Below are 56,467 nucleotides of genomic sequence, written 5' to 3'. Positions count from 1 at the left end.
CTGCGGCAGCACGTTGTACACCGCGGTCTCGCTGGCGCGGTTGAGGACGACCCCCAACGTGCCACCGTCGTTGTGCTCGACGATGTAGATGACGCTGCGCCGGAACGTCGGTTCGAAAAGATCAGTGTTGGCAAGCAGCAACGTACCCGCGCGCACCCGCTGTGCGGCCGGCGCGACATAGTCCTCTGGATCCTCGGGCGGCGGCACCTCACCATCATCGCATCCGGCGCGGGCCGCCCGGCGGAATCGAGCGCGGGCCGCAAATATTTGTACTGTTGTTAGGCGGCTCGGACCGCGGCGAGCTTGCTAGCCCCAATTGTGGAAGTCGGTTTCGTGATCCAATCCCGGATGCACTCAAGCGCACCCGTCGAAATATGGCGGTCGGTGCGCGGTTTGCCAGACTTCTCGCGGCTGCTGCAGGTGCGCATGGCGAGCCAGTTCGGGGATGGGCTGTTCCAAGCGGGCCTGGCCGGGGCGTTGCTGTTCAATCCCGACCGGGCCGCCGATCCGATGGCCATCGCGCGGGCGTTCACCGTGCTGTTCCTGCCCTACTCGCTGTTGGGTCCGTTCGCCGGCGCGCTGATGGACCGGTGGGACCGGCGGCTGGTGATCGTCGGCGCCAACGCCGGCAGGCTCATCCTGATCGCCGCGATCGGCACGATCCTGGCGGTCAGGGCGGGCGATCTGCCGCTGTTGTTGGGCGCGCTGTTCGCCAACGGCTTGGCCCGGTTCGTCGGGTCCGGGCTCGCGGCGTCGTTGCCGCACGTCGTGCCGCGCGAACAGGTCGTGACGATGAACGCCCTGGCCAACGCGTCGGGAGCCATCGCCGCCTTCATCGGCGCCAACTTCATGCTCGTGCCCCGGTTCGTGTTCGGCGCGGGGGACAAGGGTGCCTCGGCGATCATCTTTCTCACCGGTGTCCCCATCGCGACTGCCCTGCTGCTGTCGTTGCGGTTCGGCTCGCGCGTGCTGGGCCCCGACGACACCAAGAGGGCCATCCACGGACCGGTCTTCTACGCCGTGATCACCGGCTGGTTGCACGGCGCGCGGACGGTGGCGCAGCGGCCGACGGTTGCCGCCACCCTGTCCGGCCTCGCCGCCCACCGCATGGTGATCGGCATCAATTCGCTGCTTGTCCTTTTGCTGGTTCACCACCTCACGAACCCCGAGGCCGGGGGACTGGGTACCGCGCTGGTGTTCTTCGGCGCCGCCGGCCTGGGCGCGTTCCTGTCCAACGTGTTGACTCCACCCGCGGTCCGCCGCTGGGGGCGCTACGCCACGGTCAACGGTGCCCTGGCGACGTCGGCGATCATCGAGGTCGCCGGCGCGGGGTTGCTGCTGCCGATCATGGTGGCGTGCGGTTTCCTTCTCGGGGTGACCGGGCAGATGGTCAAGCTGTGCGCCGACTCGGCGATGCAGATGGACGTCGATGACGCCCTTCGCGGGCACGTGTTCGCCGTGCAGGACGCGCTGTTCTGGGTCGCGTTCATAGTTTCGATCACGGTGGCCGCGGCGCTGATTCCCGACGACGGGCGTGCGCCCGCTTTTGTGCTGGTCGGCTCGGGGATTTACCTGGCCGGCCTGGCCATGCACGCCGTCCTCGGCCGCCGCGGCGAACGAGCGGATAATTCCCACCCGGCGGAGACAACCGACGATCGGAGGCAATGATGGCGGGTCCCGAGCCCATCGTGGCTGACCTACGAGCCGAAAGCGACGAGCTGGACGACCTGGTTGCGCCGCTGCCGGCCGAACGCTGGTCCGAGGCCACACCCGCGCCGGGCTGGACGATCGCCCATCAGATCGGGCACCTGCTGTGGACCGATCGGGTCGCGCTGACCTCCGTCACCGACGAAGCGGCGTTCGCCGAAACCCTGGCGGCCGCCGCCGCCGACCCGACGGGCTTCGTCGATGCGGGCGCCGAAGAAGTGGCGGCTTTGGCGCCGGCCGAATTGCTCGCCGATTGGCGGGCCACCCGCGGCCGGTTGCACGAGGAGTTGCTGGCGGTCCCCGCCGGACGCAAACTTCCGTGGTTCGGGCCCCCGATGAGTGCGGCGTCGATGGCGACCGCGCGGCTGATGGAGACCTGGGCGCACGGCCTGGACGTTGCCGATGCGCTGGGCGTCAAACGGGCGGCCACCGATCGGCTGCGGTCGATCGCACATCTCGGCGTGCGCACCCGCGACTACGCGTTCGTCGTCAACAATCTCGCCCCGCCGGCCGAGCCGTTCCTGGTCGAACTGCGCGCACCGGGCGGTGACACCTGGAGCTGGGGATCGCCGGATGCGGCGCAGCGGGTGAGCGGCTCCGCCGAGGACTTTTGCTACTTGGTCACCCAACGCCGCCCGCTGAGCGGCCTGGACATCACCGCGCAGGGGCCCGACGCGCAGCGCTGGTTGGAGATCGCGCAGGCCTTCGCGGGTCCACCCGGCGGCGGGCGATGAGCGCGCGGGCGCGCGAAGAGAGCCGGCGCCATTTGACCTGAGCGGCGGGCGATGAGCGCGCGGGCGCGCGGTTAATGCAGCGGGCCGCCGTAAGTCGCGCGGTTCTCGGCCTCGGCCTCTTCGCGCAGCGCCGAGATCGCGAGGTTCAGTCGGTCGGCCAGCTCGCCATGGGCGTACGCGGTCATCACACCCGGGTGCAGGGTCAGCTTGAGCAACCGCCCGTCGGCATTCGCGACCGCATAAACGTCACCGAGATCGACGCTGTAGGTGACGGCCTCGGCCTGGGCGACGAGGGCTTCCCACTTGTCGGCCGCCTCGCTGAGTTCACGAAGAACTGATTCGACGAGATCCTTGTCGCTGAGATTCGCGCGACCGCCCGAATCCGACACGGTCACAGTATCCTCGCCCCCTCCAACCAGCGTCAATTCATAATCGCGCGCCGTCGGGCCGCGCTATGCGCCGGCCGGTTCGGTGGCGAGTTTCTGATACCAGGCGAGGTGATAGTTCGCCGACACCGGGTCTGCGCTCGCGATGCCTTCGGTGGCGGCCATCAACAGACACTTGAGCAGCAGGGCCGGATTCACGGACGGAGACTGAACCAGGAGCTGATAGCGCGCCGTATCGAGGTGCACCCGCAACACGTCGACCTCCTGGTCGATCACAACGGCGTCCGCGGCGGCCGTGTCCGCCAGCCGTTGCACGATCCGGGGGAGGCCCTCGAACCGACGTGTGGTCTCGCTCAGCACTCTGGCCAGATCGGGGATGGCGGGCAGCTCACGCGGTTCCAACGAGGATTTCGTTGCGGTGAAGTCGGCCGAGCGGCGTAGCGAATCACCGGGAGCGTAGGTGACGACGTGCACCGCGTCACCGAGCAGCCCGGCGACCCTGCCCGTGCGTCGCCCGGGTTCCAACAACCGCACGCCCGCTGGGAGGTTGATACCCGCAGGTATCCAGCCGTGGGCGAGGTCGGTGACCAAGACCGTCGTACCGTCGGCACGGTCCCCGACCGCCCAATTCAGCCGCGGCTCCTGGCGGACCACGAACTCGAGGAGTCGATTCAGCCGATTGATGTCGAAACCCGTTGCGGGCGCAGCCTTTTGCGGGGCAGGGCGGGGGAGGGGCTGTTGGGGCGCCAGCTCCTCCTGGCCGGCCGGCTCCTCCTGGCCGGCCGGCTCGTCGACGACGGCGTGGTGGCGACCGCTGTCGGCGGGCTCGTCGACGACGGGCTCGACGTCGGTTATCGCGGGGATGACCTGCGTCTCCTCCAGCGCGGCCGCCGCGGCGACATCGGCGACGGGTTCCGGATGCTCGGGCTCGTCCTGGCCAGTGGCCGGCTCATCGGGCTCGGCGTGATGGCGACCATTCGCGACGGGCTCCCAAGCCGGCTCGTCGACCACGGGCTCGACGTCGGTTATCGCGGGGATGACCTGCGTCTCCTCCAGCGCGGCCGCCGCGGGAGTGTCCTCGGCGATAGCGGCGGGTTCCGGCTCGTCGACCGCGGGCTCGACGTCCGTGATCGCGGGGATGACCTGCGTCTCCTCCAGCGCGGCGGCGTCCGCGGTAGGTGCCTCCGCAGCCCCTTCGGCGTCGTCTTGCTCCTCGACGTCGATGTAGTGACGACCGTTGGCGACGGACTCCCCAGCCGGCTCAGTTGCGCTCTCGCTCGGTGTTTCGCCGGCGCGCTCGACCTCCGTGCCACTCGGGATGACCTGCGTCTCCTCCATGTCGGGGGTGGCGGCGGGGTACTCGGGAGCCGTGTCCTGGGGCAAGGCCTCGGGCTCGTCGGCGCCGCTTTCCGGCGCGACGGGTGCCGGTTTCTCGGCGACCCGCCAACGAGGACGATGCCGGCTCGCGTCGGGCGGCCCCGCCTCCGTAACCGCGGGAATGACTTGGGTCCGGTCCATATCCGGTGCCGGCGGCTCCGCGAACTGTGGGCGCCCGTACCCGGCGGTCGCCGCGGCCGGCACCGCGTGCAGCTGGCGGATGGTCGATTCGACTCGCCGCACCGCGCGGGCACGCGCCTCGTCGATCACCCGGGCCTCTTCCGCCTGCCGCGCCAGATCAGCCAATCCGGCGCGCTTGATCATCTTCAGCTGCTCGTTTGCGCTGTCGACGATCCGCTGGAGGTCGGTCTTGAGATAGTCTGCAACCGTGGCGTTTTCGGCGGTAATCGTCGATAGCTCGGCAGGCCAAAGCCCACCGATCACCCACGGGGTGCAGTCGATGGGAGAGCTGAAAGCCGGCATCGCCAGTGATTCCCGGGTAGCTCTCCGGAGGCGCTGGCGCGCCGTCATCCGACCGAAGATCGCCACCGGCTAAGCGTACCGGCATCTGATGAATGGGTTATTCGGTCAGTGAATTGTGCGGCTGTGACGGCCTGGGTAGCGTGTGGATATGGCTGAATCTGCGTTGCAGCAGCAACTCGACGAAGTGCGGGCCCTGCTCGCCCGCGCACGAGAGTTGTTCGGCCCCAATCCCGTAGAGCCGCCCACCGATATCGCCCCGGATCCCGAAGCGGCCAAAACCTGGTTGCTGTAGGACGTCGCAGCCGGTCAGATCGCCTTGTTGCGACGGCGCAGTTTATGCGCCAGGAGCTTCTCGATCGCCACGTCGAGGTCACGCGGGCTCGGAACCTCAGCCGACGGGGTGTGCCCGGCCGCCATGATTTCGTCGCGAATCTCCAGCAACGCCTTGAGGCACGACACATCCGCTGTGAGCAAGATGCCGCGGGCCAGCGTCTCGGCGTCGGTCTCCATCGCCTCCTCGCTCAGCGCGACGCTGTGCATGTACCCGCCGCGGCAGGAGCGGACGAGGATGTGCCCACTCGGGTGAACGGTGTCAAAAGCGGGATTAGCGTCCGTCATCGACCGCGGTCAGCGATGCCGCCGAGGTTGCGGGCCGCATCCTGCTCGTGCTGCTCCCACATCGTCGCCGACGCCGTCAGTTTGTCCGCCAGGTCGGCGTGGTCGGCGGCCTGCTGTTCGTAACACAGGCGTCGGAGCTCGAGCAGTTCCCGCCCGGCGTCGCGAAGTTCACCGAAGATCGGTCCCAGCGAGTCCAGGCTTTCCTGGATCGCCTCGTGCGACGCCGGGACCGCGCGCAAATAATCGGAGGTTTCCTGGTGCCGCGCAGCGGCTTGACGCAAGTGGGCGGGCACCACATGGATCGAATCTGCCATCCGCTGTCTCCTGTTCACGGCCGCCGGCCGAACCGGCGAGATCACTATTGTCAGGTGGTCGACGAACTCGCCGGCCGCGTGGGTGTCGGTATGTCGGGCTTCGCCGGCGCGGTCACGGCTGCGGCCGCCGCCGGCGGATGCTCCCAGCCTAGAAAGGTTGGCCCGCTCACGGTGGCGATGTCTTGAATTTGGCCATCGAGAAGGGCCTTGCCGGGACCGAGGGCTAGCGCATGCCGGTCGATGAACATCCCGATGTCGGCCGGACTCACATGCGCCGGATCGACGGGGTTGGTCACCGCGGTGCCGGGTGGCGGGATCGTTATTCCCTGCTGCTGGAACGCATCTGGGATCGACACTCCGCCGACTGCGGCTTTGATCGCCGCTGCGAGCTGGGGACTGGCGGCCGTCACCGTTTCACCGTCGGGCAAAGTCACCGCCGTGGGGCCGGCCGGTGGCGCGTCGGGATCGACCGCCGCGGCATCCTGTTCATCGCCGGGTTCATCGGACGCCGCGTCCGGCTTCGGATCCGCGTGGCTCGCGACGTCCTCGAGTTCTTTGTCGTCGAGGCCTTGCAGCGCGGGATCCGTTGTGTCGCCCTGCAGGCCGGCCAGGGGCAGTCCGCTCGGGGCTCCGCCGAAGCTCGGCAAGCCCGGTGCGATGTTGGGCATCGGTGGCAGCGCAGGAGCCATCGGCGCCACCGGGGCGGTCCCGGCGTCCGGCACGCCCACCGAGGGGGTTTCATCGCTCGCCACACCCGGATCGTCGGCCAGCAACGAATCCAACAACGGATCCCATTCCGGGTCGTCCGCCGGGTCGTAGGCGGAAGCACCCGCCTGCTGGGCCGGTGGGTGTTCGTCGGGACCGCTCGACTGGCTCTTGGATGCGTCGTAGAGCGATGTCCATGCGGCCATCAGCGCCGACTTAGACGTGTCGTCCAGGCTGGCGTTGAGGACCACCGCGCGGATGTCGCGGAGCTTGCCGATCAGGAAGCGCTGGAAATCGCGCGCGCCGGCCGGCGTGTCCAGGTCCGACCTCGTCCGGACCGCGGCTTCGGTGTCGTGCTGCAACTGGGTCAGCGCTTGGCTGCCCTCGACGGCGTTGAGGTGGGCGTTCAAAATCGCGGTGATGACTTGCAGGTCCAGCTGCGAACTCGCTGAATTCTGGTGTGCGAGCGTGGCTTCGGCGCGCGCGATGGCTTCCGCCGCCTCGCCCTGCTCGCGCGCGGGCACAGCCGCATATTGTTGGCGAATCTTGCCCGCTATCGCCTGGAGCTGTTCGGGACGCGTGGTCGGGGTGATCACGGCGGCCAGCTCACCGGGCGACAGGGCCGCGCGCCAAGCGTTCGGGTCACCGGTGCGGTCCCGGGCATCTTTCACCGCCGCCAGTAGCTCCTCGTGCGCCGACACCAGCTAGACAGCCGGCGCTGCTGATACCGCAATTTTTTGCGGGATACGCTGCGGCCCCTCCATGCCCGGCGACAGTACCCAGAGCCCGTCGGGCGGACAATTCACCGAGCCCGGGATTTGTGGATGACATTGCGACCGCCCCTTGCCTAGCCGGAGTCGGTAGCGTATTGGTTCCGAAGCCCTTCCAGCACAGCCTTTTTCGCTCGGCTGAGCTCGCGGGCACCGTCGACGACCGCGGTGATCTCGCGCTGTTTGGCCAGCAGAAACCTCTGAAACTCCCGCGCGCCCATGGGCGTATCGATGGCGAGGTTGCCCTGGTGCACGGTGGCGTGATCGATCTGTTCGGCAATAGCGTCCAGCCTTCTGGCGCCCTCTCGCATTGCGGCGTGAGCGCTGGTTAGCACGTCGGCCAAGACGCGGTCGGCGTCGGCGGCCGTGCCGTGCTGTCCGGCCAGCGCCGACTGCCGTGCCTGCATGGCGGCTAGTGAAGGTCCGGCTGATTCGGTCATCTGCTCACCCTGTTCGTCATAGCGGTCGGCGAATCGCAACGTTGGGGCCCAGCCGGCTGATCCGGACCGAAGCACCCGAATAGGGCGCTTCGATTACCAGGCCGTTGCCGATGGCCAGCTGCACGTGTCCGGCGTGCGGGAAGACGAGATCACCAGGACGGACCTGCGAACGGGGGACCGGGATTCCGTCGTTGATCTGCTGATAAGTGGTGCGGTCCAAGTGGATTCCCGCCTGCGCGTAGCTCCATTGCACCAATCCCGAACAGTCGAACTGGTCGGGTCCCGTCGCACCCCAGACATAGGGGCGGCCCAGGCGTGACAATGCGGCCCGCACCGCGATGGCGGCACGCTGGTTGCCGCCGGCGCCCTGGCGCAGGAGCTGATAGCGCAGCGCCCGCAGTTGCGCCAGGCGCCGTCGTGCGCGCAACCGGGCCACCACGACGTGCGCGCGTTGCGCCCGCAGTCGTGCGGCGCGGCGGCGCATGGCCTCGCGTTGGGCCATCGGCGTCGTCGGAAAGACCGTGGCATCGGCACGGGCTTCGTCGACGACGCGTCCGGTCAGTTCGCGGGCCTGCGCCCGGTCCCGGTCGGCGCCGGCGATGACGCCCGCCGCGGCGGCGTCCGTGGCGGCGGCCGCCGCGAGCCGTTGCCTGCTGTGGTCCGCGGCGAGCCGATAAGCGCGATGCGCGAAGCCGTCGGTTCGCCCGGGCGCCGCCCGCAACAAGCTGCGGTAGTGCCCGGTGCCCGCATCCAGCGACGGTTGCCGGGCGCTGCCGGCGAACATCTCATGCGCACGGCTCAGCACCTCGACTTCGCTGCGGTTCACTGCGCCACCACGTTTCCGGCCTCCACCGCATCGGTGAAAGCGCGCACGCGGGGGAGCGCTCCCGGCGGGATGACCCCCCGGTTGCGGATGTCCCAGATCTCTTCGACGTCGACACCGACGAGCGCGGCGATGATGGTCTCCGGCAATGACGATTGCCCGCAGGCCCGGTCGAACCGCGCGCTCAGGCTGGTCGGCATCCGTTTCAGCAGCGCTGTGCGCGTCGCCTCCAGGGCTTGGAGGTGCTCCATGAGCCGGTCCGTGGAGTCCGACCCGGCGTTCACCGCCACCCGCCAGGAACCGGCGGCCAGCATCTCTGCCTTCACGCACTGAGCGATCACAGACAGAATATACGTCTCATATTCGTTTGATGTTGTCGCCGGCAACCGATCGATGACCGATTTGAGGGCTTCGAGCTGAGCTTCGGCGTAACCTTCCAGCACTTCGGTGTCGCTGTGACGGTCCACAACCACCGGCCCGGTGCGCCGGGAGGGGGCGGCCGGGGGCGGTTGCGCGGCCATCAGCCGGGCCAGTTCCGCGTCCGGATCGGCCGCCACCAACAGCCGCGAATAGGTGCCGGGCGGCAGGCCCAGGCCGTTCTCAACCTTCTGAACTGTGCTTTTGTGCGGCTTGCGGGCACCGCGTTCCAGGAAGCTCAACCCCATGATGCTGACGCCGGTCGCGGCGGCCAGGTCGGCCAACGACCAGTCGCGCGACTCCCGTAAGGCGCGGATCGCCGCGCCGGCCGATTCACGGCTCATCGCACGCTCCGGCCATAGGCCGGATACTACACAGCCCATCCCGTATCGCCGTTGATATACGTTTCTGTCACGTTTCTCTTGCGCTCGGGCTATTCGTCTGTATACGCTTCTGTCTACGTTTCAAGTTCGACAAGGAGACCGACATGGGACACCCGTGCGCTGCCAACCCAGAACTTTGGTTCGGCTACCCCGACGACGACGGCGGCGACGGTGCGGCCAAGGCCCGTGCGTATGAGCGGTCGGCCGTCGAGGCGCGCATCCAGTGCCTGCGCCGCTGCCCGCTGGCCCAGCAGCGCCGGTGCGCCCAGCACGCCATCGCGCACCGCGAGGAGTACGGCGTCTGGGCCGGGGTCAAACTGCCCGGCGGGCAGTACCGCAAGCGGGAGCAACTGGCCCAGGCTCACGAGGTCCTGCGCCGCATCGCGTCCGGCGAAATCAACTCCCGCCAGCTCCCGGAGAATGCCGCCCTGCTCGCCAACCACGAACACGAGGCCGTTGCCGTGGCCGCGGTGGTGCTGCACCTGCCGCTGGCCCAGGTCGGGCCGCGCTCGGCCGCCTGACATTCCGACCCGCTTAGGGGCAGTTTGCTGACCCAGCCAACGGGGTAGAGCTTCGGCACGACCGTGTCTGTCGACCCGAAGGCGGGATCCATGACGTTCGACCTGACCCCGACGGCGGCGCAACACGACCTCGCCCGGCGGGCCCACGAGTTCGCCGAAGAAGTGATTCGCCCCGTGGCGCTGCACTACGACCAGCGTCAAGAGTTTCCGTGGCCGGTGTTGGAGGAAGCGGCGCAGCGCGGCTTCTACAGTCCGTTGTTCTACCGCGACCTGATCGGCGATCCGACCGGGCTGTCCTTGCCGATGTTCATGGAGGAGCTGTTCTGGGGCTGTGCCGGGATCGGGTTGGCGATCGTGATGCCGGCCCTGGCGCTGTCGGCGATCGGTCAGGCCGCGTCTCCCGAGCAGATGTTGGAGTGGGCACCCGAATGTTTCGGAACCCCAGGCGATCTCAAGCTTGCGGCGCTGGCGATCTCCGAACCCGAGGGCGGCAGCGACGTGCGGAATCTGCGTACCACCGCGCGTCGCGACGGTGACGACTGGATCATCGACGGCCACAAGATGTGGATAGGCAACGGCGGGATCGCCAACGTGCACGTGGTCAACGCGGTCGTCGACGAGGAGCTTGGCCATCGCGGTCAGGCGCTGTTCGTGGTGCCCGGGGGCACGCCGGGGCTGAAGCTGGTGCGCAAGCTGGACAAGCTGGGCTGCCGCGCGTCCCACACCGCCGAGTTGCTATTCGAGGGCGTCCGCGTCCCGGGCGCCAATCTGCTTGGCGGAGAAGAGAAATTGGAGCACAAACTCGCCAAAGCCCGCGAAGTGGTGGCCGGCGGCAAGCGTTCCGGCTCCGCGACATTGGGGACGTTCGAACAGACCCGGCCCATGGTCGCCGCGCAGGCCATCGGCATCGCGCGCGCCGCGTTGGAGTACGCGACGGCGTACGCCACCGAGCGGGAGGCCTTCGGCGCGCCGATCATCGACAACCAGGGCATCGCCTTCCCGCTGGCGGAGCTGGCCACCCAGATCGACGCGGCGCGGCTGCTGACCTGGCGGGCGTCGTGGATGGCCGCCAACAACATTCCCTTCGAGCGCGGGGAAGGCTCGATGTCGAAGATGGCCGCCAGCGAGGTTGCCGTCAAGGCCACCGAACGCGCCATCCAAACCATGGGCGGCTGGGGCTACATCACCGATCATCCGGTGGAGAAGTGGTATCGGGATGCCAAGCTGTACACCATCTTCGAGGGCACCAGCGAGATCCAGCGGATGGTGATCGCCAACGCCCTGGGGGCGGCCGTCGGCACGCCGCCGCTGCACGTGGTGCTCGAACCGTCCGGCGGGCCGTTGAACCGGGTCTTCGGTCGCGGCACCCCGCTGCGATCCCGTGCCGCCGACACCGCCCTGTCGATGCAGGACCGGGTGCCCGAGCCCGTCATGCGGCTCGCGATGAAGGTGCTCCGCCCGCCCCGCAAGTAACCGGATCTGGGTACGGTCGGGGAGGACGATGAGCAACCTTGAGCCGGCGCCGGTCGAAGTCGCTTGCGCTGCTTCACCCAGCGCGGGCGTAGAGGTGCTGTGCCCCCGCGAGGTTCCCTTGGGCGGGCCCAGGGCGATGCGGGTGCACCGCACGCTTCCGCAACGTCAGCGCTCGTTGATCGGGGCGTGGTGCTTCATCGACCACTACGGGCCGACATTGGCGCGCATGGACGTTCCGCCGCATCCGCACACCGGACTACAAACGGTGAGTTGGTTGTTCAGTGGGGAAGTGGAGCACAACGACAGCGGCGGCGTGCAGGCCGCGGTGCGGCCCGGCGAGCTGAACCTCATGACCGCCGGCGCCGGCATTTGCCACTCCGAGGTATCGGTCCCGTCGTCGACTGACCTGCACGGTGTCCAGCTGTGGGTCGCGCTGCCCGATTCCGATCGCGATACCGGCCGCGGCTTCGATCACTACGTTCCGAAGCCTGTATCCCTTTCGGGCGCCACCGTTCGCGTGTTTCTCGGTGATCTGGCCGGCGGCTCGTCGCCGGTGCATGCCTTCACTCCGCTGCTAGGTGCCCAGATCGACCTCGACGCCGGATCTCGCGTCGACGTCGACATCGACCCGGCTTTCGAGCATGGCGTGCTGTGCGATCTGGGCGCCGTCCGCGTCGACGAGACCGCCCTGACGGTTGCTTCCCTCGCCTACCTGAACCCCGGGCGCTCCGCCCTGCAGCTGTCCAACAACGGCGACGGGCCTGCGCGTGTTCTGCTGCTCGGCGGCACGCCGTTCACCGAGGAGTTGGTGATGTGGTGGAACTTCGTCGGGCGAACCCACGACGACATCGCGCGTTACCGCCAACTCTGGGAGGACGGCGACGAGCGCTTCGGCGCCGTCCAGGGCTATCGGGGTTCGCTGAGCCGATTGCCCGCCCCGCCGCTGCCGACCACTCGGCTGCGGCCTCGACCCGCATCGCAAGGAAAGGAAAGTACAGATGGCCACCGATAAGACCGGAGCAGAAGCGACCGTCACGCTCGAGGAGGGTCGGTACACGATCGCCGTGGAGGGCAAGCAGGTTGGCCTCGCCGATTTCGCCGACCGCGGTGACCAGCGCGTCTTCTTTCACACCGAGATCGACCCGGCGTATGGCGGGCGCGGGCTGGCGACGATCCTGGTCGAGGAGGCGCTGAACGAAGCGCGGGGCGAAGGGAAACGCATCGTCCCCGTGTGCTCGATGATCGGCACCGTGCTCAAGAAGCACCCCGAGTACGACGACATCACCGACGCCGTTACGCCGGATGTCTTGCGGTTTGTGCAGTCGTAACCGGGTGCATGAAAAGTGGGATGGCCGGGTGCTTCCTACTTTGTCACAACACGGCTATAGGCCGCTCGTAACCATCTGCTCAATTTCGTCCACGGACTTGCCCATAAGATGGCTGAAGATTGTCGCGTTGACCACTGATAAAACGGCGCATTGATTGTTGAGGCATATCTTGTAACCTGAGTCCGTCTTCGACACTTCCACATCGGATGCGTAACCTTGCCGGGCAAGGTCGGCACCCAAGGGGCCTGATGCGAGGTGTGAGCGCGCCGTGGTTGCCCAGTCCCAGATGAGATATTTTTCCGCCATATCGAAGTTCGAAAACCGCGCGGCGCCATTGCGTCGCTGCCCACGGTCATTGACGGTATCCACAACCCACCAATCTCCCTCATTGCGTAGATGGACCGAATAATCGTCGGTGCTGAATAGGACTGCACAGTCGGCGCATTCGGTTGAGACTGATGCCTTACCCCCACCCATGCCCGGGGCCCACCGATACCAGTTACTCGCTAATCGAGAAAAGTCTTTCATCGCCTTATCCTCACGAGGAATCCGTACCTGACCAATTCTTCTACATTGCCCGTATTGCCGAAATCATCAATGATTCGGAATTGTTGACCGCCGCCCGGCTGATGAAACCAGGGCGCTACTTTCGATTCTTCAATACGCCAGCCGGGTGGTAGAGCTGCCGGGTCCTTCACAACGTACTGAAAGTACGGTTTCACGGCACTCTCGGGTGGAAGCGCTACTTCTGCGAACGGCGTTCCATCAGGTGCTAGGTAACCTCCGCCCGGGTAGCCGAAGCGGCTAAGGACGGTGCCCTGCGGCAACTTAACGTCGGGAACGATAGTCCCTGGCACCGCGTAGGGTTTCGTGGGCAGCGTGTCGTCGGGATAAATGAGTTGCCCGTCAGCTCCAGTGAACTCCGGCCCCAGTTCGATCGCGTTGTATCCATGGAACAACTCGTGGTCACGCGGCAGCGGCGGTGGTGCTGGCGCGTCGGCGGGCACCTCGGTCAGAGGTCCGTCCGGCGCGACCGGGACATGCGGTGCCGGCGGTCCTGCATCGGGCGGAAGCTCACCGCCGCCACCACCAGGGTGCGGAGCGTGCTCGACGACGGGTGCCGGACCGGGTTGGGTGGCGCCGGGCACGGGTTGTCCGCCCGCATCGGGAATTGGCGACCCCCGCGGAGGGAGATGCGCTTCGGCGATCGCCTCACGTATCTCGGCCCCGCTCATTGCGCGGGCTAAGACGTTGTCGCCGGTCAAGCCCTCCAGCGTTTCGCGAGTAAACAACGTCTTGAGCCCTTGCCAAGCGACCTCGCCGCCCGCCTTCAACCCGTAACCCCCGACAGCCAAAGTGATTGCGCTCCACAGCGGTTCGGGCGTGGCTTCCACCTTCCCGGGATCGAGCGTGCGCATGCCGGTCAACTTGCCGCCGCTGAAGACATAGGACGTGCCCATGGCCTGATCGAAGAATTCGCCCGCGCCGTCCTTGAGCTGCCCGTAGACCTGCACGGGCTGCCCGTCGACGGTGTGGGTGAACATGAAACGACCGTCGGGAGCGATCGCGATCGATGCGGGGTCGACGTCTTTGTAGTCGGGAATCTTGCCAAGGTCGTCGAGCGCGTGCGCCAGGTCCGCTTTCAGCTTGGGCAGCTTCGCGCTGGCGGCCTCGCCCTCCGGCGACCCCGGGCCGTGCGTGTAAAGGTCGGCCATCGCCTTGTTCAGGGCATCCTGCGCGGCGCGCACCTTGCCCATCTGATCCACCACCGCTTGGTCGGTGATCCGACGGAGGTCGGCGAGTGCTTGCAACTGGGCCTCGGTGGGCTTGGGCGAACCGTCCGCGTCGACATCGTGCAGGCGAGCGGGATCGTATCCTTCGGTTCGCAGGTTGCCCAGCGAATTGTGTAAGCCATCGGCATAGCCGTTACGTATCGAATTCAGATGTGCCAGTGCGTCTTTCGTGTCATCGATGGCATCCCTCTCGCAATTGCGGATCAGGGCATCGAGGATGTGCCGGTCCTCCGCGCTCAGGTTGCCGGATTGCTCCATCGCGACGGCCTGACCGATCAGGTCGTCGAGTGTTTGCAGCTGGTTCTCGAGGGTCGCGATCTGTCCCGCCGCGGCCTTCTGCGCCTCGGCCAAGGAAGCGGCGATGTTTTCCAGGTCGACGCCGATCTTGGGCAGCTGCAAGGACTGGTCGCCGAGCGACTGCGTCACCCGCTGCACATCGCTGGAGTCATTGATCGGATTGCCGCTTCCGCCCTGGCGGTTCCACGCAGCGTCGAAGCGGTTACGGGCTTGCTCGAAGGCGTGCTGGGCCTCGGAAGTGCATCGGCCCGCTCGGTGGAAGGCTTCTGCCAGAGAGGAGATCTCCCCGGGCCTGCCGGCTTGCAGGCTCTTGTTGACAGCCCACGGGTCGCCGCCGGCCTCGGCAATCAGGGCCGCAACGCTTATGTAGCGCAGCCGCATCGCGTCACCCGTAGCTGCGCGGCGTCACGCTCCGCGACGAACATTGCCACCCCTCCTGAGCTGGCAATTACGCTACTGATGCGGTAGCCGACGTCAATTCACCCAAGCCCGAGGAGCCAAGACCCATGGCCGTGCTGTTGCTGGTCCTCAAGGTGGTGCTGATTGCCTTCATCGTCGGCGGCGCCGTCGCTTTGGTCGTCCGCGCGGTCCGGCGCTCACGGGCGAACCGATCGGATCCCCGTTGGAAGCCGCATGGCCCCCAACCGGGCTACGAGGCCTCCGCCCGCGGCGCGATGCCGAATACCCCGCTGCCGGAATGGGCCCACTGGGATGAGGACCGCGACGAGGGCCGAGCCTTGTGAAAACACGAAGGTCGCGAACTTCTCGAGTCCGCGACCTCAGCGCCGATATTCAAAATGTGGGCGAAGGGGGACTTGAACCCCCACGTCCCGAAGGACACTGGCACCTGAAGCCAGCGCGTCTGCCATTCCGCCACTCGCCCGGAAAAACAACCGATGGACCATACCACTCTAATGGCCGGGTTCCCCAACTGCCTGGTCGGGCTTGACGGCGTCCGGCGCTGGCGGACAACCCCTCTGAGCAGTGCGGACGCAAACTCTCAGAGTTTCGACGGTGCCGCGGCGTCACGCAATCCCGATACCATGCTGGAGTGAAAGCCGTTTGCCGCGCGCCGACGACATGCTGCGGCAAGTGCGGGCGGGCGCCGGGGCATGAGTAGCCAACGGGGGCTGGCGGCGCGGATCGAGCGGAAGCTCGAGGCCACCGTCGACAACGCGTTCGCCCGGGTCTTCGGCGGGTCGATCGTTCCGCAGGAGGTCGAAGCGCTGCTGCGCCGCGAGGCCCGCGACGGCGTCGAGACGCTGCACGGCAATCGCCTTTTGGCCCCCAACGAATACATCATTACCCTCGGTAGGCACGACTTCGAGAAGGTGGGCGCCGACCCTGATCTCACGTCGGGCGCTTTCGCTAGGTACTTGGCCGACTACATCCAGGAACAGGGGTGGCAAACGTATGGTGAGGTGGTCGTCCGGTTCGAGCAGTCGTCGAACCTGCGTACCGGCCAGTACCGCGCCCGTGGTGCTGTCAACCCCGATGTGCAGCCCCGCCCGATGGTCAACGATCCCGTCCGGCCACAATCAAATAGTGCGTTCGGCGCAGAACGAGGAGTAGCACCAATGACTGACGATTCGAGCTACCGCGGGGCTCAGGGGCCGGGTCGGCCCAGCGATGAGTACTACGACGACCGCTACCCGCGGCCGCAAGAAGGCGGCGCGGAACCGCAGGGGGGACCTGACCCGCGCGGCGGATACCCGCCCGAGCAGAGCGGCTATCCGCCGCAGCAGGGCTACCCGCCACCCCGCCACCCCGAGCAGGGCGGCTACCCGGAGCAAGGCGGCTACCAGGCCCCCGGCGGCTATCCCGAGCAGCGCGGCTACCAGGGCCCCGGCGGCTACCCCGAGCAGCGCGGCTACCAGGGGCCGGGCGGCTACCCCGAGCAGGGCCAGGGCGGCTACCCGCCGCAGTATGAGCAGCGTCCCCCGGCTCCCGGCGGTTACGGCGGCGGCCAAGGCTACGACCAGGGCTACCGGCAGGGGGGCGGCTACGGCCCGCCCGCCGGCGGTCAACCGGGTGGCGGCCAGCCCGGCGGCGGCCAGCAGGGCTACGGCGGCTACGGCGAGTACGGCCGCGGACCGGCCCGCCCCGATGAGGGTGGCTACGCTCCGCCTGAGCAACGCCCGGCCTACCCCGAGCAGGGCGGCGGGTATGAGCAGGGCGGCGGGTATGAGCAGGGCGGCGGCTACGAACAAGGCGGCGGCTACGACCAGGGCTACCAGCAGGGCGGCGGCTACGGCCGGCAGGAGTACGGCGGGGACTACACGCAGTACTCCGAGAACGTCCCGGCCGGCGGATACCAGGGTCAGGCCGGCGGCTACCCCGAGACCGCTCACCGCGACTACGACTACGGCCAGCAGGCCGAGTATGCGCAGCCGAGCGAGTACGGCCAGCCCGCGGACTACGGCCAGCCGGCCGACTACGGGCAACAGGCCGGAGGCTATGGCGCCTACGGCGGCGGTGGCTACGGCGCGGCCGGAACCGCCGTCACCCTCCAGCTCGACGACGGCAGCGGGCGCACCTATCAGCTGCGCGAGGGCTCCAACATCGTGGGCCGCGGACAAGACGCCCAGTTCCGGTTGCCGGACACCGGTGTCTCACGACGGCACCTCGAGATCCGCTGGGACGGGCAGGTGGCGCTCCTCTCGGACCTGAACTCGACCAACGGCACCACCGTCAACAACGCACCGGTGCAGGAGTGGCAGCTGGCGGACGGCGACGTGATCCGTCTGGGCCACTCGGAGATCATCGTCCGGATCCACTAACCGCGGGGCTCAACGCTGCCGTGCTTCGCCCCGCGTCGACCGCCGTCCAAGTATCGTGACGTTGCCGATGTGCTCGGGGTCACGGGCGTCGGGGGGACGCTGGGATTTCGGGGCCAGGACGGAAAGGACGCCAGATGCAGGGACTCGTACTGCAACTGACGCGTGCCGGTTTTTTAATGTTGTTGTGGGTATTCATCTGGTCCGTGTTGCGGATCTTGCGGACCGATATCTACGCGCCCACCGGCGCCGTCATGGTGCGTCGCGGCCTGGCGTTGCGCAGCACTCTGCTGCCTTCACGGCAACGTCGGCATGCCGCGCGCTACCTCGTGGTGACCGAGGGGGCCTTGGCGGGGGCCCGCATCACGCTCAGCGGGCAGCCGGTGCTGATCGGCCGAGCTGACGATTCGACGCTCGTGCTCACCGACGATTACGCCTCGACGCGGCACGCCAGGCTGTCTCAGCGCGGTTCGGAATGGTACGTCGAGGATCTAGGATCGACCAACGGCACTTACCTTGACAGGGCAAAGGTGACGACTGCGGTACGAGTTCCAATAGGGACGCCGATTCGGATCGGCAAAACGGCGATCGAGTTGCGCCCGTGACGCTGGTCCTGCGGTATGCCGCGCGCAGCGATCGCGGCTTGGTACGCGCCAATAACGAAGACTCCGTGTACGCCGGTGCGCGGCTGCTCGCCCTGGCCGACGGCATGGGCGGTCACGCCGCCGGTGAAGTGGCCTCCCAATTGGTGATCGCCGCGCTGGCCCATCTCGACGACGACGAACCCGGCGGCGACCTGCTGGCCAAGCTCGACGCGGCGGTGCGCTCCGGCAATGCGGCCATCGCGGCGCAGGTGGAGGCGGAGCCCGAACTCGAGGGCATGGGCACCACGCTCACCGCAATCCTGTTCGCGGGCGATCGAATTGGCTTGGTACACATCGGCGATTCACGCGGTTACCTGCTGCGCGACGGCGAACTGACGCAGATCACCAAGGACGACACCTTCGTCCAGACCCTGGTCGACGAGGGCCGCATCACCCGCGAAGAGGCACACAGCCACCCGCAGCGGTCGCTGATCATGCGCGCGCTGACCGGCCACGAGGTCGAGCCCACATTGACCATGCGCGAGGCGCGGGCCGGTGACCGCTACCTGCTCTGCTCCGACGGGCTCAGTGACCCGGTCAGCGACGAAACCATCCTCGAGGCGCTGCAGATCCCCGACGTGGCCGAAGCCGCCTACCGCCTCATCGAATTGGCGCTGCGCGGCGGCGGACCGGACAACGTGACCGTGGTGGTCGCCGACGTCGTCGACTACGACTACGGCCAGACCCAGCCAATCCTCGCCGGCGCGGTGTCGGGTGACGACGATCAAATGACGTTGCCAAACACCTCGGCGGGCCGTGCGTCGGCGATCCGGCCCCGCGACGAGACGGCCAAACGTGTTGCGCCGCAACCGGAAACACCCAGTCGTCCGCGGTGGCCCCGGCGGCGGATGTTTTTCGTCGTGACGCTGGCGGTGTTGTTCGTCCTCTCCGGATTGGCCATCGGGTGGTGGGTCATCCAGCGCAACTATTACGTCGCCGAATTCGACGGCAAGGTGTCGGTCGTCCGCGGAATCCAGGGGTCCTTGTTGGGCATACCCCTGCAGCAGCCCTATCTGGTGGGCTGCCTGAGCGCCCGCAACGAACTGTCCCTGATCGACTACGGCCAATCCGGCCACTCGAACTGTCAGGCGATGACGCTGCGGGATCTGCGCCGTCCCGGGCAGGTGCAGGTTCAGACCGGGCTGCCGGGCGGCAGCCTCGACCAGGCCGAGTCACAGCTGCGGCAATTGCTGGCCGAATACCTGCTGCCCACCTGTCCGCCACCGCGTGCCACGTCGCCGCCGGGTTCCCCGACACCCGGGAGCCCCACCCCCGAACCGAGTGTCGCGACGACGTCAGCACCCACCACGCCACAAACCACCGCTCCCTCCGGGCCCAGCGCCCCAGCCCCGACCAGCGCCACGGGCGGCCCCGCGACCCCGTCGCCGGCGGGCCCCACCACCACTTCGCAGACGGTCACAGCGCTTCCAGCGCCTCCACCTCAACCGGGCGTTGACTGCCGGACGGTGGCATGACGACCCAACTGCAGCCGCCCGTCGCGGTCACGCCCGCGCTGCCCACCCGCCGCAACGCCGAGCTGCTGCTGCTGTGCTTCGCCGCAGCGATCACCGTGGCCGCGTTGCTGATCGTCGAGGCCAACCAGGACCGCGAATTTCGTTGGAATGCAATTAGTTACGGCCTGGTGTTCTTGCTTGTGTTCGGGTCGGCGCACATGGCCATCAGACGGTTCGCCCCCTACACCGACCCGCTGCTGCTGCCGATCGTGGCGCTGCTCAACGGACTTGGCCTGGTGATGATCCATCGACTCGACCTGGTCAGCAGCCAGCTCAGCGGCCGCCATCACTCCAACGCCACCCAGCAGATGATGTGGACCCTGGTCGGCGTCGTCACGTTCGCCCTCGTCGTCACCTTTCTCAAAGACCACCGGCAGTTGGCGCGGTACGGCTACATCTGCGGCATCGCGGGCTTGGTGCTGGTGATCATTCCCGCCTTGCTGCCGGCCTCGATGTCCGAACAGAACGGCGCGAAAATCTGGATTCGCGTGTCCGGCTTCCAGTTTCAGCCCGCCGAGTTCTCCAAGATTCTGCTGCTGATCTTCTTCTCCGCCGTGCTGATCGCCAAGCGCGGACTCTTCAACAGCGTCGGCAAGCACTTCATGGGGCTGACCCTGCCGCGCCCGCGCGACCTCGCGCCCCTGCTGGCCGCCTGGGTGATCTCGGTCGGGGTGATGGCCTTCGAAAAGGACCTCGGCACCTCGCTGCTGTTGTACGCGTCGTTCTTGGTGGTGGTTTACCTTGCGACGCAACGGTTCAGCTGGGTGATGATCGGCCTGGTGTTGTTCGCGGTGGGCAGCGTCATCGCGTACTTCGTCTTCGCTCACGTCCGGGTCCGGGTTCAGATGTGGTGGGACCCGTTTTCCGACCCCGACGGCAGCGGTTATCAGATCGTGCAATCGCTGTTCAGTTTCGCCACCGGCGGCATCTTCGGCACCGGGCTGGGCAACGGCCAACCCGACACCGTGCCGGCAGCGTCAACCGACTTCATCATCGCGGCGTTCGGTGAGGAGCTGGGGCTCGTCGGCCTCGCCAGCATTCTGATGCTCTACACCATCGTCATCGTCCGCGGCATGCGCACCGCGATCGCGACCCGGGACAGCTTCGGCAAGTTGCTGGCCGCGGGGCTGGCCTCCACGCTGGCCATCCAGCTGTTCATCGTGGTCGGCGGTGTCACGCAGCTGATTCCGTTGACCGGGCTTACCACGCCGTGGATGTCCTACGGCGGATCGTCGCTGCTGGCGAACTACATTCTGCTGGCCATCCTCGCCCGCATCTCCAACAGCGCCCGGCATCCCCTGCGCGGGCGTGAGCGCACGAATTCGCCGATCGCGGCGGCCAAGACCGAGGTAATCGAGAAGGTATGAACACCTCGCTGCGCCGCATCTCGGTCACCGTCATGGCGTTGATCGTGCTGCTGCTGCTCAACGCCACGATGACGCAGGTGTTCGCCGCGGACTCGCTGCGCGCCGACCCGCGAAATCAGCGCGTGCTGCTCGACGAGTATTCGCGTCAGCGCGGCCAGATCATCGCCGGCGGCCAGTTGCTGGCCTACTCCGTGGCCACCGACAGCCGCTTCCGCTTCCTGCGGGTCTACCCGAACCCGGCCGTGTACGCGCCGGTCACCGGTTTCTACTCGCTGCGCTATTCCAGCACCGGCCTGGAGCGCGCCGAGGACCCGCTGCTGAACGGATCCGACGAGCGGCTGTTCGGCCGCCGTCTGGCCGACTTCTTCACCGGCCGCGACCCGCGCGGCGGCAACGTCGACACCACCATCCGGCCGCGGGTGCAACAGGCCGGTTGGGACGCCATGCAGCAGGGCTGCGGCGGCGCACCGTGCAAGGGCGCGATCGTGGCCCTCGAGCCGTCCACCGGCAAGATCCTCGCGATGGTGTCATCGCCGTCCTACGACCCCAACCTGCTGGCGTCGCACGACCCCGAGGTGCAGGCGCAGGCATGGCAGCGGTTACGTGACGACCCCGACAATCCGCTGACCAACCGCACCATCTCCGAGACCTACCCGCCCGGTTCCACGTTCAAGGTGATCACCACCGCCGCGGCGCTGCAGGCCGGTGCGACCGACGCCGAGCAGTTGACCGCGGCGGCCTCAATTCCGTTGCCCGACAGCACCGCGACGCTGGAGAACTACGGCGGCCAGCCGTGCGGCAGCGAGCCCACGGTGACGCTCAAGCAGGCGTTCGCCCTGTCGTGCAACACCGCGTTCGTCCAGCTCGGCATGCACACCGGCTCGGATGCGCTGCGCAGCACGGCGCAATCGTTCGGCCTGGACACCACCCCGAGCGTCATCCCGCTGCAGGTCGCCGAATCCACCGTCGGGATCATCCCGGACGCCGCCGCGCTGGGCATGACCAGCATCGGGCAGAAGGACGTGGCCCTGACGCCCCTGGAGAACGCCGAGATCGCCGCGACCATCGCGAACGGCGGCGTCACGATGCAGCCCTATCTGATCGACAGTCTCAAGGGACCCGACCTGGCCAACATCAGCACCACCGCTCCCTATCAGCAGCGCCGCGCGGTGTCACCCCAGGTCGCCGCTAAGCTGACAGAGCTGATGGTCGGCGCCGAGAAGGTCGCACAGCAGAAAGGGGCCATTCCCGGCGTGCAGATCGCATCCAAGACTGGTACGGCAGAGCATGGCTCCGATCCGCGCAACACGCCGCCGCACGCGTGGTACATCGCCTTCGCGCCCGCGCAGACGCCGAGAGTCGCCGTGGCAGTGTTGGTGGAGAATGGCGGCGACCGCCTGTCCGCGACGGGAGGTGCACTCGCCGCGCCCATCGGACGGGCTGTGATCCAAGCCGCGCTACAGGGAGGACCATGAGCCCGCGAGTTGGTGTGACGCTGTCTGGCAGATACCGCCTGCAGCGCCTGATCGCCACCGGCGGCATGGGCCAGGTGTGGGAGGCGGTGGACAGCCGGCTGGGCCGGCGCGTCGCGGTCAAGGTGCTCAAACAGGAGTTCTCCCAGGACCCGGAGTTCATCGAGCGGTTCCGCGCCGAGGCGCGCACCACCGCGATGCTCAACCATCCCGGCATCGCCCAGGTCCACGACTACGGCGAAAGCCAGCTGGACGGCGAGGGCCGCACCGCCTACCTGGTGATGGAACTGGTCAACGGTGAGCCGCTGAACTCGGTGCTCAAGCGCACGGGTCGGCTGTCGCTGCGGCACGCGCTCGACATGCTCGAACAGACCGGCCGGGCCCTGCAGATTGCCCACGCCGCCGGCTTGGTACACCGCGACGTCAAGCCGGGAAACATCTTGATCACACCGACCGGCCAGGTGAAGATCACCGACTTCGGCATCGCCAAGGCCGTCGACGCCGCGCCGGTCACCCAGACCGGCATGGTGATGGGCACCGCCCAGTACATCGCCCCCGAACAGGCTCTGGGACACGACGCGACCCCCGCCAGCGACGTCTACTCGCTGGGCGTCGTCGGCTACGAGGTGGTCTCGGGGAAGCGGCCGTTCGCCGGTGACGGGGCCCTGACGGTGGCGATGAAGCACATCAAGGAGCCGCCACCGCCGCTGCCCGCGGAGTTGCCGCCCAACGTGCGGGAGCTCATCGAGATCACGCTCGTCAAGAACCCCGCGATGCGGTACCGCAGCGGCGGGCCGTTCGCCGACGCCGTTGCGGCGGTGCGGGCCGGCCGGCGCCCGCCGCGGCCCAGCCAGTCGCCGCCCCCCGGGCGGGCCTCACCCGCGGCCATTCCGTCCAGCCCGACGACCAGGGCGGCCGCCGTCTCCAGCACCCGGGCGGCGGCCCCGCGCCGCTCCCGGCCCGCCACCGGGGGTCATCGCCCACCCCCGGCCCGGCGCACCTTCTCGTCGGGTCAGCGCGCCTTGTTGTGGGCCGCCGGAGTGCTGGGGGCCCTGGCGATCATCATCGCCGTGCTCATCGTCATCAACTCCCGCGGGGATAACCCGCAGCAGCCGCCGCCCCCGACGGTCACCGACACCGGAAGCCCGCCGGCGCCGCCGGCGAGCGCCACCCCGACCGGTTACGCACCCGGGCTGCGGCTTAATTGGACGGATCGACCGACGATAGGTAATTCTGGACTGCAGCGAGGGCCGGCCGGGCGCGGGTGGGGCGAACCACTGACGTCCGGCGTGTCACCGGCCCGACACGAGATACCACGATGACCACCCCTCAACACCTTTCTGACCGGTATGAACTGGGCGAAATCCTCGGCTTCGGGGGAATGTCCGAGGTTCACCTGGCCCGCGACGTCCGCTTGCACCGCGACGTCGCGGTAAAGGTGCTGCGCGCCGACCTGGCCCGCGATCCCAGCTTCTATCTGCGGTTCCGCCGCGAGGCGCAGAACGCAGCCGCCCTCAATCACCCGTCCATCGTCGCGGTGTACGACACCGGTGAGGCGGAGACCCCGACAGGTCCGCTGCCCTACATCGTCATGGAGTACGTCGACGGCGTCACCCTGCGCGACATCGTGCACACCGACGGGCCGCTGCCGCCGCGGCGGGCCATCGAGATCATCGCCGACGCGTGTCAGGCCCTGAACTTCAGTCACCAGAACGGCATCATCCACCGCGACGTCAAGCCGGCGAACATCATGATCAGCAGCACCAATGCGGTCAAGGTGATGGACTTCGGCATCGCGCGCGCGATCGCCGACAGCGGCAACAGCGTCACCCAGACCGCGGCCGTGATCGGCACGGCCCAGTATTTGTCGCCCGAGCAGGCCCGCGGCGACACCGTCGACGCCCGGTCGGACGTCTACTCGCTCGGTTGCGTGCTCTACGAAATCCTCACGGGCGAACCGCCTTTCACCGGAGACTCGCCCGTCGCCGTCGCCTACCAACATGTGCGCGAGGACCCGATTCCGCCGTCCCAGCGACACGAAGGCATCTCCGCCGACCTCGACGCCGTCGTACTCAAGGCGCTGGCCAAAAACCCGGACAACCGCTACCAGACCGCGGCCGAAATGCGCGCAGATCTGGTGCGGGTGCACAACGGCGAACCGCCCGAGGCGCCCAAGGTGCTCACCGACGCCGACCGGAGCGGGATGCTCGCCGCCCCGGGAAACCAGCCCGGGCCGCGCACCGATCCACTGCCCCGCCAACCCCTGCGTCACATCGACGACCGCGAGGGCGGGTCGGTCGGCCGCTGGATCGTGGCCGTCGCCGCGCTGGCGGTGCTGACGATCGTCGTGGTCATCGCCTTCAACACCTTCGGCGGCACCACCCGCGACGTCCAGGTGCCCGATATGCGGGGCCAGGTGTCCGCGGATGCCATTGCGACGCTGCAGAATCGGGGCTTCAAGACGCGCACCCTGCAGAAGCCCGATTCCACGATCCCGCCCGACCACGTCATCAACACCGATCCCGGCGCCAACGCTTCGGTGAGCGCGGGTGACGAAATCACGATCAACGTTTCGACCGGTCCAGAACAGCGCGAGGTGCCCGACGTCTCGTCGCTGAGCTACTCCGACGCGGTGAGCAAGCTCAAGGCGGCGGGGTTCAGCAAGTTCAAGCAGACGAACTCGCCGTCCAGCCCGGAGCTGCTGGGCAAGGTAATCGGCACCAACCCGCCGGCCAACCAGACCTCCGCGATCACGAACGTCATCGCGGTCATCGTCGGCTCGGGCCCGGAGACCAAGCAGGTGCCCGACGTCGGGGGTCAGACCGTCGACGTCGCGCAGAAGAACTTGACCGTGTACGGGTTCACCAAGGTCACCCAGGCGCAGGTGGATAGCACCCGGCCGGCCGGTGAGGTGATCGGCACCAATCCGCCCAAGGGCCAAACGGTTCCGGTGGACTCGGTGATCGAGTTGCAGGTGTCCAAGGGCAACCAGTTCGTGATGCCCGACCTGAGCGGCATGTTCTGGACGGACGCCGAGCCGCGCCTACGGGCGCTGGGCTGGACCGGGGTGCTCGACAAGGGCCCCGACGTGGACGCGGGTGGCTCCCAGTCCCACAAGGTGGTCTATCAGAACCCGCCCGCCGGCACCGGTTGCAACCGCGACGGGGTCATCACGCTGAAGTTCGGCCAGTAGCTTCCGGTTCGGCCGGGAAGTACGGCTGCACCGCCGCGCGCACCTCGTTCTCGAGCCGACGGACCAGCGTGTCGTCGCGGGTCCAGCCGCAGTAGGTCAGCCAGTTCGCCAGCATCCGATGCCCGCCCTCGGTCAGGATGGACTCCGGGTGGAACTGCACCCCGTGAATCGGCAATTCGGTGTGCCGCACGCCCATGATGACGCCGCCCCGGGTGCGGGCCGTTACCTCGAGCACCGGGGGCAGTGACTCCGGCAGGATCGTCAGCGAGTGATACCGGGTCGCTGTGAAGGGGTCTGGAAGCCCTTGCAGCACACCGGCATTGGTGTGGAAGACGCTGCTGGTCTTGCCGTGCAGCAGCTCGGGGGCGCGGTCGACCGTGGCGCCGAAGGCGACGCCGATGGCCTGGTGCCCCAGGCAAACCCCGAGTAGCGGGGTGCGCTCGGCGGCACACGCGCCCACCAAACCGATCGACGCGCCGGCCCGTTCCGGGGTGCCCGGGCCGGGGCTGAGCAGCACGCCGTCGAACCGCTTGGCGACGGCCGCCTGGTCGGAGAGTCGGGCGTCGTCGTTGCGCCACACCTCGGCCTCGACGCCCAGCTGGCCCAGGTACTGCACCAGGTTGAACACGAAGCTGTCGTAGTTGTCGACGACCAGGATCCGCACCGTGCCAGGTTACCGCCCGCCGGAAATCAGTAGCCGATGGTTCCCATGGGCTGCGCGAAGTGCAGCCGGTCCGGCTCGGTGTGACTGACGATCTGGACGTCGGGCTTGACCTCTTCGCGGTAGCCGAGCCCGAATCGGACCACGTACTGGCGGTACAGGACGACCAGGGGAGCGGCGGCCAGGGCGGCCTGCATGGCGGCCGCGTTGCCGACCGCGGTGATCGTGTACGGCGGGCTGTAGGTGCGCCCGTTGAGCAGCAGGGTGTTGCCGACGCAGCGCGGCACCGAGGTGGCGATGATGCGCTGGTCCTGCATCTGGATCGCCTCGGCGCCGGCGCTCCACAGGGCGTTGAGCACGGCCTCGATGTCTTGCTGGTGCACCACCAGGTCGTCGGGGGAGGCGTCGCGCGGGAAGCGGCCGTTGGCGTCGCGGGGGGCGTCCTCCAGGGTGACCGTCAGGCCCGGGCCGTGCACCGGGTTCATGCCCGCCTCAGCCGCCAGCTCGGCGGAGCGCCGCAGCATGGCCGCCAACGCGCGATCCGAGGACCGTCCGTGCGCGGCGTCGATCTTGCCGGCCAGGGCGTCGCGCTCGGCGTTGAGATGATTCACCGACGCCTGGGCCTCGCGGACCAGATCGACCAGCCGCGGGGCATCGCTGCGCCGGATTTCGGCGCCGCCGGACACCCCGTGCGTGGCGGCGAGGAGCAAACCGGCCAGCAGACAGACCACCGGTACGCCGAAGCGCCACGGTGACCGGCGTCCGTCGCTCATCGGCTCTCCAATTTCCAGGTCGCCGTGCCAGGTGAGTTAGTCTCGTAGCCAAGCTGTGTGTGCAGCTTCGGTCTTTATCGTCGCACCCCGTCCCGTTCACCGTCTTGTCGAGGTCATCATGCCGAAGTCCAAGGTCCGTAAGAAGAACGACTTCACCGTCAGCTCCGTCAGCCGCACGCCGGTGAAGGTGAAGGTCGGGCCGTCCAGCGTGTGGTTCGTCGCCTTGTTCGTCGGGCTGATGTTGATCGGGCTGGTCTGGTTGATGGTGTTCCAACTCGCGGCCGTCGGCAGCCAGGCGCCGGCCGCCCTGAATTGGATGGCGCAACTGGGCCCGTGGAACTACGCGATCGCGTTCGCTTTCATGATCACCGGTCTGTTGCTGACGATGCGCTGGCACTGAGCGCGGCCCGGGGCGGAATGAATTCATTTTTGGGATGCTTCGTTACTGCGCCAGCAACATTGCCGCCCCCCAATCACACGCGTGTGATTTATCCCCACTGTTGATAGCGTCTGTGGATAACTCCATCGGCCATGGTGGGAGGGCCTGAGCGGCGGATGCAGCAAACACAATGGGAACCCCGCACGACGGGAATCGCTGGTTGTGGGGTCGCGGGCGTTTTGATGGCTATCGCCAGTGTGACCGCAGTCACAGACCCGCCGGGGCGCGTTTTGACCGGGATTGCCGCGGTGGGTCTGATCTTGTTTGCGGGCGGGACGTGGCGCGCGCGCCCGAAGCTGGCAATTACGGCCGACGGCCTGCTGCTCCGGGGATGGTTCCGGACGCAGGTATTGCAGCCGTCCGACATCAAGATCATCCGGATCACCGAGTTCCGCCGCTACGGACGCAAAGTCCGGCTGCTCGAGGTCGAGACGGCCGACGGCGGCCTGGTGCTCTTCTCCCGTTGGGACCTCGGGACCGACCCGCTCGAGGTGCTCGACGCGCTGACGGACGCCGGTTACGCGGGCGCGCGTCCGCCGAGCTGACGGGGCCGCCCGGGGCTACGAGATCGTGATCGACTCGATGACGACCGGCTCGGTGGGGCGGTCGTTGCTGTCGGTCGACGTCGTCGCGATCGCGTCGACAACCTGCTGCGACTCGGGGTCCGTGACCTCACCGAAGATGGTGTGGCGCCGGTTCAGGTGAGGAGTCTTGCCCACCGTGATGAAGAACTGGGAGCCGTTCGTGCCCGGGCCGGCGTTCGCCATCGCCAGCAGGTACGGCTTGTCGAATTGCAGTTCGGGGTGGAACTCGTCGGCGAACTTGTAGCCCGGACCGCCGCGACCGGTTCCGGTCGGGTCGCCGCCCTGGATCATGAAGCCCTGGATCACCCGGTGAAAGACCGCGCCGTCATAGAACGGGCCAGAGGACCCGCCCGAAGCGTTCTGGGTCGAGTACTCCTTGGTGCCCTGCGCCAGGCCGACGAAGTTGGCGACGGTCTTGGGGGCGTGGTTGCCGAACAGGGCGACTTTGATGTCGCCGCGGTTGGTGTGGAGTGTGGCGGTAGCGGTCTGAAAGGGGCTGTTGGTCACGGCATGAGAGTCTGCCACTAGGCGTGGGTCCGCCCGCAGCCGGTGCCACCCAACCCGCGACGGCGCCGAAAACGCGCCGCGCGCATAACGGTTCCGCCGGCGTCCCTATGCTGGCAGTCTGTTCAGGACGCACAGAAAGGCGGCAGATGAGCGCGAAGGCGGAATCTCGGCTGACCCCGCGGGAGCGACTTGCCCGCGGCCTGACCTACTCGACACTGGGACCGGTGGACGTGACCCGGGGGGTTGTCGGCCTGGGTGTCCAGTCGGCGCAGTCGGGCGCATCGCAGGTTCGCCGCAAGTATCAAGAGGGGCGCCTGGCCAAGGAGCTCGCCGCGGCCCAGGAGACGCTCGCCCAGGAGCTCGCGGCCGCGCAAGAGGTGGTGTCCAACTTGCCTCAGGCCCTGCAGGACGCGCGGCGGGCGCAGCGCCGCACCCGGCGCCCGTGGGTGCTCGCGGGGGCGGCGGTGGTGGTGGTCGCCGGCGGCGCCGTGGCGTTCAGCATCGTGCGGCGGTCGGTGCGGGCGAAGCCGCAGGATCCGCAGTCGCGGCCGCCCAGCGTCGACGTTCAGCCGCGCCCGTGATTTGTGGAGCCTAGGGGAATCGAACCCCTGACACCCGCCTTGCAAAGGCGGTGCTCTACCAACTGAGCTAAGGCCCCTCGCCGTGACTGGGTGGCTGACCCGACGGGTCGTCCACCGCCACGTGCCAGACCTCAACCCCGCGCCGGGACCGCGCCACCGCCGCCGCCACCACAGCGATCAGTGTGATTGGCAGGGCGAGTCTTACGCAACGTCTGGACGGGCACATGGTTGTGGGCCTAGGAGGACTCGAACCTCCGACCTCTTCGTTATCAGCGAAGCGCTCTAACCGCCTGAGCTATAGGCCCGTACGCGCAGTACGGCCGAGCGACGAGATTACCGCAATCGCCGCCCCACCCCCAAAAACGCTAGTCGCGGTCCGCCAGCGTCACTTCGATGCCGCCGATCAGATCGGTGGTCAGGTTGTAGACGAACGCGGCGATGGTGGCCATCGCGGTCAGCAACACGATGTTGACCAAGCCGATCAGCACGGCGCCACCGAAGATGGTGCCGCTGGAAACGAGCTCGCCGCTGCTGCCGCTGGTGTTGTTCAGTAGGTCGCCCACGTTGCTGTTGAGCTTCGACCAGACGCCCATGCCGCCGAGCACTAGATACAGGAAGGCCACGGCGATCATCCAGACGAAGAACAACGCGACCGAGAGCAGTAGCGACACCTTCAACGTGCTCCACGGGTCGATGCGGCGGATCTGCATGCTGGCCCGCACCGGGCCGCGCGGGCGCCGGGACACCTGGGTGCGGCTCTCCCGGCCCTCGCGGGCCTCCCGATTCTCCGCGCCCGACGACCGGCCGGACCCCAGCAGGCTCGACGCCTCCGGCGAGCGCTCGGGCTGGGCCTTGCGCTGCGACGCCCGCGGAATCGGACCGGACAGGTCCGGCAATTCGCTGGCGTACGCCTCCGCGGGCGGGCCGTCGCCGCGGCCGTGCGCGGCGTCGGCCTCGTGCGGTGCGGTCTTGGCCTGCGGCGCGCCGGGTGCGGCGGTGCCGGATATGAAGCGGTTCAGCCGGGCCTCGACCCCGGTCGGTTGCCCCGGCTCGGCCGGGCGCTGCGGGGGACGGGGTCCGCCGCGCGGCCGGGGCGGCGAATCCCCGGCGTCCGGGGCACGGCCGCCCTGTGCGGGCGGCGCCGCGCGGTGTATACCGGCGCGCTCGGCCGAACCATCCCCGTTAGGGCCATCGCCCTGATTGGGGACACCCGGATCGTTCGGTGAGCTCACCCCGACTCCTTACATTGTCTGGTCGGGCCGAGTCTAATTGCCCGGCCGTTCGAGGGGCCGCCCGGATTGACACCGGCTAGCCGTCCGCGTCCGCCGCGCCGTCCGATTCCTCGACGACCTCGTCCGCGTTCTCCTCCGCGTTGCGCGCGATGGCCAGCAGCGTGTTGTCCTCGCCCAGGTTCATCAGGCGAACGCCCTTGGTCTGCCGTCCCGCCTTGCGGACCTGTCTCGCGTCGGTCCGGATCACTCCGCCGCCGGAGGTGATGGCGTAGAGCTCGCTGTCGTCATCGACGATCAACGCGCCCACCAACCTGCCGCGCCGCCGGTCGTACATCACAGTCAGCACACCCTTGCCGCCGCGGCCCTGCACCGGATACTCCTCGATCGCGGTCCGCTTCGCGTAGCCGCCGGAGGTCGCCACCAACAGGTACGTGCCTTCGCGAACCACGTTGAGCGACAACAGGTAATCGTCGGCGTTGAACCGCATGCCCTGCACGCCAGAGGTGGCGCGCCCCATCGGGCGCAGCGCCTCGTCGGTCGCCGAGAACCGGATGGATTGCCCGTTGGCCGACACCAGCAGCAGGTCTTCATCCGACGAGCACAGCACCGCGCCGACGAGCTCGTCGTTGTCGCGCAGGTTGATCGCCACGATTCCGCCCGACCGGTTGGAGTCGAAGTCGGTCAGCTTGGTCTTCTTGACCAGGCCGTTGCGGGTGGCCAGCACCAGGTACGGGGCGTCCTCGTAGCTGCGGATCTGGATGACCTGGGCGATGCGCTCCTCGGGCTGGAAGGCCAGCAGGTTGGCGACGTGCTGGCCGCGCGCGGTCCGCGACGCCTCGGGCAATTCGTAGGCCTTCGCGCGATAGACCCGGCCCTGAGTGGTGAAGAACAGGATCCAGTCGTGGGTTGAGCTCACGAAGAAGTGCTTGACGATGTCGTCCTGCTTGAGGCCGGCGCCCTGCACGCCCTTGCCGCCGCGTTTCTGGCTGCGGTAGAGGTCGGACTTCGTTCGCTTGGCATAGCCGGTCTCGGTGATGGTGACGACGACCTCTTCGCGGGCGATCAGGTCCTCGTCGTTGACGTCACCGTCGGCCGCGATGATCCGGGTGCGGCGGTCGTCACCGTGCTTGTCGACGATCTCGGCGAGCTCGTCGTGAACGATCGCGCGCTGCCGTTCCGGCTTGGCCAGGATGTCTTCCAGGTCGGCGATCTCGGCCTCGATCTTGGCCAGGTCGTCGATGATGCGCTGGCGCTCCAGGGCCGCCAGCCGCCGCAGCTGCATATCGAGGATGGCCTGGGCCTGGATCTCGTCGATGTCGAGCAGCTCGATCAAGCCGGCCCGGGCGATGTCGACGGTCTCCGACGCCCGGATCAGGGCGATGACTTCGTCCAGCGCGTCGAGCGCCTTGACCAGGCCGCGCAGGATGTGGGCGCGTTCGTTGGCCTTGCGCAGCCGGTAGGTGGTGCGCCGGACGATGACGTCGAGTTGGTGCGCGACGTAGTAGCGGATCATCTGGTCGAGCCGCAGCGTGCGCGGCACCCCGTCGACGATCGACAACATGTTGGCGCCGAAGCTGGTCTGCAGCTGAGTGTGCTTGTAGAGGTTGTTCAGCACCACCTTGGCCACCGCGTCGCGCTTGATTTCGACGACGATGCGCAGGCCGACCCGATCGCTGGATTGGTCCTCGATGTTGGCGATGCCGGTAAGCCGGCCGTCGCGGACCTGCTCTGCGATCGACGTGATGAAGTTGTCGTGGTTGACCTGATAGGGCAATTCGGTGATGACGATCGAGGTGCGGCCCCGCGAATCTTCTTCTATCTCAACGACTCCGCGCATCCGGATTGATCCGCGACCGGTGGTGTAGGCATCGTGGATGCCCTGCGACCCAACGATCAGACCGTGGGTGGGGAAGTCCGGGCCCTTGACCCGCTCGCAGACTGCGGCCAGGGTGGCTTCTTCGTCGGCCTCGTGGTTGTCCAGGCACCAATAGACGGCTTCTGCCAACTCGCGCAGATTGTGCGGCGGGATGTTGGTCGCCATACCGACCGCGATGCCGCCCGAGCCGTTGGCCAGCAGGTTGGGGAACCGGCTGGGCAGCACCGTCGGTTCCTGCACCCGGCCGTCGTAGTTCGGGATGAAATCGACTGTCTCCTCGTCGATTTCGCGCAGCATCTCCATGGCCAACGGGGTCAGCCGCGCTTCGGTGTACCGCATCGCGGCCGGCGGGTCGTTGCCCGGAGAGCCGAAGTTGCCCTGGCCGTCGACCAGGGGATAGCGCAGCGACCACGGTTGCGCCATGCGCACCAAGGTGTCGTAGATCGACGCGTCACCGTGGGGGTGGTAGTTACCCATCGTTTCGGCGACCGACCGCGCCGACTTGGCGTGGCTGCGATCCGGGCGGAAGCCCGAGTCGTACATCGCGTACAGCACGCGGCGGTGCACCGGCTTGAGGCCGTCGCGCACCTCGGGCAGTGCGCGCCCGACGATCACGCTCATCGCGTAGTCGATGTAGCTGCGCTGCATCTCCTGCTGAATGTCAACCGGTTCGATGCGGTCGCCGGCCTCGTCGCCGGGGGGCAGCGTGGTGTCAGTCATCTATTCCCCTTTTTCGGGTTGGCGTGCCTGACCGCGTCAGACATCCAGGAAGCGAACGTCTTTGGCGTTGCGGGTGATGAAGCTGCGGCGGGCGTCGACGTCTTCGCCCATCAGGATGGAGAACAGTTCGTCGGCCGCCGCGGCGTCATCCAGCGTGACTTGACGCAGCACCCGCACCGACGGGTCCATCGTGGTTTCCCACAACTCCTTGGCGTCCATCTCGCCCAGACCCTTGTACCGCTGGATGCCGTCCTCTTTGTTGATCTTCTTGCCGGACTTGAGCCCCGCCTCGAGCAGGCCGTCGCGTTCGCGGTCGGAGTAGGCGAACTCCGGATCGCTGCGCTGCCACTTCAACTTGTACAGCGGTGGCTGCGCGAGGAAGACGTGCCCGTGCTCGATGAGCGGCCGCATGAACCGGAACAGCAGCGTCAGCAGCAGGGTCGAGATGTGCTGGCCGTCCACGTCGGCGTCGGCCATCAGGACGATCTTGTGGTAGCGCAGTTTGGTGATGTCGAACTCGTCGTGGATGCCGGTGCCCAGCGCGGTGATGATCGCCTGGACTTCGGTGTTCTTCAGCACCCGGTCGATGCGGGCCTTCTCGACGTTGATGATCTTGCCGCGCAACGGCAGGATCGCCTGGAACATCGAGTCGCGGCCGCTCTTCGCCGAGCCGCCGGCCGAATCACCTTCCACCACATACAGTTCCGACTTACGCGGGTCGGTGGAGCGGCAGTCGGCGAGCTTGCCGGGCAGGCCGCCGAGGTCGGTGGCGCTCTTGCGGCGCACCAGTTCGCGCGCCTTGCGCGCCGCGATGCGCGCCTGCGCCGACGACACCGCCTTGTTCACAACGGTTTTCGCCTCCGAGGGGTTGGCCTCGAACCAGTGCGTCAGCTGTTCGTTGCAGACCTTCTGCACGAACGACTTGACCTCGGTGTTGCCCAGCTTGGTCTTGGTCTGGCCCTCGAACTGCGGCTCGCTGACCTTGACCGAGATGACCGCCGCCAGCCCCTCCCGGATGTCGTCGCCGGTGAGGTTGGGGTCCTTGTCCTTCAGCAGCTTCTTGTCTTTGGCGTACTTGTTCACCACCGATGTCAGCGCGCTGCGGAAGCCCTCTTCGTGGGTGCCGCCCTCGTGCGTGTTGATGGTGTTGGCGAAGGTGTGCACCGACTCCGAGTAGCCGCCGTTCCACTGCATCGCGATTTCGACCTCGTGGCCGGTGCCCTTGCCGTCGAAGTCGATGACGCTCTGCTGGATCGGGCTCTTCGTGCGGTTGATGTGCTTGACGAAGTCGACCAACCCGCCGGGGTAATGGAACGTGCGGTGCTTGACCTTATGCGGCGCGGTCGATTCCGCGGCCTTCTCCTCGGCGGACTTGGGCGCCTCGGCGGTGTCGCTGACCACCTCGTCGACGACCTCGTCCTGCTCGACGCGTTCGTCGGTGAGGTTGATGGTGAGGCCCTTGTTCAAAAACGCCATCTCCTGGAGGCGGCGCGCGACGGTCTCGAAGTCGTATTCGAGAGTTTCGAAGATCTCGGGATCGGCCCAGAACCGGATGGTGGTTCCAGTCTTCTTGGTGGCCTCGCCCTGCTTGAGGGTGCCGGGCACGGCGCGGTCGTAGTACTGGAACCACTCGTGCCCGTCGCGTTTGATGTTGACCTCGAGGCGGGTGGACAGCGCGTTGACCACCGACACACCGACACCGTGCAGCCCACCGCTGACGGTGTAGCCGCTGTTCTCGCCGCCGAACTTGCCGCCGGCGTGCAGCTGGGTCATCACGACGTCGACGGTGGGCGCGCCGGTGGCGTGCATGGCCACCGGGATGCCCCGCCCGTCGTCGGTGACCTCCACGCTGCCGTCATCGAGGAGCCGCACATCGACCTTGGTGGCGTAACCGGCCATCGCCTCGTCCACCGAGTTGTCGACCACCTCCCAGATGAGGTGGTGCAGACCGCGCTCACCGGTGGACCCGATGTACATGCCGGGGCGTTTGCGGACGGCCTCGAGCCCTTCGAGCACGGTGATCGCTGACGCGCCGTATTCGTCTTGCGCCTTCTTCTTCTGGGCAGCCACGGTCGGAATGCTCTCCTTGGGGTTTCATGCGGGCGGTTCCAGTCACCGCATCAGCCGCATCCCGCCAGTCTACCGTGATGACCCGCCCGCACCGATTCTCTGGGCGCGTTTCTACCCAGCTAACTGCGCCGTGCGGACGATTTCTTTATTCCCGCCGCGTCCCGACGTGCATCAAGGCACTTCACGTCGTCCTAGCGGCTTTGAGCGGCCTGTTGATGAAGGCTCGGTTGGGGATAATCGGTGCCGGTCGTGGCCCTAGCCGTAAGTATCGCGCGGACCCCGGCCGGCGATGTGGCGTGGGCCCTTGCGCCACGACGGGGCGGCCGGCCCGGTGATTTTCAGCGAGGTCACCACCCCGTTGCCGACGGCCGCGGCGATCTTGGCCAACAATTGCGACTGGATCATCCGCAGCTGGGTGGCCCAGGCGGTGGATTCGGCCGTCACGCTCAGCGCCCCGTCGCTCAACGCGGTCGGCGTCGCATGGTCGGCGATCTGCTGGCCCACCACCGCCGACCAGTTGCCGATCACCGTGCCCTCGGCGACCTGCGCCGACCACCCACGCTTCTTGGCCAGGTCCCGCGCCAACCGGCCCAGCGGCTGCGGATCCCGGGCGTCGGGTCCCGGCCCCGACCAGCTGCGCCGCTGCCCCGCGACCCGCCGGGTGGACGGCGGCATCGCCCGCCCCCGGCCCGCATCCTTGCCTTGCGCGCGGGCCGCCGCACGCGCTTCCTCGAGCGTGCGCCGGACCAAGTCGATGCCGCGCAGCAGGCCCGGATCGTTAGCGGCGGAACCTTGTTCGTTGTCGCCGGCGTCGGTCACGGCCGCACCGCCGATACCCGGCCCCGGTCGTCGTCGCGCAATTCGATATAGATCCGCCTGGCGTCCCAGCCCGCCGGAATGTCTTCCAGCACGGCGGCGGTGACCAGTACCTGCTCCGCCGATTCCGCCACCGTCGCCAGCGCGCGGCGCCGGGCTGCGTCCAGTTCGGCGAACACGTCGTCGAGCAACAACACGGGTTCGGTGCCGTCGGCGCGCAACAACTCGTACGAGGCCAGGCGCAGCGCCACCGCGAACGACCACGATTCCCCATGGCTGGCAAAGCCTTTGGCGGGCTGATCGCCCAGCCACAACTCGAGATCGTCGCGATGCGGCCCCACCAGACACATGCCGCGGTCCAGCTCGGCATCGCGGCGCTGCGCCAACGCGGCCAACAGCGCCGCCTCGAGGAACTCCCGGTCGCTGTCGCCGCCATCGGCCGCCCCCTGCGCCCCGAGGCTGCTGCGGTAGGCGATCGAGGCCGGCCGGGACGCCGGGGCCAACAGTTGGTACGCCTTCTCCACCTCCGGCGCCAGCTGGTTGACCAGGTCGATGCGAGCCGCCATCAGCTGCGCGCCGTATTCGGCCAGCCGACTGTCCCAGACGTCGAGGGTGTCGAGCGCGCCGCGGTCGCCGCGGTGGCGGATGCCGGCGGCGGACTTCAATAAGGCGGTGCGCTGGCGGAGCACCTTCTCGTAATCCGCGCGCACCGCGGCCACCGCCGGCCGCCGCACCGTCGCCAAATCATCGAGGTAGCGGCGACGATCCGCCGGATCCCCGCGCACCAGGGCCAGGTCCTCCGGAGCAAAGAGCACGGCGCGCAAGACCCCGATCACCTCGCGGGTGCTGCGCACCGGTGACCGGTTCAGCCGCGCCTTGTTCGCCCGCCCCGCCGCGATTTCCAGGTCCAACGCGAGCTCCCTGCCCTCGTTGACCACGATCGTCGACACCACCGCACGGTCCGCGCCGGCCCGGATCAACGGGGCGTCGGTGCCCACCCGGTGCGAGCCCAATGTCGTCGAAAACCAAAGCGCCTCAATGAGATTCGTTTTCCCGAAACCGTTCTGGCCGACGAACACCGTCCGGCCCGGCTCCAGTTCAAGGTCGGCGTGCGCCCAGGACCGGAAATCGCGCAGTCCCAAATGCCGGACGTACACCTATCCGGGCAACCGAACTGGCATCAACAAGTAGACGTAATCCGTCGGCAGGGCCGCGAAGGGCCCGTTGCCGGTGGGGGAGCTGTCGTCGGCCGAGGCCGGCCGCAGCAACGCCGGCTTGCCCGGGGTGGTGAATCCGAACGACACCCGCTCCGAGTGGACCGCGGCCAGCCCGTCGGTCAGGTAGGTCGGGTTGAACGCGATCGTCAACGGTTCGCCGACGAAGTCCACGGCCAGGTCCTCTTCGGCGCGGCCGACATCGTCGGCGCCCGCGGACAGCCGCAGCGAACCTTCGGAGAATTCCATCCGCACCTGCGCGCCCCGGTCGGCCACCAACGCCACCAGCTTGATCGCCTCGGTCAGCTCGGCCACGTTGATGGTGGCCACCGCCGTGTGCTCGGCGGGCAGCAACTGGCGGAACTTCGGGAACTCCGCATCGAGCAGCCGCGTCGTACTGCGCTTGCCGTTCCCGCTGATGCCGAGCAGGCCGTCCTTGCCGACCCCACTGCCCGCGCCCAGCGACAGCCGAACCTCGGAACCATCGGCGCCGGCCCGCGCCGCCTCGGCCAACGTCTTCGCCGGCACCAGCACGGCGGCCTCGATGTCGGGCGACGATGGCGACCACGTCAGTTCGCGCACCGCCAACCGGAACCGGTCGGTGGCGGCCAAAACCACCGTGCCGCCCGAGATCTCGACCCGGATCCCGGTCAACATCGGCAAGGTGTCGTCCCGGCCGGCCGCAATGGCCACCTGGCTGATGGCCTCGGCGAACACCTCGGCGGGCAGGGTGCCGGTCTCTTCCGGCAGGGCCGGCAGCGTCGGGTAATCCTCCACCGCCATCGTCGGCAGCGAGAACCTCGCGCTCCCGCAGTTCAGCGCGACCCGATTCCCGTCGACGTAGAAATCGACTGGTTTGTTGGGCAGCGCCCGGGTGATGTCCGACAACAACCGACCGGACACGAGAACGCTTCCCGGAGAAGCGATTTCGGCTGCGACTTGCGCTTCGGCCGAAACCTCGTAGTCGAATCCGGAGATCGTCAGGCCCTCGTCGGAACCGGACAACAACACCCCCGACAGCACCGGCACCGCCGGGCGGGCCGGCAGATTCTTCGCCACCCACGACACCGCGTCGGCGAAAGACTCCCGTACCAAACGAAATTTCAAGTCGCTGAGGCCAGCTCTTGTCGTCGCCGCGTCCATAGCGTCCCTTCAACTACCCAGCGTTGCAAGTCCAGTGGCTAGCCTCCCCCCGCTAGCTTGGGGCTCCGCCACGAACGCCACTGACATGTCATGCCAACGACGGCCGCAACGGCAGTCGAAGAACAACCGTAGATCGTCGGAGGCCATCTTGAAAGCTAATCGCGAAGGCCGACAAGCCGGGTTCCCGGCGGCCCCGCGGCGCATGTTCAACGGGGCGTCCCCAGCGCTGTATTTCAAAGAAGAAACGACGAATAGATCTCAGTACTAGTAATAAGGCCTGTGCATTCTGGGGATAGCGGCAGCGCGCCGCAGCTAGGGCGGGGATCGGCCTGTGGAGCATGAGGTGCATAACTGTGTGGCTCGTGTTGGGCCGTTGGGGAGCAACGGCGGCTGTGCACGGCACGCCGCTTAGTACACGGGTGTTTGATTGCGTTTTGCACAGTCCTGCGCACAACCCGCGGGTGTGGCGGGTGTGACAGGCGTGCGGGAAGTTTTTTGAAAAAAGTTGCGCGACGGGGCGCCGAATCAGCGCTTGGAGCGCTGGCGGATGCGAGTGGTGAGCTCCTTGACGTGATCGAAGACCTCACGCCGCTCAGCCATCTCGGACAAAATCTTGCGCTGGGCGTACATCACCGTGGTGTGGTCGCGGCCGAACGCCTGCCCGATCTTGGGCAGCGACAGGTCGGTGAGCTCGCGGCAGAGATACATCGCGATCTGGCGTGACTGCGCCAGCGCGCGCGTCTTGCCGGGCCCGCGCAGTTCTTCCACGGTGGTGTCGAAGTATTCGGCGGTGGCGGCCATGATGGTCGCCGCGCTGATCTGCATGGTGCTGGCGTCGGCGATGAGGTCGCGCAGCACGATCTCGGCCAAGGCCTTGTCGATCGGCGTCTTGTTCAACGAGGCGAACGCGGTGACCCGGATGAGGGCGCCCTCGAGTTCGCGGATGTTGCGCTCGATGCTGCTGGCGATGAGTTCCAGGACGTCGTCCGGGACCGCAAGGCGCTCCATCTGCGCCTTCTTGCGCAGAATCGCGATGCGGGTCTCGAGTTCGGGCGGCTGGACGTCGGTGATCAGGCCCCACTCGAATCGGGTCCGCAAGCGGTCTTCGAGGGTGGCGAGCTGCTTGGGCGGCCGGTCCGAGGAGATGACGATCTGCTTGTTCGCGTTGTGCAACGTGTTGAAGGTGTGGAAGAACTCCTCCTGGATACCTTCCTTGCCCTCGATGAACTGGATGTCGTCGACGAGCAGCACGTCGACGTCGCGGTAGCTGCGCTTGAAGGCGACTTTGCGGTCGTCACGCAGCGAGTTGATGAAGTCGTTGGTGAATTCCTCGGTGGACACGTACTTGACCCGCATCCCGGGGAACAGCCGTTGCGCGTAATTGCCGGCGGCGTGCAACAGGTGGGTCTTGCCCAGACCGGACTCGCCCCAGATGAACAACGGGTTGTAAGCGCGCGCCGGCGCTTCCGCGATCGCCAGGGCCGCCGCGTGTGCGAAGCGATTGGACGCCCCGATGACGAATGTGTCGAAGGTGTAGCGGCGGTTCAGGCTCGTCCCGCCGGCGACGGCGGGGTCGGCCGGATGCGGGCGCTCGGTGAAGTAGTTGGGCCAGCTCTGCGGCGCACCGTCGGGGGTTTCGCCGTTTTCGTCGGCTTCCTCGATGTCGAAGGCCTCGTCGTCCGGTGCCTCGGGCTGGGCAAACGGGTCAGCCTGCGCAATCGCGGCTTCGTCGTCATCGTCGGGCGGCGCGATGCGCACCCCGAGCTGAATCTGTTGGCCGAGGCGGCGGCTGAGTGCGTCGGTGATAGGGGCGCGCAGATGACGTTCGATCTCGTTCTGGACGAAACTGCTCGGCACCGACAGCAGGGCGAACCCTTCCACGATGGTCAGGGGCTGGACCAAATTCAGCCAGGCCCGCTGCTGGGGGGTGAGGGGTGCGACGAGCGTGGTGCGGTTGGCGGCGACGCCGTCCGGGGTGGATTCTCCGTTGAGTTCCGAGACGACCGCGTTCCACACGGTCGTGAAACCTGAACCGGGGTCATCGGTCAACGACGCATCCCCCTGGTTCTCGAGCATCCCGGGTCGAAGTACAACCACGCTTGGCGACAAAGCAGCTGTCCACATAGTTATACACAGGTGTGGACAGGATGAGCGTATGCGAGCCACAACCTACCGGCGACGGCTCGCGATCTCCGTGCTGGAAGAAAACCTTTTCAAAGGCTGTCTAGGCAGCTAGTCGACCCACCATCCTCGCTTGTTTGTCGAGCGCCGTTGCAGTCTAAAACGACACTGGCAGAAGCTAACAGTTTTCCGTGCGGCTGCCAACCGTTCTGCTGCATTCCAATCGGGTTGTTTAGGGTTCGGTGGGCCTCGTTCGGCTCGACGTCGGTGCGCAACCCCGTCCGGGCCGGTCGGTGAGGCCGAGGTTTTGCGCCGGGATCGAGCGGCTGCGTTGGGGCAGGCCAGGTTTGACCAGGCGAAGCGCGGTCAGTACCCTCAAACAGTCGCCCGAAAGTCGGCGATGCGGCTGCGACCCAGGTCTGCCTGGGGACCGCGCCGGCCAGCAGCAAGATTACCTCCGACCGACCCGCAGACGAGCGAGACGTCTGCCGGCCGGATGGAAATGCGAGACACAACGAGGAGACCGTCGTGGCCAAGGGCAAGCGGACATTCCAGCCGAACAACCGGCGCCGAGCCCGCGTGCATGGCTTCCGGTTGCGGATGCGTACCCGCGCCGGACGCTCGATTGTGTCGAGCCGGCGCCGTAAGGGGCGCCGCGCGCTATCTGCCTGATCGCAACGTCGGGTTCTTCGGCGGTGCTTCCCGCACGCAACCGCATGAGGCGGTCAACGGAGTTCGACGCGACGGTGAAGCACGGAATCCGCGCGGCGCAGCCCGACGTGGTGGTGCATCTCCGGCGCGCGGCCGATCGTGACGCGGCGACGGCTCCCCGCGTGGGATTGATCGTGGGCAAGTCCGTGGGCTCGGCTGTGGAGCGCCACCGGGTTGCGCGCCGGCTGCGGCACGTCGCGCGTGCGGTATTGGGCGAACTGCACGACTCCGAGCACTTGGTCATCCGGGCGTTGCCGGGCAGTCGGACCGCGTCCTCGGCGCGGCTGGAACAGGAGCTGCGCCGCGGGGTGCGGCGGGCCCTCGAGTCCGGGGGAGCGCACCGGTGACGCCGCGGGCCGTCCTGCGCACCGCGGGCACCGCGGCCGCCCGGGGGTTGATCTCGCTCATCCAGCTGTACCGGCACATGGTCTCGCCGCTGCGGCCGGCGACGTGCCGGTTCGTCCCGACCTGCAGCCAGTATGCGGTCGACGCGCTGACCGAGTACGGATTGATGCGGGGGAGTTGGTTGGCTGCGGTCAGGCTTGCCAAGTGCGGACCCTGGCATCGGGGCGGATCGGATCCGATACCGGAACGTCCGGGTTGCCAGATGAACTTCGAAGAAGCCAGCGACGCGTGGGCCCGCCCGGCGGCGCGAGGGGAGAGTGGAACTCTTGTTTGATTTCTTTAGCCTCGACTTCGTCTACTACCCGGTGTCGTGGATCATGTGGGCTTGGTACAAGCTGTTCGCCGCGATGCTGGGGCCGTCGAACTTTTTCGCGTGGGCCCTGTCGGTGATGTTCCTGGTCTTCAGCCTGCGCGCCCTGCTGTACAAGCCGTTCGTGCGGCAGATCCGCACCACCCGTCAGATGCAGGAACTGCAACCGCAAATCAAGGCGCTGCAAAAGAAGTACGGCAAGGACCGCCAGCGGATGGCGCTCGAGATGCAGAAGCTGCAACGCGAGCACGGGTTCAACCCCATCCTCGGCTGCCTGCCGATGCTGGCGCAGATCCCGGTGTTCATCGGCCTGTATCACGTGTTGCGGTCGTTCAACCGCACCACGGGCGGCTTCGGTCAGCCGCACCTGTCGGTGATCCAGAACCGCATGACCGGTAACTACGTCTTCACCCCGACGGACGTCGGACACTTCTTGGACGCCAATCTGTTCGGCGCACCGATCGGCGCGTTCATGACGCAGCGGACCGGGTTGGACGCCTTCACCCACTTCAGCCGGCCTGCGGTCATCGCCGTCGGCGCGCCGGTGATGATCCTGGCCGGCATCGCGACCTACTTCAACAGCCGTGCATCGGTGGCCCGGCAGAGCCCGGAGGCCGCGGCCAATCCGCAGACCGCGATGATGAACAAGCTTGCGCTGTATGTGTTTCCGCTCGGCGTGGTCGTCGGCGGACCCTTCCTGCCGCTCGCGATCATCCTGTACTGGTTCGCCAACAACATCTGGACGTTCGGTCAGCAGCACTACGTGTTCGGCATGATCGAAAAAGAGGACGAGGCCAAAAAACAGGAAGCGTTGCAGCGCCGAGCGGCCAACGCGCCGGCGCCGGGGGCCAAACCCAAGCGGAACGCGAAGGCGAGCCACCCAAGCGGCGACGGGTCGGCGACCGCCGGGGTGGGGGAGTCCGGCCCGGACGCCTCCGACGGCGCGGAGGCCGCGGCGAAGCCCGAGCCGACCAAGCCGAATCCCAGTGGACAAAACGGTGGCACGCCCAACCGCACGCCGCGGCCGGGCGCGCGACCCAAGAAACGCAAACGCTGACAGAGCCATACCGGGCGGCCCGGGAGGACGACCCGATGGCAGGGACCCGCGGATGAGGGAGAGAAAGACATGACCGACGCAGACACCACGACCGAGCACGACGTGGACACCGAACTCGACGAGCGGCCGCCATCCGAAAATGGCGCGGAGGCGGGGGCGGACGAAGTCGACGACCAGGAGGAGCGATTGGTCGCCGAGGGCGAGATTGCCGGCGACTACCTGGAGGAGCTCCTCGACCTGCTGGACTTCGACGGCGACATCGACCTGGACGTCGAGGGCAACCGCGCCGTGGTGAGCATCGACGGCAGCGACGACCTGAACAAGTTGGTGGGTCGTGGCGGCGAGGTGCTCGACGCACTGCAAGAGCTCACCCGGCTCGCGGTGCATCAGAAGACCGGAGTGCGTAGCCGGTTGATGCTCGACATCGCCAGTTGGCGCCGCCGGCGCCGCGAGGAGCTGGCGGCCTTGGGCGACAAGGTGGCGCGGCGGGTGTTGGAGTCCGGCGAGCGCGAGGAGCTCTCCCCGATGACGCCGTTCGAGCGCAAGATTGTGCACGACGCCGTCGCCGCGGTGCCCGGGGTGCACAGCGAGAGCGAGGGCGTGGAGCCCGCGCGCCGCGTCGTCGTCCTCCACGACTAGCGAGTTACAGCCGTGTAGTTCCGGCGCCTAGGCCCGTCGCGCGTCAGGCAAAGCAGAGGATGTTTCACGTGAAACATGTCGGCCCGGTCGAACCCGCGGCGGACAGCCCTGCCCCGCACGGGCCCGGCGCCGCCGCGGAGGCCGCCGCGGCGATTTTCGGTCCGCGCATCGACGCCGCGCGGCGGTACGCGGAACTGCTGGCCGGCCCCGGAGTCGAACGGGGCCTGCTCGGCCCGCGTGAGGTGGAGCGGATCTGGGATCGGCATATCCTCAACAGCGCCGCCGCCGCCGAGCTCCTCGATCCCGGCGAACGTGTCATCGACATCGGCAGCGGCGCCGGCCTGCCCGGCATCCCGTTGGCGCTCGCGCGGCCCGACCTCGGCGTGGTGCTGCTCGAACCGCTGCTGCGCCGCAGCGAATTTCTCAGCGAGGTCGTCGACCAACTAGGGTTAGCCGTCGAGGTGGTCCGCGGCCGTGCCGAGGAACTGTGGGTTCGTCACCAGTTCGGGGAAAGGGATGCGGCGGTGTCACGAGCGGTTGCGTCGTTGGACAAGTTGGCGAAGTGGAGCATGCCGCTGCTGCGGCCGGGCGGCCGGATGCTCGCGATCAAGGGGGAGCGCGGCCGCGACGAAGTTGAACAGTATCGGCGTGTGATGGCTGCATCGGGCGCCGTTGATGCCAGGGTGGTGACATGTGGCGCGACCTATTTGCGTCCCCCCGCAACCGTAGTTATAGCCCGGCGCGGAAGGCCGCCGCGCCATCAGCCGACACGGATCGGGAAGGCCGGGAACCGATGAGCAATCCGGGAGAATCGCCGACGGTCGCCGGGGCGCCGCCGAGCGTCACCCACACCCCGGCGCCCGTCCCCATTGGCGATCCCGCCGCGAATGTTTCACGTGAAACAGCGGACGAATACGACACCCCGATCGGCGCCGCCGCCGAACGGGCGATGCGGGTCCTGCACACCACGTATCCACCGCTGCGCCGGCCGAGCCACCGCCGAGTGCTCACCGTCGCCAATCAGAAGGGCGGGGTGGGCAAGACCACCACCGCGGTGAATCTCGCCGCCGCCCTCGCGCTTCAGGGCCTCAAGACATTGGTCATCGACCTCGACCCGCAGGGCAACGCGAGCACGGCGCTCGGCATCACCGACCGACAATCCGGCACGCCGTCGTCGTACGAGGTGCTCATCGGCGAGGTCAAGGTCAAGGACGCGATGCGGCGCAGCCCGCACAACGAGCGCCTCTTCTGCGTCCCGGCCACGATCGATCTGGCGGGCGCGGAGATCGAATTGGTGAGCATGGTGGCGCGCGAGAACCGGTTGCGGACCGCCCTGGCCGACCTGGACGACCTCGACTTCGACTATGTGTTCGTGGACTGCCCGCCGTCGCTGGGACTGCTGACCATCAACGCGCTCGTCGCCGCGCCGGAAGTGATGATCCCGATCCAGTGCGAGTACTACGCGCTCGAGGGCGTGTCACAGCTGATGCGCAACATCGAGATGGTGAAGGCGCACCTCAACCCGCGGCTCGACGTGTCCACCGTGGTGCTCACCATGTACGACGGCCGGACCAAGCTCGCCGACCAGGTGGCCGAAGAGGTGCGCCGGTACTTCGGGGCCAAGGTGCTGCGCACGGTGATCCCGCGCAGCGTCAAAGTATCCGAGGCGCCCGGCTACAGCATGACCATCATCGATTACGACCCCGGCTCGCGCGGGGCGATGAGCTATCTCGACGCGAGTCGTGAACTCGCCGAGCGTGACTGACCACCTTTCGTGAAGGGACGACCATGACGCAGCCACTACGCAAGAAGGGCGGCCTCGGCCGGGGCCTGGCTTCGCTGATCCCGACCGGCCCCGCCGAGGGTGACTCGGGTCCCGCGACGCTCGGCCCGCGGATGGGGGATGCGGCCGCGGACGTCTTGATCGGCGGACCGGGACCGGACCTCGCCCCGGCGGGCGCGGTGTATCGCGAGATCGCCCCGGCCGACATCGAGCCCAACCCCCGCCAGCCGCGCCAGGTCTTCGATGACGAGGCGCTGTCCGAGCTGGTGCACTCCATCCGCGAGTTCGGTCTGCTGCAGCCGATCGTGGTGCGAGCCGTCCCGGGCGCCAAGACGGGCCCGCGGTATCAGATCGTCATGGGGGAGCGGCGCTGGCGGGCTGCCCAGGAGGCGGGGCTGGCCACGATCCCCACCATCGTCCGCGAGACCGGCGACGACAACCTGCTGCGCGACGCCCTCCTGGAGAACATCCACCGGGTGCAGCTGAACCCGTTGGAAGAGGCGGCGGCCTACCAGCAGCTGCTCGACGAGTTCGGCGTCACCCACGACGAACTCGCCTCCCGCATCGGCCGGTCCCGCCCGCTGATCACCAACATGATCCGGTTGCTCAAGCTGCCGATCCCGGTCCAGCGGCGGGTGGCCGCGGGGGTGCTGTCCGCCGGCCATGCCCGGGCCCTGCTGTCCCTGGAAGCCGGGCCCGAGGCCCAAGAGGAACTCGCCAGCCGGATCGTCGCCGAGGGCCTGTCGGTGCGGGCCACCGAAGAGGCGGTGACACTGGCCAATCGGGCCGGCGCCACCACCCCGGCCCCCCAGCGGCGCAAGCCGATCCAGATGCCGGGCCTGCAGGAGGTCGCCGACCGGCTGTCGAACGCCTTCGATACCCGGGTGACGGTCAGCCTGGGCAAACGCAAGGGCAAGATCGTCGTCGAATTCGGCTCGGTGGACGATTTGCAGCGCATCATCGACATGATGACCGCCGCCAAGGCCTGACCCGTCATACCCTGTAATTACGTCACTGTGACACCGGGGCGGTCCCGAACGGGCAACAACCGGGCGTGATTACGAAAGCGCATGCGTTCCAACGATTTTCGGTAACGAACGGGCCGCGGGCGTAACGCGTGCGGCGGCCCGCCACCGTGATCGGCGCCTCGACGACAAATCTGGCCCGATAACGACATCCTCTCCTATCCTGGAGGGGTTGCCGGTGCAAAAGGCTGCAGTACCGCACAGGAGCCAGGAGGCTAGTGTCCGCCCGAATCACACCGTTGCGCCTCGAGGCCTTCGAGCAGCTTCCCAAGCACGCGCGCCGCTGCGTCTACTGGGAAGTCGACCCGGCGACCCTCGGTAACCAGGACCACCTCGCGGATCCGGAGTTCGAAAAGGAAGCCTGGCTGTCGATGGTCATGCTGGAGTGGGGGTCCTGCGGCCAGGTCGCGACCGCGGTCGCGGACGAGAGAAGCCAGAGCGAGCCGCCGTGCCTGGGCTACGTGTTCTACGCGCCGCCGCGCGCGGTGCCACGCGCACAGCGGTTTCCCACCGCGCCGGTGTCCGCGGACGCGGTGCTGCTCACGTCGATGGGCATCGAGCCCGGGCAGGCCACCGACGACCTGCCGCACGGGCTGCTCGCCCGGGTGATCGACGAGCTGGTCCGGCGTGGAGTCCGGGCCCTCGAAGCCTTCGGTCGCACGCCGGCGGCTTCGGAATTGCAGGACCCGTCGAAGGCGAGCCCGGATGTGCGGCCGGTGCTGGAGGCCGTCGGCGACTGCTCGGTGGACCATTGCGTGCTCGACGCCGAATTCCTGCAGGACGCGGGATTCGTTGTGGTGGCGCCCCATCCGTACTTTCCGCGGCTGCGGCTCGAATTGGACAAAGGCCTGGGGTGGAAGGCCGAGGTCGAGGCGGCCCTGGAGCGCCTGCTGGAAAACGCGCAACTGCAGGAGCCGGTCGGGGCGGGGTCCGCGGCGGGAAATGCGTTGCGGGGCGGCGAGATCGGTTAGGAGCCGCCGAGCCGGCTGGCCCGGTCCACGGAGAGTTCGTGGGCCAGCAGTTCGGCGAAGGTGAACGTGCCCGTGGGCCGGTCGTTCTTGCCCAGCAGGTAGAGCCGCTTCACCGCGGCGAGGATGCCTTCGGCAATCGCGTCGCGCGTTTGGGTGGAGACCAGCATTGCGCGGTCCTGGGGATTGGTGATGTAGCCGACGTCGACCTGCACGGTCGGCATCCGCGTCAGGCGCAACAGATCCCACGTCCGGCCGTGGGTGCGGCAATCTCGTAACCCGGTGCGGGCCACCACTTCTCGTTGGATGAAGTCCGCGAGATTGCGCCCGATCGTGGACACCGAGCCGTGCGAGTTTCCGAAATGAAAGGACGCCACGCCATTGGCCGCCGGGCTGGGCTGGTTCTCGCAGCGCAGACTGATCATCAGATCCGCCCCGACGTTGTTGGCGGTGGCGGCGCGCTCGGCGTCCGACGGGCTGCGGTTCGCCGGCCGCGACAGGAAGGTCTCCATGCCGATGGCGGTCATCCGCCCCTCGAGCCGGCTTGCCAAGTCCCACAACACATCCGCTTCGCTGACCGGACCCGAGGGGCCCTGCATCAGCTCGCCGCGGTCCGTCCCGCCACGGCCCGGATCGATGATGATCCGTTTGCCCGACAACTTGGGTCCCGACCGGCGGACCAGCTCCTCCTCGCGGATCGCGTGGGGTGAGCCGCCGGTGACGCGGGAGCTGAGAAAGTACAAGGAGCGCAACGTTTCCGGACCGCAGATGCCGTCCGCGGCCAGCCCGTACTCACGCTGGTAGGACATCAGGGCGTTGTGCGTCTGCAGGCCGAAGTGCCCGTCGACCAGGCCGGTGTAGAACCCGAGGTCCTGCAGGCGCGCCTGCAGGGTGGCCACGTCGTCCCCATACAGCGGGGCGCCGAACTGGTGATACAGCGTGCGCGCGCCCAGCCGGTAGGAGGCCTCCTTCAGGGCGCGGTAGGTGGCCTCGCCGACGATGCCGTCGACCAACAGGCCGCGGTGCTGCTGGAAGGCCCGCACCGCCTGGTCGAGTTCGGCGTCGAAGACCTCGAGGGAAACGTGACGGCCGGTGATGAGGTCTTCCTCGGGGCTGTCCAGCAACCCTAGCGTCGCCAGCGTAGCCCGGATTTCGGTCACAGCCGCGCTGCGGTCACCACAGCGCAGCGCATCGCCGTATTCACGGCGCGGACTCGACATACCAAAGGCCCTCCGGGACACACTGACAGGCTCGCATCTGGGCGACAGCTACCGGATATTGTCGCAGACGCTTCGCCCATTCGGGAAAACCCCAGGCTGAACGCGGGGCGTGGTGTGGCGAATTCAGAACGAGATCAGCTGAGGTTGGGGACGGCGTCCGAGAGCTCGCGCAGCAAGGCCGCCTTGCCCTTGGCGCCCACGATCCGTTTCACCGGTTGGCCGTCTTTGAACAGGATCATGGTGGGGATCGAGACAACCTGGAAGTCCCGCGCGGTTACCGGGTTGGCGTCCACGTCGAGCTTGGCGACGGTGAGTTGCTCGCCGCGCTCACTGGCAATCTCTTCGAGCACCGGCGCGACCATCTTGCACGGCCCGCACCACGTCGCCCAAAAGTCAACCAGCACAGGCTTATTGCTGGACAACACCTCCGTGGAGAAGGATGCGTCAGAGACTTCGATTGTGGCTCCGGCCTTTTCGGCGTCGGTCATTGAGGTGCTCCAATCATCTCGGTAGTGCCCGGAAATTCGGTGGCGTCGCTTTGTGCGGCCGAGCTGGATTCGACGTGATCGGCCAGCCAACGTTCGGCGTCGATGGCCGCCGCGCACCCGCTGCCGGCGGCCGTGATGGCTTGGCGGTAGGTGCGATCCACCAGATCGCCGGCGGCGAACACCCCCTCGATCGACGTGGCCGTGGTGCGGCCCTGGACCAGCACGTAGCCCTCGGGGTCGGTGTCAAGGACGTCGCGCACCAGTTCCGAGCGCGGGTCGTGACCGATGGCCACGAACACTCCCGTGACGGGCAGCGTGGATTCCTCGCCGGTGACCGTGTCGCGCATCCGCAAACCCGCCACCGTCTGTTCTCCTTCGACGCCCAGTACGGCCTTGTTGGTCAAGATGGTGATCTTCTCGTTGGCCCGGGCGCGTTCGAGCATGATGCGCGACGCGCGGAACTCGTCGCGGCGGTGCACCAGCGTGACGCTGCGCGCGAAGCGCGTCAAGAAGGTGGCTTCCTCCATCGCCGAGTCCCCACCGCCGATCACGGCAATGTCTTGATCTTTGAAGAAGAACCCGTCGCAGGTCGCGCACGAACTCACCCCGCGCCCCAGCAGCTCCTGCTCACCTGGCACGCCCAGATACCGCGCCGCCGCGCCCATCGCGAGGATGACCGCCCGCGCCCGGACGGTTTCGCCCTCGGCGGTGGTGACCGATTTGACCGGCCCGTCCAACGAGACCGATTCGACGTCTTCCATCCGCAGGTCGGCGCCGAAGCGCAGCGCCTGCTCGCGCATCTGATCCATCAGCTCCGGACCGGTGATGCCGTCACGAAAACCCGGGAAGTTCTCCACCTCGGTGGTCGTCATCAACGCGCCACCGAACGACGTGCCCTCGAAGACCACCGGCGCAAGCTGCGCCCGCGCCGTGTACAACGCCGCGGTGTATCCGGCAGGACCCGAACCAATGATGATCACGTCGTGCACAGTGTCGGCGGTCATAGATCCCTTTCAAACGATCGTCCCTGGATTCGTACAAACGCCAGCGTAGGCACCGCTGTTCCCGGGCGAGTCGGACAACCCATGGGACCACACTAGGGGCGGGGGACCTGGGTGCTGGCCAACAAGCCGGTATCGGCGGCGCTGCAGTTCAGTGCGACCGCGTAGACCGCCAGGCTGTGGGGGGTGTCGCCCGGCACCACCAGCACGATCCCGGGGCGGGCGTTGATGTCGACCCGCCGCGCGCCCAGCACCTGTGTGGACGCCGGGTAGCCCAGGCCGGTGAGGCAGGAGGCGCGCCGCGCCGCGTCCGCGAGCGGGCCGTAATCGGGGCTTTGCCCCAGCAGGCCGAGGATTTCGTCCTGCGACAGCGGGATCGCCATCGGCGGCGTCGACACCGTGATGTGCTCGGCGGTGACCGGCGTGCTGGGGGCCGGCTCGGGCGCGTTGATCAGTGCCGCGGTGCCCACACCGACCGCGGCGAGCATCGCGCCGACGCCCACCACCCCGGCGGCCACCCGCGCCGGACCGATCCGGGGCCGGGCCGAGTGGCCGGCCGGGCTCGCGTCTGCCGAATCCAGCGCCGCCGAGATCCGGGCGGTGACCTCCGGCGGGACGTCGGGTGCCGGGTCCGCCCCCAGCGTGGCGACGTCGCAGCGCACGCGGTTCAGGGCGCGCAGGATCTGCTCCGCGTCCGGGTCGTCGCGGACCCGCTGCCGCACGCGCGCCGCGGATTCGTCATCGAGCAGGCCGGCCTGCAGGTCGGCGAGAAGCTCGACCGTCAGGGGCGGCTCGTCGGCCTCGTCGTCGGCTTCACTCATCCGCCCCAGTGTCCGTCATGCGCTGCTTGACGGCCATCGGCGGGTCGGGCGCGGCGTTCAGATAGCCGAGGAGTTCCGCGAGGCGCACCCGGGCCCGCGCGCAGCGACTCTTGACGGTGCCCTCGGCGACGCCCAGCAGCGCGGCGGTGTCGGCCACGGAGTAGCCCTGCATGTCGACGGCCACCACCGCCGCCCGCTGCTCGACCGGAAGCCGCATCAGGGCGCGCTGCACCACCATCGCGGTCTCGACCTGGGCCGTCCGATCCGCCACCGCGTGGACGTCCTCCAGCGGGGCGGTCGGGTGCGCCTTGATGCGGCGCAGCCGGTCCAGGCAGGCGTTGACGACGATGCGGTGCAGCCAGCTGCCCACCGCGGCGTCATGCCGGAACGCGCCGGCGCCTCGGTGCGCCGAGAGCATCGCGTCCTGCAGCGCGTCCTCGGCGTCCTCGGCAGTGCGCGTGGTGAGCCGGGCCAGCCGGTGCAGCTGTCGTCGATGGCGAAGGAACAACTCGCCGAAGGCGTGGCGGTCGCCGGCGACGTGTGCTGCCAGCAGCTCGGCGTCACTGCGTTCGCGCTGGATGTCTCGCCGGGAGCCCACGGCCGGACAGTAACCAATCGCCTGCGGGCGGGCACTTCACCACCGCGCGGAGATGTTGAAGCGCCGTCAGGAGGCGGCCTGGACCGTGATCTCCGAGAATCCGGCCTGGCTCTTGCCGTTGGTCGTGCCCAGCGTCGAGATCCACACCAGCAGGTTCGACGTCGGTGCGCCGGCCCGGACCGGGATGACGTTGTGACCCGGCTTGAGCGTGAAGGCCGGGGCCAACACGGTGGTGTCTTTCAGCGACGACGGCGACGCCGTGGCCGACGAGCGGATCTCGACCTTCGTCCCGCTGCTGGGCGTGTCGATGCTGACCTGCCCGACCACCGTGGGGTTCGGCAGCTGCAGCATGAGGCCTTCGCCCTGCTTGAAGCTGGGGAACGGAACCGCATCGGTGTAGACCTCGGTCGCCCAGGCGGTCGAGGGGTCACCGTCGATCGCCTGCCCGGCCGTGTCCGCGTTGTCGGCGTCACCGTCGGGGGAGTAGACCGTCGCCTTGGTCGGTTTGACGACGCTACCGGCGGCCGCGGAACTACCGGTCGACGATGAGACGGACGACGACGGGCCGTTCAGCCCGAGCTCGTCCTTGTTGAGGCCGCCGCCGACGTTGCCGAAGATCTTGCTGACCACGGATGCCAACACCAGTAGCGCCACGATGATGACGGCAAGGCCGGCGCCCATGCCGATCAGCAGGTTGCGGCGCCGGCGCGCGAACGCCGCCTCGTCCTGCCCCGCGGACTCGCGGGCGGTGGCCGGCACGGGCGAATCGTCGATCGGGCCCAGCACCTCGGTCCGGTCGGCCACCGCGGTCGCTTGCTGCAACAAGTTCAAAAGCGTTGAGGCGCTGCGTATCCCGCCGTCCTCTTGAACCGCCCGGACCGCGACGGCCGAAATCTGGAAGGGGATTTCGCGGTCGATGACCATCGGTTCCACCGGTTGACCGGTTGAATCGCGCTCGGCCGGGGCGAGCCCGCTTCGCACACTGGACTCCGCCAGCGGCCACCGGTTGACCAGCAGCGCGTAGAGCGCGGCGCCGATACCGCGGATGTCGCCCTGGGGGTTGGCGTCGGGCATGGTCGCGGGGTACGCGAGGACGACATCGCCCTCGATGCTGACGCGCACCCGGCTCGGGTGATCGATCGACAACGCGACGCCGGCCCGGTGGGCCGCGTCGGCGGCCGCCGCCAACGACTGCATGGCCCGGACGGCGCCGACGGGCGACGGCGCGGTGTCCGCCACCTCCTGCAGCGAACCGCCCCGCACCCACTCGGACACCACCAGGCCGCCGTGGCCGCTGTGGACCACGTCGAGCACCCGGGCGATGCCCGGCTTGTCGATGCGGCTGAGCCGCAGGGTGCGCGACAGGACTTCCTGCAGGACCTCCTCGGGCAGTGCCCCGTCGGGGTCGACGAAGGTCAGCGCCACCTGCCGGTCCAGCGCGGTGTCCAGCGCCTGCCAGAACTGCAGCGGCGGGGCGCCGCCGTGGAACACCAGCAGGCGATACCGGCCGCCGGCGATGCGGGCGCCGGGAACCAGGTGGACGTCGTCGGCTGGCGGGTCACCGCCACGCTCTCGGGGTGGTTCGAACGGGGCCGGCCCGCGCCGCGATTCGGGCGCGACGTCACCGTTGCGCTGGTCGGCCTTGCGGGGCGTCGGCGGCGGGGATTCGCGGTCAGCGGGGATGTCGGGCTGGAAGTCGTCGGCAACCGGTCGTGGCAGCTCGGCGCCCGACGCGGCGCTGTCGACAGGGCGGTCGGTCACCTCCGGTCCTTTCGCTATCCGGGCTGGGATTGCCCGCTCCGGAGATCTGCGCTGGATCGGCTCCTGGACCGCATTTACCCCAGGCGGGGACGAATTCCTCTGCTCAGGGTACGTGACCGCAGACCGGCGAGACGATCCCTCCGGTGTTACCGGTTTGCGGGTGGCCGGCACCCGGCCGCCGAGACGCCGCCTGACGGCGTCCAGCGCGGCCCGCGCCTCGGGGACATCAGCGCGGAGCATGACCGCGGCCATGATCGGCAGCATGATCAGGCCCAGGATCAGCAGGCGCAGCAACGAGCCGGCACCGCCGCCGTGCGCCGTCAGCCGGTCGAGTCCGGTCAACCGGTCGGCCACGTGGGCCACCAAACCGGCCAGCAGGGAGGCGGTGATCGTCACCAGGATCGTGCGCAGCTCGCCTTTGCCGATCAGGTGGCCGCCGGTCGGCAGCAGGGTGTGCCGCAACAACAGGTAACCGATGATCGCGCCCGCCAGAAACCCGATGCCGTTGGCCAGCCCGAGATAACCGGCCACCAACTTCGGGTCATGAGTCAGGTGCGGGGCCAGCACCGAGCCCACGATCTTGACCGCGGTGATGACGAGGATGATCACGATCGGCGTCCAGGGCTGCTCGCGTGCGTAGAAGACGCGGAGCTGAAGCAGCACCAACCCGTACGGGATCAACGTGAACGCCGAGAGCGCGATCGCGGCGCCCAGGTAGCCGGCGTCGACCCCGCCGAAGTGGCCGTAGGCGAACAGCGCGCTGCCGATCGCGGGGCCGCCGACGGTCATGAACGCGACGATCGGGATCAGCGTGATCAGCGTCAGGCGTGTGGCCAGCGACAGGTCGGCGAGCACCGCCTTGGTGTCGTCGGCGGCGGCGTTGCGGCTCAGCCGCGGCATCACCACGGTCAGCACCGTGACGCCGATCATGCCGAACGGCAGCATCAGCACCAGCCATGTGTAGTTGTAGATCGCCGGGCCCGACGCCGCCGCCGTGCTGGCGATCTGGTTGCCGACCACCAGGCCCAGCTGGCTGATCAACACGTAGAGCACCATCGCGGCGGCCATCGTGCCGAAGCGCTTGAGCCGCTCGTCGATTCCCCACAGGGGGCGCAGGTCGACGCGTTGGCGCCGCAGCGCCACCAGCAGCACCGCGGTCTGCGCGAAGACGCCGAGCGTGGTGCCGATGCCAAGAACCAGCAGCTTGGTGTTGCCCATCCGAACGGGGTCGACCGACAGCTCGCCGGGCACCGCCGCGTACACGGCCAGTGTCACGAGGGCGACGACGTTGTTGACCACCGGCGCCCACGCCGTGGGCCCGAATACGTTGCGGGTGTTGAGGATTGCCATGAAGACCGACGTCAGCCCGTAGGCCAGCACCTGGGGGAGCAGCAGGTAGGCGAACGCGGTGGTCAGCGGCTCGTTGACCTGCGGGACGCGACCGAGCATGAGCCGCACCAGCAGCGGCGCCGCGGCCACCGACAGCGCGGTCGCCAACACCAGCAGCGCCGTCGTCAGCGTGACCAGGCGCCGCACGAAGGCCGCGCCGCCGTCGGGGTCGCTCTGCTCGGCGCGGGCGAGCACCGGCACGAATATCGCGGTGAAGGTCGCCTCCAGGACCAGGGCGGCCACCAGGTTCGGCAGCTGGTTGGCCACCGAGAACGCGCTGGACAGCGCGGCGCCGAGGATCGCCGCCAGCAGAACGACCCGGGCGAAGCCGGTGAGCCGGCTGACCAGCGTGGCGAACGCCATCGCCCACGACCGCGACACCAGCGCGGCGTCGGAAAGTTCGGGGCGCCGGCGATCGACGCCCGCGGGGACGGGCGGCAGGGGGCCGGTGGGCGGCGAGCCGGGGGTTCGGGGTCGCCGCGGCGGCTGCGGCAGGCGGTGGTGTTGCCGCGCGGCCTGCCCGTGGGCGGGATTCATACTCGGTGCTCGTGTTCGACCCGGTCGTGGGGCGCGGCGTGCGCGCGCGCGGACCTGGCTCCCGGCGGATCGGGCCGGTCCAGGTCGGCGCGGTCGGGCTGGCCGCGGAAGCGGTGCCACAGTCGCCGCCCGGCCAGCAACACCAGCACCGCCGCGGCCGTCATGGTGATCGCGAACAGGACCTTGCCGTAGGCGTTGGAATGCACCGAGAGGCGCACCGGGTCGCCCAGCCGCATGCCGTCCGGGGTCCGCAACGTCACGTCGATGGCGACCCGCTGGGTGAAGTTCACCTCGATCGGCACCCGCAGCGGCAGGTATCCGGGCGGCAACTCGATCTGGCCGACGTCGGTGACGGTCATTCCCGGTGGGGCGTCGACCTGCAACCGCACCCGGATCGGGACGGCCAGGCCGTTGTGCAGCGCGAGCGGCAGCGGGCTGTGCTCGGTGGCCAGGGTGTAGGAGCCGCCCGGGTTGACGATCGTGACGGCGCCGAACAGGTCGTTGATCGTCTTGCCGACGACGGCCAGGCGCTGCTGGGCCATCCCGTTGCGGGTGTCGGGCGGCTGGGATTGGCTCAGCGCGCGCAGCATGTCTTCGCGCAGCGGGGCGGTGTACTGGATGCCGGTCAACCCGGTGCGTTCGTCGGTGGTCAGCGCCGACGTCAGGCCCCACAGCCGGCCGACCTGCCCGGCGACCGCGGCGGTGACGTCGTCGTCGAAGCGACCGCGCGCGGAGGTGTCGGCGCCCACCGGTTCGGACGGCTCGGTGCGGGCCGCGGCCTCGGCGACCACCGCCGGCAACGGCCGCGGGACGGCCAGGCCGGAGCGGATGGTGGTGGTCAGCGCGGTCAGGATGACGTGCGCGTCGTCGGCCTGCAGGTTCCAGGTCGCCGGCGGGACCAGAATCTGGGTGCGTGGCGCGTCGTCGTGGCGCAGGGCGTGCCAGAACATCGAGCCCAGGGCATCCTGGCGGCGCGCGGTCACCGAGTCATGGGAGAGCCGGACGCTCAGTGAGGGGTCCAGGTAGGTGGGGACCGCCGGTGAGCTTCCCGCCCCGGCCAGTGCGGCGCCGACGGCCGGGTCAAAGGGGGCGACCACCACCTGCGGGGAGACGCGCCGGGGCGCGGTGTCGACGTTGCCCTCGGCGGAGCTCTGCCCATCCGAGGCGGACAAGTCGGCCGCGGCGACGGCGACGGTGCTTTCGTTGGCGCCGAGCAGGTTGACCGCGCCGTTGGTCAACGGTCCGTCGGGCAGCAGCGTGGCGCCGCGTGCGGAGGCGACGTCGAGGATGCGATCGACGATGCTGTTGACGCCGGTGGTGGCGGCGGCGCTCAGCCCCCGATCGTTGACGCGCTGCAGGGCTCCCAGGTCGGCTTGCGCGTAGGGCAGCGGCGCCACGCAGGTGCGGTGCGCCAGGGCCCGTAGCCGGTTGAGCCACTCGACCGCGGCGGCTTGCCCGGTGCCCGGATGGGTCGGTGTGCC

55 protein-coding genes and 3 tRNA genes (2 of these 58 only partly in view) are annotated in these 56,467 nt (G+C 68.2%); 27 read left to right on the top strand and 31 right to left on the bottom strand.

Going from position 1 to position 56,467, the window contains the following annotated elements:
- Positions 1-207, bottom strand: partial view of a YqgE/AlgH family protein gene (locus A5730_RS13905; RefSeq protein ID WP_055399530.1) — the start only. Its footprint begins 399 nt before the window's first position; 207 of the gene's 606 nt are visible here — the first part of the coding sequence; it begins with the start codon at positions 205-207; the stop codon falls past the left edge of the window.
- Between the two features lie 141 nt (positions 208-348).
- On the opposite strand from A5730_RS13905, the gene A5730_RS13900 reads away from it, so the two are divergent.
- Both A5730_RS13900 and A5730_RS13895 read left to right on the top strand, forming a co-directional pair.
- Positions 349-1,668, top strand: coding sequence for an MFS transporter (locus A5730_RS13900; RefSeq protein WP_067901176.1), 1,320 nt, complete (start codon positions 349-351; stop codon positions 1,666-1,668).
- Positions 1,668-2,441: a TIGR03084 family metal-binding protein gene (locus tag A5730_RS13895; RefSeq protein ID WP_067901174.1), complete on the top strand. Its 774-nt coding sequence runs from the start codon at positions 1,668-1,670 to the stop codon at positions 2,439-2,441. The genes A5730_RS13900 and A5730_RS13895 overlap by 1 nt, the downstream gene beginning before the upstream one ends.
- Before the next feature lie 71 nt (positions 2,442-2,512).
- Here the strand turns inward: A5730_RS13895 and A5730_RS13890 are convergent, their stop codons facing one another.
- Positions 2,513-2,836 carry a DUF2710 family protein gene (locus A5730_RS13890; RefSeq protein WP_197506252.1) on the bottom strand — a complete coding sequence of 108 codons (324 nt, stop codon included), beginning with the start codon at positions 2,834-2,836 and terminating at the stop codon, positions 2,513-2,515.
- A gap of 57 nt (positions 2,837-2,893) precedes the next feature.
- On the bottom strand, positions 2,894-4,753 hold the full coding sequence (locus tag A5730_RS13885) for a DUF5632 domain-containing protein (RefSeq protein WP_231994684.1): 1,860 nt from the start codon (positions 4,751-4,753) through the stop codon (positions 2,894-2,896).
- 82 nt (positions 4,754-4,835) lie between these two features.
- Here A5730_RS13885 and A5730_RS24960 point away from each other — a divergent pair, with 82 nt between their 5' ends.
- Positions 4,836-4,979: a hypothetical protein gene (locus A5730_RS24960; protein ID WP_167374087.1), complete on the top strand. Its 144-nt coding sequence runs from the start codon at positions 4,836-4,838 to the stop codon at positions 4,977-4,979.
- A gap of 14 nt (positions 4,980-4,993) precedes the next feature.
- Here A5730_RS24960 and A5730_RS13880 read toward each other — a convergent pair whose 3' ends face one another.
- The 6 genes from A5730_RS13880 to A5730_RS13855 form a co-directional block, all read right to left on the bottom strand.
- Positions 4,994-5,305 (bottom strand): DUF2694 family protein, encoded by a 312-nt coding sequence (locus A5730_RS13880; RefSeq protein ID WP_067901054.1) that lies wholly within the window; start codon positions 5,303-5,305, stop codon positions 4,994-4,996.
- A complete protein-coding gene (locus A5730_RS13875; RefSeq protein ID WP_067901050.1) occupies positions 5,302-5,619 on the bottom strand; it encodes an ESX-1 secretion-associated protein in 318 nt (105 codons plus the stop codon). The genes A5730_RS13880 and A5730_RS13875 overlap by 4 nt, the downstream gene beginning before the upstream one ends.
- A gap of 50 nt (positions 5,620-5,669) precedes the next feature.
- A complete protein-coding gene (locus A5730_RS13870) occupies positions 5,670-7,025 on the bottom strand; it encodes a DUF4226 domain-containing protein (RefSeq protein WP_067901048.1) in 1,356 nt (451 codons plus the stop codon).
- A 146-nt stretch (positions 7,026-7,171) separates the two neighbouring features.
- On the bottom strand, positions 7,172-7,534 hold the full coding sequence (locus A5730_RS13865) for a DUF4226 domain-containing protein (protein WP_067901167.1): 363 nt from the start codon (positions 7,532-7,534) through the stop codon (positions 7,172-7,174).
- Between the two features lie 16 nt (positions 7,535-7,550).
- A complete protein-coding gene (locus tag A5730_RS13860) occupies positions 7,551-8,360 on the bottom strand; it encodes a C40 family peptidase (protein ID WP_067901045.1) in 810 nt (269 codons plus the stop codon).
- Positions 8,357-9,118 (bottom strand): helix-turn-helix domain-containing protein, encoded by a 762-nt coding sequence (locus A5730_RS13855; protein WP_067901041.1) that lies wholly within the window; start codon positions 9,116-9,118, stop codon positions 8,357-8,359. Before A5730_RS13855 ends, A5730_RS13860 begins: the two co-directional genes overlap by 4 nt.
- A 143-nt stretch (positions 9,119-9,261) precedes the next feature.
- Between A5730_RS13855 and A5730_RS13850 the strand changes: the two genes are divergently transcribed.
- The 4 genes from A5730_RS13850 (at position 9,262) to A5730_RS13835 (ending at position 12,479) form a co-directional block, all read left to right on the top strand.
- Positions 9,262-9,678 carry a WhiB family transcriptional regulator gene (locus A5730_RS13850; protein ID WP_067816720.1) on the top strand — a complete coding sequence of 139 codons (417 nt, stop codon included), beginning with the start codon at positions 9,262-9,264 and terminating at the stop codon, positions 9,676-9,678.
- 90 nt (positions 9,679-9,768) lie between these two features.
- Positions 9,769-11,151: an acyl-CoA dehydrogenase family protein gene (locus tag A5730_RS13845; protein WP_067816723.1), complete on the top strand. Its 1,383-nt coding sequence runs from the start codon at positions 9,769-9,771 to the stop codon at positions 11,149-11,151.
- Between the two features lie 28 nt (positions 11,152-11,179).
- Positions 11,180-12,163, top strand: coding sequence for a pirin family protein (locus tag A5730_RS13840; protein ID WP_067901038.1), 984 nt, complete (start codon positions 11,180-11,182; stop codon positions 12,161-12,163).
- Positions 12,150-12,479, top strand: coding sequence for a GNAT family N-acetyltransferase (locus A5730_RS13835; RefSeq protein ID WP_067901037.1), 330 nt, complete (start codon positions 12,150-12,152; stop codon positions 12,477-12,479). Before A5730_RS13840 ends, A5730_RS13835 begins: the two co-directional genes overlap by 14 nt.
- Positions 12,480-12,533: 54 nt before the next feature.
- On the opposite strand, the gene A5730_RS24345 is transcribed toward A5730_RS13835, so the two are convergent.
- On the bottom strand, positions 12,534-12,848 hold the full coding sequence (locus A5730_RS24345; protein WP_231994683.1) for a hypothetical protein: 315 nt from the start codon (positions 12,846-12,848) through the stop codon (positions 12,534-12,536).
- Between the two features lie 155 nt (positions 12,849-13,003).
- On the bottom strand, positions 13,004-14,950 hold the full coding sequence (locus A5730_RS13830) for a TNT domain-containing protein (protein ID WP_067901034.1): 1,947 nt from the start codon (positions 14,948-14,950) through the stop codon (positions 13,004-13,006).
- 125 nt (positions 14,951-15,075) lie between these two features.
- Between A5730_RS13830 and A5730_RS13825 the strand changes: the two genes are divergently transcribed.
- Entirely contained in the window at positions 15,076-15,312 is a 237-nt protein-coding gene (locus A5730_RS13825; protein ID WP_067901031.1) for a hypothetical protein, read from the top strand.
- A gap of 57 nt (positions 15,313-15,369) precedes the next feature.
- On the opposite strand, the gene A5730_RS13820 is transcribed toward A5730_RS13825, so the two are convergent.
- Positions 15,370-15,452 (bottom strand) — tRNA-Leu (locus A5730_RS13820).
- A gap of 229 nt (positions 15,453-15,681) precedes the next feature.
- Here A5730_RS13820 and A5730_RS13815 point away from each other — a divergent pair.
- The 7 genes from A5730_RS13815 to pknB all read left to right on the top strand — a co-directional run bounded on the left by A5730_RS13815 (position 15,682) and on the right by pknB (position 25,536).
- The gene (locus A5730_RS13815; RefSeq protein ID WP_067901028.1) at positions 15,682-17,349 is read left to right on the top strand and encodes a DUF3662 and FHA domain-containing protein; all 1,668 of its coding nucleotides are present in this window, start codon (positions 15,682-15,684) and stop codon (positions 17,347-17,349) included.
- Positions 17,350-17,483: 134 nt separating this feature from the next.
- Positions 17,484-17,951 carry an FHA domain-containing protein gene (locus A5730_RS13810; protein ID WP_046183038.1) on the top strand — a complete coding sequence of 156 codons (468 nt, stop codon included), beginning with the start codon at positions 17,484-17,486 and terminating at the stop codon, positions 17,949-17,951.
- Complete coding sequence (locus tag A5730_RS13805; RefSeq protein ID WP_067901025.1) at positions 17,948-19,465, top strand: PP2C family serine/threonine-protein phosphatase; 1,518 nt, start codon at positions 17,948-17,950, stop codon at positions 19,463-19,465. Before A5730_RS13810 ends, A5730_RS13805 begins: the two co-directional genes overlap by 4 nt.
- A complete protein-coding gene (locus A5730_RS13800; RefSeq protein WP_067901023.1) occupies positions 19,462-20,871 on the top strand; it encodes an FtsW/RodA/SpoVE family cell cycle protein in 1,410 nt (469 codons plus the stop codon). Before A5730_RS13805 ends, A5730_RS13800 begins: the two co-directional genes overlap by 4 nt.
- On the top strand, positions 20,868-22,346 hold the full coding sequence (gene pbpA, locus A5730_RS13795; protein ID WP_067901020.1) for a D,D-transpeptidase PbpA: 1,479 nt from the start codon (positions 20,868-20,870) through the stop codon (positions 22,344-22,346). The genes A5730_RS13800 and pbpA overlap by 4 nt, the downstream gene beginning before the upstream one ends.
- The gene (locus tag A5730_RS13790; RefSeq protein ID WP_067901015.1) at positions 22,343-23,665 is read left to right on the top strand and encodes a serine/threonine-protein kinase; all 1,323 of its coding nucleotides are present in this window, start codon (positions 22,343-22,345) and stop codon (positions 23,663-23,665) included. Before pbpA ends, A5730_RS13790 begins: the two co-directional genes overlap by 4 nt.
- Positions 23,662-25,536, top strand: coding sequence for a Stk1 family PASTA domain-containing Ser/Thr kinase (gene pknB / locus A5730_RS13785; protein WP_067901012.1), 1,875 nt, complete (start codon positions 23,662-23,664; stop codon positions 25,534-25,536). The genes A5730_RS13790 and pknB overlap by 4 nt, the downstream gene beginning before the upstream one ends.
- Here the strand turns inward: pknB and A5730_RS13780 are convergent.
- Both A5730_RS13780 and A5730_RS13775 read right to left on the bottom strand, forming a co-directional pair.
- The gene (locus A5730_RS13780) at positions 25,514-26,200 is read right to left on the bottom strand and encodes an aminodeoxychorismate/anthranilate synthase component II (RefSeq protein WP_067901009.1); all 687 of its coding nucleotides are present in this window, start codon (positions 26,198-26,200) and stop codon (positions 25,514-25,516) included. The genes pknB and A5730_RS13780 overlap by 23 nt on opposite strands.
- 26 nt (positions 26,201-26,226) lie before the next feature.
- Positions 26,227-26,970 (bottom strand): DUF881 domain-containing protein, encoded by a 744-nt coding sequence (locus A5730_RS13775; protein ID WP_067901005.1) that lies wholly within the window; start codon positions 26,968-26,970, stop codon positions 26,227-26,229.
- A 118-nt stretch (positions 26,971-27,088) separates the two neighbouring features.
- Between A5730_RS13775 and crgA the strand changes: the two genes are divergently transcribed.
- The gene (gene crgA / locus A5730_RS13770) at positions 27,089-27,370 is read left to right on the top strand and encodes a cell division protein CrgA (protein WP_067901002.1); all 282 of its coding nucleotides are present in this window, start codon (positions 27,089-27,091) and stop codon (positions 27,368-27,370) included.
- Positions 27,371-27,525: 155 nt separating this feature from the next.
- Positions 27,526-27,954, top strand: coding sequence for a PH domain-containing protein (locus A5730_RS13765; RefSeq protein WP_067900999.1), 429 nt, complete (start codon positions 27,526-27,528; stop codon positions 27,952-27,954).
- A 15-nt stretch (positions 27,955-27,969) separates the two neighbouring features.
- Here the strand turns inward: A5730_RS13765 and A5730_RS13760 are convergent, their stop codons facing one another.
- Positions 27,970-28,518: a peptidylprolyl isomerase gene (locus A5730_RS13760; protein WP_055404550.1), complete on the bottom strand. Its 549-nt coding sequence runs from the start codon at positions 28,516-28,518 to the stop codon at positions 27,970-27,972.
- A gap of 128 nt (positions 28,519-28,646) precedes the next feature.
- On the opposite strand from A5730_RS13760, the gene cwsA reads away from it, so the two are divergent.
- Complete coding sequence (gene cwsA, locus A5730_RS13755) at positions 28,647-29,081, top strand: cell wall synthesis protein CwsA (RefSeq protein WP_067900996.1); 435 nt, start codon at positions 28,647-28,649, stop codon at positions 29,079-29,081.
- 4 nt (positions 29,082-29,085) lie between these two features.
- On the opposite strand, the gene A5730_RS13750 is transcribed toward cwsA, so the two are convergent.
- The 9 genes from A5730_RS13750 to dnaA all read right to left on the bottom strand — a co-directional run bounded on the left by A5730_RS13750 (position 29,086) and on the right by dnaA (position 40,201).
- A tRNA-Ala gene (locus A5730_RS13750) sits at positions 29,086-29,158 on the bottom strand.
- 154 nt (positions 29,159-29,312) lie between these two features.
- Positions 29,313-29,386: transfer RNA gene (locus A5730_RS13745), tRNA-Ile, on the bottom strand.
- 60 nt (positions 29,387-29,446) lie between these two features.
- Positions 29,447-30,313, bottom strand: a complete 867-nt coding sequence (locus A5730_RS13740) for a DUF3566 domain-containing protein (RefSeq protein WP_067900994.1) — start codon at positions 30,311-30,313, stop codon at positions 29,447-29,449.
- A 76-nt stretch (positions 30,314-30,389) separates the two neighbouring features.
- Positions 30,390-32,909 (bottom strand): DNA gyrase subunit A, encoded by a 2,520-nt coding sequence (gyrA, locus tag A5730_RS13735; RefSeq protein ID WP_067900991.1) that lies wholly within the window; start codon positions 32,907-32,909, stop codon positions 30,390-30,392.
- A gap of 36 nt (positions 32,910-32,945) precedes the next feature.
- Positions 32,946-34,979, bottom strand: coding sequence for a DNA topoisomerase (ATP-hydrolyzing) subunit B (gene gyrB / locus A5730_RS13730; protein ID WP_067900989.1), 2,034 nt, complete (start codon positions 34,977-34,979; stop codon positions 32,946-32,948).
- 255 nt (positions 34,980-35,234) lie between these two features.
- Positions 35,235-35,798 carry a DUF721 family protein gene (locus tag A5730_RS13725; protein WP_067900986.1) on the bottom strand — a complete coding sequence of 188 codons (564 nt, stop codon included), beginning with the start codon at positions 35,796-35,798 and terminating at the stop codon, positions 35,235-35,237.
- Complete coding sequence (gene recF / locus A5730_RS13720) at positions 35,795-36,952, bottom strand: DNA replication/repair protein RecF (RefSeq protein ID WP_067900984.1); 1,158 nt, start codon at positions 36,950-36,952, stop codon at positions 35,795-35,797. The genes A5730_RS13725 and recF overlap by 4 nt, the downstream gene beginning before the upstream one ends.
- A complete protein-coding gene (gene dnaN, locus A5730_RS13715; protein ID WP_067900981.1) occupies positions 36,953-38,152 on the bottom strand; it encodes a DNA polymerase III subunit beta in 1,200 nt (399 codons plus the stop codon).
- A 525-nt stretch (positions 38,153-38,677) separates the two neighbouring features.
- The gene (gene dnaA, locus A5730_RS13710) at positions 38,678-40,201 is read right to left on the bottom strand and encodes a chromosomal replication initiator protein DnaA (RefSeq protein ID WP_067901164.1); all 1,524 of its coding nucleotides are present in this window, start codon (positions 40,199-40,201) and stop codon (positions 38,678-38,680) included.
- Positions 40,202-40,801: 600 nt separating this feature from the next.
- On the opposite strand from dnaA, the gene rpmH reads away from it, so the two are divergent.
- The 9 genes from rpmH (at position 40,802) to A5730_RS13675 (ending at position 47,174) form a co-directional block, all read left to right on the top strand.
- Positions 40,802-40,945, top strand: coding sequence for a 50S ribosomal protein L34 (gene rpmH / locus A5730_RS24340; protein WP_073880743.1), 144 nt, complete (start codon positions 40,802-40,804; stop codon positions 40,943-40,945).
- A gap of 23 nt (positions 40,946-40,968) precedes the next feature.
- A complete protein-coding gene (gene rnpA, locus A5730_RS13705; RefSeq protein ID WP_067900978.1) occupies positions 40,969-41,331 on the top strand; it encodes a ribonuclease P protein component in 363 nt (120 codons plus the stop codon).
- Positions 41,328-41,663, top strand: a complete 336-nt coding sequence (yidD, locus tag A5730_RS24335; RefSeq protein WP_082946832.1) for a membrane protein insertion efficiency factor YidD — start codon at positions 41,328-41,330, stop codon at positions 41,661-41,663. Before rnpA ends, yidD begins: the two co-directional genes overlap by 4 nt.
- Positions 41,647-42,756, top strand: coding sequence for a membrane protein insertase YidC (gene yidC, locus A5730_RS13700; protein ID WP_082946831.1), 1,110 nt, complete (start codon positions 41,647-41,649; stop codon positions 42,754-42,756). Before yidD ends, yidC begins: the two co-directional genes overlap by 17 nt.
- 69 nt (positions 42,757-42,825) lie before the next feature.
- The gene (locus A5730_RS13695) at positions 42,826-43,395 is read left to right on the top strand and encodes a R3H domain-containing nucleic acid-binding protein (protein WP_067900976.1); all 570 of its coding nucleotides are present in this window, start codon (positions 42,826-42,828) and stop codon (positions 43,393-43,395) included.
- A 59-nt stretch (positions 43,396-43,454) separates the two neighbouring features.
- On the top strand, positions 43,455-44,192 hold the full coding sequence (gene rsmG, locus A5730_RS13690; RefSeq protein ID WP_067900972.1) for a 16S rRNA (guanine(527)-N(7))-methyltransferase RsmG: 738 nt from the start codon (positions 43,455-43,457) through the stop codon (positions 44,190-44,192).
- Positions 44,189-45,160: a ParA family protein gene (locus tag A5730_RS13685; RefSeq protein ID WP_082946830.1), complete on the top strand. Its 972-nt coding sequence runs from the start codon at positions 44,189-44,191 to the stop codon at positions 45,158-45,160. Before rsmG ends, A5730_RS13685 begins: the two co-directional genes overlap by 4 nt.
- Positions 45,161-45,183: 23 nt before the next feature.
- Positions 45,184-46,167: a ParB/RepB/Spo0J family partition protein gene (locus A5730_RS13680; RefSeq protein WP_067900969.1), complete on the top strand. Its 984-nt coding sequence runs from the start codon at positions 45,184-45,186 to the stop codon at positions 46,165-46,167.
- 254 nt (positions 46,168-46,421) lie between these two features.
- Positions 46,422-47,174, top strand: coding sequence for a hypothetical protein (locus A5730_RS13675; RefSeq protein ID WP_055401415.1), 753 nt, complete (start codon positions 46,422-46,424; stop codon positions 47,172-47,174).
- Here A5730_RS13675 and A5730_RS13670 read toward each other — a convergent pair.
- The 7 genes from A5730_RS13670 to A5730_RS13640 form a co-directional block, all read right to left on the bottom strand.
- On the bottom strand, positions 47,171-48,391 hold the full coding sequence (locus A5730_RS13670) for an N-acetylmuramoyl-L-alanine amidase (RefSeq protein ID WP_067900967.1): 1,221 nt from the start codon (positions 48,389-48,391) through the stop codon (positions 47,171-47,173). The genes A5730_RS13675 and A5730_RS13670 overlap by 4 nt on opposite strands.
- 134 nt (positions 48,392-48,525) lie before the next feature.
- Positions 48,526-48,879, bottom strand: coding sequence for a thioredoxin (gene trxA, locus A5730_RS13665; RefSeq protein WP_067816776.1), 354 nt, complete (start codon positions 48,877-48,879; stop codon positions 48,526-48,528).
- Positions 48,876-49,883, bottom strand: coding sequence for a thioredoxin-disulfide reductase (trxB, locus tag A5730_RS13660; protein ID WP_067900964.1), 1,008 nt, complete (start codon positions 49,881-49,883; stop codon positions 48,876-48,878). The genes trxA and trxB overlap by 4 nt, the downstream gene beginning before the upstream one ends.
- 92 nt (positions 49,884-49,975) lie before the next feature.
- On the bottom strand, positions 49,976-50,701 hold the full coding sequence (locus A5730_RS13655; RefSeq protein ID WP_067900962.1) for a hypothetical protein: 726 nt from the start codon (positions 50,699-50,701) through the stop codon (positions 49,976-49,978).
- Positions 50,694-51,299, bottom strand: a complete 606-nt coding sequence (gene sigM / locus A5730_RS13650; protein ID WP_067900959.1) for an RNA polymerase sigma factor SigM — start codon at positions 51,297-51,299, stop codon at positions 50,694-50,696. The genes A5730_RS13655 and sigM overlap by 8 nt, the downstream gene beginning before the upstream one ends.
- Positions 51,300-51,365: 66 nt before the next feature.
- Positions 51,366-54,986: a murein biosynthesis integral membrane protein MurJ gene (locus A5730_RS13645; RefSeq protein WP_067900957.1), complete on the bottom strand. Its 3,621-nt coding sequence runs from the start codon at positions 54,984-54,986 to the stop codon at positions 51,366-51,368.
- A protein-coding gene (locus tag A5730_RS13640) for a hypothetical protein (protein ID WP_067900954.1) crosses the window boundary here: on the bottom strand, positions 54,983-56,467 show its 3' portion. Its footprint extends 897 nt past the window's final position; the window shows 1,485 of its 2,382 coding nt (coding positions 898-2,382); its start codon lies beyond the right edge, outside the window; it ends in the stop codon at positions 54,983-54,985. The genes A5730_RS13645 and A5730_RS13640 overlap by 4 nt, the downstream gene beginning before the upstream one ends.

The organism is Mycobacterium sp. ACS4054 (genome assembly GCF_001667275.1).
Lineage (GTDB): Bacteria > Actinomycetota > Actinomycetes > Mycobacteriales > Mycobacteriaceae > Mycobacterium.
Note: the sequence above shows the minus strand (reverse complement) of the source record. Positions and strands in the feature narration are given on the sequence as shown.

Bases quoted from the DNA above. Each gene is read 5' to 3' on its own strand.
- pbpA (WP_067901020.1), top strand. From the start codon at position 20,868: ATGAACACCTCGCTGCGCCGCATCTCGGTCACCGTCATGGCGTTGATC.
- A5730_RS13845 (WP_067816723.1), top strand. From the start codon at position 9,769: ATGACGTTCGACCTGACCCCGACGGCGGCGCAACACGACCTCGCCCGG.
- A5730_RS13685 (WP_082946830.1), top strand. From the start codon at position 44,189: ATGAGCAATCCGGGAGAATCGCCGACGGTCGCCGGGGCGCCGCCGAGC.
- trxA (WP_067816776.1), bottom strand. From the start codon at position 48,879: ATGACCGACGCCGAAAAGGCCGGAGCCACAATCGAAGTCTCTGACGCA.
- gyrA (WP_067900991.1), bottom strand. From the start codon at position 32,909: ATGACTGACACCACGCTGCCCCCCGGCGACGAGGCCGGCGACCGCATC.
- A5730_RS13695 (WP_067900976.1), top strand. From the start codon at position 42,826: ATGACCGACGCAGACACCACGACCGAGCACGACGTGGACACCGAACTC.
- A5730_RS13895 (WP_067901174.1), top strand. From the start codon at position 1,668: ATGGCGGGTCCCGAGCCCATCGTGGCTGACCTACGAGCCGAAAGCGAC.
- A5730_RS13835 (WP_067901037.1), top strand. From the start codon at position 12,150: ATGGCCACCGATAAGACCGGAGCAGAAGCGACCGTCACGCTCGAGGAG.
- A5730_RS13880 (WP_067901054.1), bottom strand. From the start codon at position 5,305: ATGACGGACGCTAATCCCGCTTTTGACACCGTTCACCCGAGTGGGCAC.
- A5730_RS13900 (WP_067901176.1), top strand. From the start codon at position 349: ATGCACTCAAGCGCACCCGTCGAAATATGGCGGTCGGTGCGCGGTTTG.
- A5730_RS13840 (WP_067901038.1), top strand. From the start codon at position 11,180: ATGAGCAACCTTGAGCCGGCGCCGGTCGAAGTCGCTTGCGCTGCTTCA.
- A5730_RS13825 (WP_067901031.1), top strand. From the start codon at position 15,076: ATGGCCGTGCTGTTGCTGGTCCTCAAGGTGGTGCTGATTGCCTTCATC.
- dnaN (WP_067900981.1), bottom strand. From the start codon at position 38,152: ATGGACGCGGCGACGACAAGAGCTGGCCTCAGCGACTTGAAATTTCGT.
- cwsA (WP_067900996.1), top strand. From the start codon at position 28,647: ATGAGCGCGAAGGCGGAATCTCGGCTGACCCCGCGGGAGCGACTTGCC.
- trxB (WP_067900964.1), bottom strand. From the start codon at position 49,883: ATGACCGCCGACACTGTGCACGACGTGATCATCATTGGTTCGGGTCCT.
- A5730_RS13670 (WP_067900967.1), bottom strand. From the start codon at position 48,391: ATGTCGAGTCCGCGCCGTGAATACGGCGATGCGCTGCGCTGTGGTGAC.
- A5730_RS13855 (WP_067901041.1), bottom strand. From the start codon at position 9,118: ATGAGCCGTGAATCGGCCGGCGCGGCGATCCGCGCCTTACGGGAGTCG.
- A5730_RS13830 (WP_067901034.1), bottom strand. From the start codon at position 14,950: ATGCGGCTGCGCTACATAAGCGTTGCGGCCCTGATTGCCGAGGCCGGC.
- A5730_RS13655 (WP_067900962.1), bottom strand. From the start codon at position 50,701: ATGAGTGAAGCCGACGACGAGGCCGACGAGCCGCCCCTGACGGTCGAG.
- A5730_RS13680 (WP_067900969.1), top strand. From the start codon at position 45,184: ATGACGCAGCCACTACGCAAGAAGGGCGGCCTCGGCCGGGGCCTGGCT.
- A5730_RS13765 (WP_067900999.1), top strand. From the start codon at position 27,526: ATGCAGCAAACACAATGGGAACCCCGCACGACGGGAATCGCTGGTTGT.
- A5730_RS13850 (WP_067816720.1), top strand. From the start codon at position 9,262: ATGGGACACCCGTGCGCTGCCAACCCAGAACTTTGGTTCGGCTACCCC.
- A5730_RS13775 (WP_067901005.1), bottom strand. From the start codon at position 26,970: ATGAGCGACGGACGCCGGTCACCGTGGCGCTTCGGCGTACCGGTGGTC.
- A5730_RS13875 (WP_067901050.1), bottom strand. From the start codon at position 5,619: ATGGCAGATTCGATCCATGTGGTGCCCGCCCACTTGCGTCAAGCCGCT.
- A5730_RS13810 (WP_046183038.1), top strand. From the start codon at position 17,484: ATGCAGGGACTCGTACTGCAACTGACGCGTGCCGGTTTTTTAATGTTG.
- A5730_RS24960 (WP_167374087.1), top strand. From the start codon at position 4,836: ATGGCTGAATCTGCGTTGCAGCAGCAACTCGACGAAGTGCGGGCCCTG.
- A5730_RS13815 (WP_067901028.1), top strand. From the start codon at position 15,682: ATGAGTAGCCAACGGGGGCTGGCGGCGCGGATCGAGCGGAAGCTCGAG.
- rsmG (WP_067900972.1), top strand. From the start codon at position 43,455: ATGTTTCACGTGAAACATGTCGGCCCGGTCGAACCCGCGGCGGACAGC.
- pknB (WP_067901012.1), top strand. From the start codon at position 23,662: ATGACCACCCCTCAACACCTTTCTGACCGGTATGAACTGGGCGAAATC.
- A5730_RS13800 (WP_067901023.1), top strand. From the start codon at position 19,462: ATGACGACCCAACTGCAGCCGCCCGTCGCGGTCACGCCCGCGCTGCCC.
- A5730_RS13865 (WP_067901167.1), bottom strand. From the start codon at position 7,534: ATGACCGAATCAGCCGGACCTTCACTAGCCGCCATGCAGGCACGGCAG.
- A5730_RS13645 (WP_067900957.1), bottom strand. From the start codon at position 54,986: ATGAATCCCGCCCACGGGCAGGCCGCGCGGCAACACCACCGCCTGCCG.
- crgA (WP_067901002.1), top strand. From the start codon at position 27,089: ATGCCGAAGTCCAAGGTCCGTAAGAAGAACGACTTCACCGTCAGCTCC.
- A5730_RS13790 (WP_067901015.1), top strand. From the start codon at position 22,343: ATGAGCCCGCGAGTTGGTGTGACGCTGTCTGGCAGATACCGCCTGCAG.